Source organism: Collinsella sp. HCP3S3_E5, from assembly GCF_052067635.1.
Taxonomy (GTDB): Bacteria; Actinomycetota; Coriobacteriia; order Coriobacteriales; family Coriobacteriaceae; genus Collinsella.
Map to the genome: position 1 here is coordinate 55,537 of NZ_JBQHQF010000003.1, position 57,671 is coordinate 113,207.

General features: G+C 62.1%; 38 protein-coding genes (2 of these 38 only partly in view). 28 read left to right on the forward strand and 10 right to left on the reverse strand.

What is annotated here, in order from left to right:
* The 3 genes from smpB to ACTM82_RS01625 form a co-directional block, all read left to right on the forward strand.
* A protein-coding gene (gene smpB / locus ACTM82_RS01615; protein WP_006235325.1) for an SsrA-binding protein SmpB crosses the window boundary here: on the forward strand, window positions 1-337 show its 3' portion. Its footprint begins 134 nt before the window's first position; 337 of the gene's 471 nt are visible here — the last part of the coding sequence; its start codon lies off the left edge, out of view; it ends in the stop codon at window positions 335-337.
* Window positions 338-569: 232 nt separating this feature from the next.
* Window positions 570-1,073 (forward strand): flavin reductase family protein, encoded by a 504-nt coding sequence (locus ACTM82_RS01620; RefSeq protein ID WP_427717758.1) that lies wholly within the window; start codon window positions 570-572, stop codon window positions 1,071-1,073.
* A gap of 90 nt (window positions 1,074-1,163) precedes the next feature.
* Complete coding sequence (locus tag ACTM82_RS01625) at window positions 1,164-1,307, forward strand: rubredoxin-like domain-containing protein (RefSeq protein WP_035137395.1); 144 nt, start codon at window positions 1,164-1,166, stop codon at window positions 1,305-1,307.
* Between the two features lie 469 nt (window positions 1,308-1,776).
* Here ACTM82_RS01625 and ACTM82_RS01630 read toward each other — a convergent pair whose 3' ends face one another.
* Window positions 1,777-3,033 (reverse strand): Nramp family divalent metal transporter, encoded by a 1,257-nt coding sequence (locus ACTM82_RS01630; RefSeq protein WP_441054826.1) that lies wholly within the window; start codon window positions 3,031-3,033, stop codon window positions 1,777-1,779.
* Between the two features lie 523 nt (window positions 3,034-3,556).
* Between ACTM82_RS01630 and gltB the strand changes: the two genes are divergently transcribed.
* The 5 genes from gltB (at window position 3,557) to ACTM82_RS01655 (ending at window position 14,161) form a co-directional block, all read left to right on the forward strand.
* Complete coding sequence (gltB, locus tag ACTM82_RS01635) at window positions 3,557-8,245, forward strand: glutamate synthase large subunit (protein ID WP_441054824.1); 4,689 nt, start codon at window positions 3,557-3,559, stop codon at window positions 8,243-8,245.
* A gap of 5 nt (window positions 8,246-8,250) precedes the next feature.
* Window positions 8,251-9,732 carry a glutamate synthase subunit beta gene (locus ACTM82_RS01640; protein ID WP_441054822.1) on the forward strand — a complete coding sequence of 494 codons (1,482 nt, stop codon included), beginning with the start codon at window positions 8,251-8,253 and terminating at the stop codon, window positions 9,730-9,732.
* Between the two features lie 424 nt (window positions 9,733-10,156).
* Window positions 10,157-10,864 carry a hypothetical protein gene (locus ACTM82_RS01645; protein ID WP_427747714.1) on the forward strand — a complete coding sequence of 236 codons (708 nt, stop codon included), beginning with the start codon at window positions 10,157-10,159 and terminating at the stop codon, window positions 10,862-10,864.
* Window positions 10,865-11,223: 359 nt separating this feature from the next.
* Window positions 11,224-12,300, forward strand: a complete 1,077-nt coding sequence (locus tag ACTM82_RS01650) for a hypothetical protein (RefSeq protein WP_441054820.1) — start codon at window positions 11,224-11,226, stop codon at window positions 12,298-12,300.
* A gap of 457 nt (window positions 12,301-12,757) precedes the next feature.
* Window positions 12,758-14,161, forward strand: a complete 1,404-nt coding sequence (locus ACTM82_RS01655; RefSeq protein WP_441088502.1) for an amidohydrolase family protein — start codon at window positions 12,758-12,760, stop codon at window positions 14,159-14,161.
* A gap of 90 nt (window positions 14,162-14,251) precedes the next feature.
* Here ACTM82_RS01655 and ACTM82_RS01660 read toward each other — a convergent pair whose 3' ends face one another.
* From ACTM82_RS01660 to ACTM82_RS01675, 4 genes are all read right to left on the reverse strand, one after another.
* Window positions 14,252-14,725, reverse strand: coding sequence for a hypothetical protein (locus ACTM82_RS01660; RefSeq protein ID WP_427747716.1), 474 nt, complete (start codon window positions 14,723-14,725; stop codon window positions 14,252-14,254).
* Window positions 14,726-14,871: 146 nt separating this feature from the next.
* Window positions 14,872-15,141, reverse strand: a complete 270-nt coding sequence (locus tag ACTM82_RS01665; RefSeq protein ID WP_229778266.1) for a metal-sensing transcriptional repressor — start codon at window positions 15,139-15,141, stop codon at window positions 14,872-14,874.
* A gap of 51 nt (window positions 15,142-15,192) precedes the next feature.
* Entirely contained in the window at window positions 15,193-15,414 is a 222-nt protein-coding gene (locus tag ACTM82_RS01670; protein ID WP_154515953.1) for a heavy-metal-associated domain-containing protein, read from the reverse strand.
* Between the two features lie 147 nt (window positions 15,415-15,561).
* Window positions 15,562-17,904, reverse strand: a complete 2,343-nt coding sequence (locus ACTM82_RS01675; protein ID WP_441054816.1) for a heavy metal translocating P-type ATPase — start codon at window positions 17,902-17,904, stop codon at window positions 15,562-15,564.
* Between the two features lie 647 nt (window positions 17,905-18,551).
* Between ACTM82_RS01675 and ACTM82_RS01680 the strand changes: the two genes are divergently transcribed.
* The 3 genes from ACTM82_RS01680 to ACTM82_RS01690 all read left to right on the forward strand — a co-directional run bounded on the left by ACTM82_RS01680 (window position 18,552) and on the right by ACTM82_RS01690 (window position 22,932).
* Entirely contained in the window at window positions 18,552-20,756 is a 2,205-nt protein-coding gene (locus tag ACTM82_RS01680) for a DEAD/DEAH box helicase (protein ID WP_441054814.1), read from the forward strand.
* A gap of 972 nt (window positions 20,757-21,728) precedes the next feature.
* A complete protein-coding gene (locus ACTM82_RS01685) occupies window positions 21,729-21,932 on the forward strand; it encodes a type II toxin-antitoxin system RelB/DinJ family antitoxin (protein WP_117734431.1) in 204 nt (67 codons plus the stop codon).
* A gap of 88 nt (window positions 21,933-22,020) precedes the next feature.
* Window positions 22,021-22,932 carry a CPBP family glutamic-type intramembrane protease gene (locus tag ACTM82_RS01690; protein WP_441054812.1) on the forward strand — a complete coding sequence of 304 codons (912 nt, stop codon included), beginning with the start codon at window positions 22,021-22,023 and terminating at the stop codon, window positions 22,930-22,932.
* Here ACTM82_RS01690 and ACTM82_RS01695 read toward each other — a convergent pair.
* Complete coding sequence (locus ACTM82_RS01695) at window positions 22,929-25,073, reverse strand: YgiQ family radical SAM protein (protein WP_441054810.1); 2,145 nt, start codon at window positions 25,071-25,073, stop codon at window positions 22,929-22,931. The two genes, ACTM82_RS01690 and ACTM82_RS01695, sit on opposite strands and share 4 nt — an antisense overlap.
* A gap of 250 nt (window positions 25,074-25,323) precedes the next feature.
* On the opposite strand from ACTM82_RS01695, the gene ACTM82_RS01700 reads away from it, so the two are divergent.
* The 4 genes from ACTM82_RS01700 to ACTM82_RS01715 all read left to right on the forward strand — a co-directional run bounded on the left by ACTM82_RS01700 (window position 25,324) and on the right by ACTM82_RS01715 (window position 30,232).
* Window positions 25,324-26,040 carry a YoaK family protein gene (locus tag ACTM82_RS01700; RefSeq protein ID WP_154515938.1) on the forward strand — a complete coding sequence of 239 codons (717 nt, stop codon included), beginning with the start codon at window positions 25,324-25,326 and terminating at the stop codon, window positions 26,038-26,040.
* 228 nt (window positions 26,041-26,268) lie between these two features.
* Entirely contained in the window at window positions 26,269-27,435 is a 1,167-nt protein-coding gene (gene fucO, locus ACTM82_RS01705) for a lactaldehyde reductase (RefSeq protein ID WP_154515935.1), read from the forward strand.
* Window positions 27,436-27,700: 265 nt separating this feature from the next.
* The gene (locus ACTM82_RS01710) at window positions 27,701-28,720 is read left to right on the forward strand and encodes a M42 family metallopeptidase (protein WP_441054833.1); all 1,020 of its coding nucleotides are present in this window, start codon (window positions 27,701-27,703) and stop codon (window positions 28,718-28,720) included.
* Between the two features lie 138 nt (window positions 28,721-28,858).
* Complete coding sequence (locus ACTM82_RS01715; RefSeq protein ID WP_441054808.1) at window positions 28,859-30,232, forward strand: hypothetical protein; 1,374 nt, start codon at window positions 28,859-28,861, stop codon at window positions 30,230-30,232.
* Between the two features lie 8 nt (window positions 30,233-30,240).
* On the opposite strand, the gene mnmA is transcribed toward ACTM82_RS01715, so the two are convergent.
* Window positions 30,241-31,506: a tRNA 2-thiouridine(34) synthase MnmA gene (gene mnmA / locus ACTM82_RS01720; protein ID WP_441054806.1), complete on the reverse strand. Its 1,266-nt coding sequence runs from the start codon at window positions 31,504-31,506 to the stop codon at window positions 30,241-30,243.
* A gap of 18 nt (window positions 31,507-31,524) precedes the next feature.
* Window positions 31,525-32,463 (reverse strand): cysteine synthase A, encoded by a 939-nt coding sequence (gene cysK, locus ACTM82_RS01725; protein ID WP_441054804.1) that lies wholly within the window; start codon window positions 32,461-32,463, stop codon window positions 31,525-31,527.
* A 251-nt stretch (window positions 32,464-32,714) separates the two neighbouring features.
* On the opposite strand from cysK, the gene ACTM82_RS01730 reads away from it, so the two are divergent.
* Window positions 32,715-33,143, forward strand: coding sequence for an RrF2 family transcriptional regulator (locus ACTM82_RS01730; RefSeq protein WP_154515923.1), 429 nt, complete (start codon window positions 32,715-32,717; stop codon window positions 33,141-33,143).
* Between the two features lie 137 nt (window positions 33,144-33,280).
* Here ACTM82_RS01730 and ACTM82_RS01735 read toward each other — a convergent pair whose 3' ends face one another.
* Complete coding sequence (locus tag ACTM82_RS01735; protein WP_427717799.1) at window positions 33,281-33,646, reverse strand: phage holin family protein; 366 nt, start codon at window positions 33,644-33,646, stop codon at window positions 33,281-33,283.
* 326 nt (window positions 33,647-33,972) lie between these two features.
* On the opposite strand from ACTM82_RS01735, the gene ACTM82_RS01740 reads away from it, so the two are divergent.
* From ACTM82_RS01740 to ACTM82_RS01795, 12 genes are all read left to right on the forward strand, one after another.
* Window positions 33,973-34,272 carry a YerC/YecD family TrpR-related protein gene (locus ACTM82_RS01740; protein ID WP_154515917.1) on the forward strand — a complete coding sequence of 100 codons (300 nt, stop codon included), beginning with the start codon at window positions 33,973-33,975 and terminating at the stop codon, window positions 34,270-34,272.
* A gap of 240 nt (window positions 34,273-34,512) precedes the next feature.
* Complete coding sequence (locus ACTM82_RS01745; RefSeq protein ID WP_441054802.1) at window positions 34,513-37,611, forward strand: PD-(D/E)XK nuclease family protein; 3,099 nt, start codon at window positions 34,513-34,515, stop codon at window positions 37,609-37,611.
* Between the two features lie 3 nt (window positions 37,612-37,614).
* Window positions 37,615-41,241, forward strand: a complete 3,627-nt coding sequence (locus tag ACTM82_RS01750; RefSeq protein WP_441054801.1) for a UvrD-helicase domain-containing protein — start codon at window positions 37,615-37,617, stop codon at window positions 41,239-41,241.
* 262 nt (window positions 41,242-41,503) lie between these two features.
* A complete protein-coding gene (gene dnaE / locus ACTM82_RS01755) occupies window positions 41,504-45,307 on the forward strand; it encodes a DNA polymerase III subunit alpha (RefSeq protein ID WP_427727452.1) in 3,804 nt (1,267 codons plus the stop codon).
* Window positions 45,308-45,469: 162 nt separating this feature from the next.
* Window positions 45,470-48,943 (forward strand): DEAD/DEAH box helicase, encoded by a 3,474-nt coding sequence (locus ACTM82_RS01760; RefSeq protein ID WP_441054799.1) that lies wholly within the window; start codon window positions 45,470-45,472, stop codon window positions 48,941-48,943.
* 165 nt (window positions 48,944-49,108) lie between these two features.
* A complete protein-coding gene (locus ACTM82_RS01765; RefSeq protein ID WP_427747728.1) occupies window positions 49,109-49,471 on the forward strand; it encodes a desulfoferrodoxin family protein in 363 nt (120 codons plus the stop codon).
* Between the two features lie 90 nt (window positions 49,472-49,561).
* Entirely contained in the window at window positions 49,562-51,574 is a 2,013-nt protein-coding gene (locus ACTM82_RS01770; protein WP_441088503.1) for a hypothetical protein, read from the forward strand.
* 137 nt (window positions 51,575-51,711) lie between these two features.
* A complete protein-coding gene (gene ruvC / locus ACTM82_RS01775) occupies window positions 51,712-52,233 on the forward strand; it encodes a crossover junction endodeoxyribonuclease RuvC (RefSeq protein ID WP_035137351.1) in 522 nt (173 codons plus the stop codon).
* Window positions 52,233-52,853 carry a Holliday junction branch migration protein RuvA gene (ruvA, locus tag ACTM82_RS01780; protein WP_154515896.1) on the forward strand — a complete coding sequence of 207 codons (621 nt, stop codon included), beginning with the start codon at window positions 52,233-52,235 and terminating at the stop codon, window positions 52,851-52,853. The genes ruvC and ruvA overlap by 1 nt, the downstream gene beginning before the upstream one ends.
* Window positions 52,853-53,920, forward strand: a complete 1,068-nt coding sequence (ruvB, locus tag ACTM82_RS01785; protein WP_128620210.1) for a Holliday junction branch migration DNA helicase RuvB — start codon at window positions 52,853-52,855, stop codon at window positions 53,918-53,920. Before ruvA ends, ruvB begins: the two co-directional genes overlap by 1 nt.
* Before the next feature lie 144 nt (window positions 53,921-54,064).
* A complete protein-coding gene (locus ACTM82_RS01790; protein ID WP_427794639.1) occupies window positions 54,065-55,732 on the forward strand; it encodes a formate--tetrahydrofolate ligase in 1,668 nt (555 codons plus the stop codon).
* 180 nt (window positions 55,733-55,912) lie between these two features.
* The gene (locus ACTM82_RS01795; protein WP_441054795.1) at window positions 55,913-56,869 is read left to right on the forward strand and encodes a hypothetical protein; all 957 of its coding nucleotides are present in this window, start codon (window positions 55,913-55,915) and stop codon (window positions 56,867-56,869) included.
* Between the two features lie 110 nt (window positions 56,870-56,979).
* Here the strand turns inward: ACTM82_RS01795 and ACTM82_RS01800 are convergent, their stop codons facing one another.
* A protein-coding gene (locus ACTM82_RS01800) for a cation diffusion facilitator family transporter (protein WP_441054794.1) crosses the window boundary here: on the reverse strand, window positions 56,980-57,671 show its 3' portion. It continues 490 nt past the right edge of the window; 692 of the gene's 1,182 nt are visible here — the last part of the coding sequence; the start codon falls outside the window, past its right edge — the gene reads right to left on this strand; its stop codon occupies window positions 56,980-56,982.

The following is a 57,671-nucleotide window of genomic DNA, read 5'->3' on the forward strand; positions in this document are numbered from 1 at the left end:
TCAGATTACCGATACTTTTGCGCTGATTCGCGGCGGCGAGTGCTGGCTGGTGGGTTTGCACATCCATCCCTATAGTCACGGTGGCGTGTGGAACCGTGATCCCGATCGCCGGCGCCGTCTGCTGCTGCATCGCAAGGAGATTGATTTTCTTGACGGCAAACTGCGCAACCGCGGCTATGCACTGGTGCCGCTCGAGCTCTACTTTAATACCGATGGTCGCGTTAAGCTGCTGTTGGGCCTGGGCCGTGGCAAAAAGCTCTACGACAAACGCGAGGACATGGCCAAACGTGACGTTCAGCGCGAAATCGATCGCGCGCTTAAGGAGCGTAATCGCTAAGGGTTGATATCCGGGCGGGCGGGGATGTTCATCCATCACTGTTGTCGTACTCCCGGTCTGCTCCTCGCAAGTTGCGGTGGAATAGTTCCTGTTTGTTGGGTATCCAGGCTTAAACAGGGACTTTTTCACCGCAACTGCGTGTGGCTCATTTTTCTTACCGTTCTGACACATATGTCTCATTGTGGGTATATACGTCTGCAAGGCTCAATTCCGAGTTAGGGGAGTGATCGTTTTGGATAAAACTGCGTTCTTTACGATGCCCTGCGGGCTGTATGTGGTGAGTGCCGCGGCAGATGGGTCGCGCGCCGGCTGCATTATCAACACCGCGGTGCAGGTGACGTCCACGCCGCCGCGCATTTCGGTTGCCGTGAACAAGGAAAATGTCACGTCTGGCGTTATCTCGTCTGCCAAGGCCTTTGCGCTGACCGTGATCGATCAGACGGCCGATATGCCCTACATTGGTAACTTTGGATTCCGTACCAGCAGCAACTATGATAAATTTGCCAAGTACGAGACGCGCGAGACCGCACTGGGCATGCCCTATGTTCCCGAGCATGCGGCGGCCTTGTTTAGCTGCCGTTTGATCGACACAGTGGATGTGGGCACGCATCTACTGTTTATCGGCGAGGTCGAGGATGCCGAGCGCCTGAGCGACGAGACGCCGCTCACCTACGATTACTACCATAAGGTCCTGAAGGGCAAGACGCCGCCCAAGGCGTCTTCGTACCAAGGGTAGAAATGCGGTAAAACCGCTTGCATTATATTATTAAGAATATATACTAATTAAGCAAAGTACACCAGCAGCCACGTTCGAGAGGAGAACATCATGGCCGAGGAAAAGAAGACGTACAAGTTCGTGTGCACCGTTTGCGGTTACGAGGTAGAGGTCGACACGCCCGAACTGCCCGAGGATTACGTGTGCCCGGTGTGTGGCGTCGGTCCCGATCAGTTTGAGCTCGTCGAGGAGTAGCTCGTAGACACACGACTTGCAGCAACATATAGCTCTGTCCAAGGGCCCCGGTCGGATATCCCGGCCGGGGCCCTTTTCCTCCGTCCCCAAGGGATCACGGCTTCTATTAGCCGATCCTGTCTGTTGTGAGTCCGGCCGACCTTTTGTCTTAACCTGCAACATCTAACGGCTCAAAACGGGTCTTCCTGTTACAGAACGAGACAAACCAAAACCATCATTCTCAAAATCTCAATCTATAACATTTAGGCACGTAAAACCCCTCTACTTGTTACAGATCGAGACAAAAGGTTGGGACTGAAGAAATATCTCGATCTGTAACATCTGGGCGCGGAAATTGGGTCCACTTGTTACAGATCGAGACAAACTGAAACTATCTCTCAGAAAATCTCAATCTGTAACATCTAAGGGCTCAAAACGGCCTCACGTGTTACAGATTGAGACGTTATATCTGGACAGTCACGCCATCCCATTACATCCCCGTTAGCAGCACGATGTCGAGAATCGTCACGATGACGCCGATCCCTACGAGCAACGCGTTGAGCGGGCGCGAGTTGGCGTATTTGCCCATGACGCGGGGCGAGCTGGTGAGTCGTATGAGCACAAAGACCGTAATCGGCAGCTGAAGCGACAACAGTGCCTGACTCCAAATGAGACCCTCAAAAGGATTCGGGACGATCAGGCACGCCGCCACTGCGCCGACGAAACAGGCCGCCACTCCGATCGAGGAATGTCGGTCGTGGATGTCGTATTCCTCGTCGAATATGCCCGCGGTGATGGTGCCCGCCGCCATGCCCGCCGTCACGCTACTCGATATGCCCGCAAACAGCAGTGCCACCGCAAAGATGGTCGAGCTTGCCGGGCCCAGAATGGGGGAGAGCGTGGCCGCTGCGACGGCGAGGTCGTCTACGACAATGCCGTGCGCAAAGAAGGTCGTTGCGGCCAGGATGACCATGGCCGAGTTGATTGCCCAGCCCACACCCATCGAAAAGAGCGTGTCGAAGAGCTCGTAGTGCAGGCGTTCTTCGATAACCTGCTCGCCTTGGCCTTCGAAGTGCATGGATTGGATGACCTCGGAGTGCAGGAAGAGGTTGTGGGGCATAACGACCGCGCCTAGGACACTTACGATAATCGCGACTGAGCCGGTGGGCATACTGGGTGTAATCCAGCTTGTGGCGGCTTGCGGCCAGTCGACCTTGACCAGCAGAAGCTCGGCTAAAAACGAAAGTCCCACCACGCCCACGAAGGCGATGATCCAGCGTTCGGCACGTTTGTAGGAGCTTGTCATGAGCATGGCAATCGATGCCGCCGCCACGATGATACAGCCGGCACGTACGGGCAGGCCAAAGAGCATTTGAAGTGCGATCGCACCGCCCAGGACTTCGGCCATGGCGGTGGCGACCGTGGCTAGATACGCGCTGCCGAGTATCGCACGCCCGACGAGGCGGGGCAGGTGGCGCGTCGTGGCCTCGGCAAGACACATGCCCGTGGCGATGCCCAAGTGAGCCGCGTTGTGTTGCAGCACGATGAGCATGATCGTGGACAGCGTGACGATCCACAGCAGCGCGTAGCCAAACTGCGAGCCGGCGGCCATATTGGAGGCCCAATTGCCCGGGTCGATAAAGCCGACGGTCACGAGCAGCCCGGGGCCGATATGCCGTGCGATGTCGAGTCCGCCGTGGCCGCCGGTGCGCGGGGAGCCAAAGTGATGTTTGAGATGGTCGATCATGGTGCACTCCTGCGTGCCGTTTGTTTGACGCCGCAAAGGATACCCGTTTTAGGCTCGAAATCTGACCATGACTAACAAAATTGTTGTATTTGAATAGGGTGGTAAAAGGGGGTTGCCGAAATGTCTTGATCTGTAACAACTAGGGATGGAAATTGGGCCTAGGTGTTACAGATCGAGACAGGAAGAAATGGTCCTATGGAAAATCTCGATCCGTAACAGCTGACCGCCAAAACCGGCCCTTCATGTTACAGATTGAGACATTCGGAACCGTCTCTCGAGAACATCTCAATCTGTAACAGTTAGTCGTCGAAATTGGGTCTTCCTGTTACAGATTGAGATGTTTGAAGCGGTGAGCTTACAGGCCGAATCTGGGGCCCTTGTTGTTGCCCTTGAGGTCGGCGGTGTCCACTCGTAGGGCGTGCGTTACGCAATTGTTTCGAAACGGGCGGGAAACACAATGGGCCGGCGATGCTTCTAGTATGCCTATTCAACTGACTGTCTAAATATCTAGGGGAGGATCGCGATGCAGGCAGATTCCGCTCAGCAGCAGGGCCTTTATCGCCCCGAATTCGACCACGATGCATGTGGCATCGGCGCTCTTGCCGATATCAACGGTGAGCGCCACCACCAGATTCTGGACGATGCGCTGTCCATTCTGGTCAACTTGGAGCACCGCGGTGGCACGGGACTCGAGAAGAATACCGGCGACGGCGCCGGCATCCTGTTCCAGGTTCCGCATCACTTTTTCCGCAAAGAGGCTCAAAAGTGCGGCCAGATTCTGCCGGCAGAGGGCGACTATGGCGTGGCCATGCTGTTCTTCCCTCAGGACGACAAGGGTGTAGAGGATGCCCGCCGCGTGTTTGAGGAAGGCTGTGCCGAGGCCGGCGTGCCGCTGCTCTTTTGGCGCGAGGTGCCGGTCGACCCTCACGATCTGGGCGAGACGGCCCGCGCCTGCATGCCCACCATCCTGCAGGCCTTCCTGGGCCGTCCGGACGACACGCCCGCCGGCGATGCCTTTGAGCGTCGCCTGTACGTGTGCCGCCGTACCATCGAAAAGAAGGCCGACGCCGAGTTTGCCCTGCGCGACAAGATCTTCTATGTGTGCTCCATGAGCTCGCGCACCATCGTGTACAAGGGCATGCTGGTCGCCACGCAGATGCGCCGCTTCTTTATCGATCTCAACGACGCCGCCGTCAAGACGGCCGTGGCGCTCGTCCACTCGCGCTACTCCACCAACACCACGCCTAGCTGGGAGCGCGCACATCCCAACCGCTTTATAATCCACAACGGCGAGATCAACACCCTCAAGGGCAACGTCAACTGGATTCGCGCCCGCGAACCTAACCTGTACAGCCCCGTGCTGCAGCATGATCTTGAGCGTGTGATGCCCATCATCAACCGCGAGGGTTCCGACTCCGCGATTCTGGATAATGTGCTCGAGTTTTTGGTCATGAACGGCCGTCCGCTCACGCGTGCCGCGTCCATGTTGCTGCCCGAGCCGTGGGACCACAACGACAACCTGAGCGAGGAGCGTCGCGCCTACGATGCCTACCAGTCCATGCTCATGGAGCCCTGGGACGGCCCGGCGGCCATCGCCTTTACCGACGGCCGTACGCTGGGTGCCGCCCTTGACCGCAACGGCCTGCGCCCGGCTCGCTACTACGTGACGCGCGACGGCCGCTTTATGCTGGCAAGCGAGGTGGGCACCATCGAGGTGCGCCCCGAGAATATCCTGACAAGCGGTTGTTTGGGACCGGGCCAGATGCTCGAGGTCGATTTTGCCCGCGGCCGTGTGATCTACAATGACGAGCTGCGCGCCCGCTATGCCAAGGAAAAGCCCTACCGCGATTGGATTGCCGAGGGGACGCTGACCGTTGACGCGCTCGACAAGCCCGCCGCGGCAACGCCCGCCGAGGATGCCGAGGTGCCTGCTGCCGTGCGTATGGCCAAGCTCGGCTACCACTGGGATGATGTTGACGAGGTCGTGCGCCCCATGGCCCAGCAGGGCAAGGCCCCGCTCGCCTCGATGGGTATCGATGCGCCGCTGGCCTGCCTGTCCAAGAAGACGCGCTCGTTCTTTGACTACTTCTATCAACTGTTCGCCCAGGTCACGAACCCGCCGATCGACGCCCTGCGCGAGCATATGGTCACCTCGACCACGCTCTACCTGGGCAACCACGGCAACCTGCTCGAGGACTCTCGTACGGCCTGCCAACTGGTGCGTCTGGAGCGCCCACTGCTGAGCGAGGAGGAGTTCGACCGCATTTGCGCGATTGACCGTGTTGGCTTTAAGACCCGCCGTTTCCGTACCGTTTACCGCCGCGATGCCGGCGAGGGCGCGCTGCAGGCTGCGCTCAAGCAGCTTGCAGAGGACGTTGAGGCTGCGGTCCGCGACGGCGTGAACATCGTGGTGTTGAGCGATCGCGCCGGAGCGGACGAGGTGCCCGTGCCGTCACTGCTCGCCGTGGGCTGCGTGCACAACCACCTGATCCGCGCCGGCGTGCGTACCTTTGCCGACATCGTGGTGGAGTGTGGCGACGCCGTGTCTCCGCACGACTTTGCGGCGCTGGTGGGCTACTCCGCGAGCGGCATCTATCCGTACAACGCGCATGCGTGCATTCGCGACCTGGCGGCGCACGGCGATCTGGACGTGACAGCCGAGCAGGGCATCGCCAACTACAACAAGGCTGCGACCGCCGGCATCGTTTCCATCATGTCCAAGATGGGCATCTCCACGGTGCAGAGCTACCATTCGGCGCAGATTTTCGAGGCCGTGGGCTTTACGCCGGAGTTCGTCAACGCGTACTTCGCCGGCACGGTGAGCCGTGTGGGCGGTATGGGTGTCGAGGATGTTGAGCGCGAACAAAACGAGCGCTACGACGCCGCGCTCGCTATCCTTAAGAGCCCGGCTCCCGATCAGCTGCCCACGCTGGGTCTGACCAAGTGGCGCCCGCTCGGCGGCGAGGATCACCTCATTGATCCGCAGACTGTCTACTTGCTGCAGACCGCCTGCCGTGAGGACAGCTACGACACCTTTAAGGAGTACAGCGCCCGCCTGCACCGCACCGGCCGTGCCGTGCGCCTGCGTGACTTGCTCGACTTTAATGCCAACGGCCGCACGCCGGTTTCGCTCGACGAGGTGGAGCCCGCGCGCAACATCGTCCGCCGCTTTAACACCGGTGCCATGTCGTACGGTTCTATCAGCAAAGAGGCGCACGAGTGCATGGCCATCGCCATGAACCGCCTGCATGGACGCTCTAACTCGGGCGAGGGCGGCGAGGATCCGCGTCGCGAGACCCCGCTGGCTGACGGTGACTCCAAGAACTCCGCCATCAAGCAGGTGGCAAGTGCGCGCTTTGGCGTAACGAGCCGCTACCTGTGCAGCGCCTTCGAGATTCAGATCAAGATGGCCCAGGGCGCCAAGCCCGGCGAGGGTGGCCACCTGCCCGGTAAGAAGGTCTACCCCTGGATCGCCGAAGTCCGTCAGTCCACGCCCGGCATCGGCCTGATCTCGCCTCCGCCGCACCACGACATCTACTCCATCGAGGACCTGGCAGAGCTGATCTTTGATCTTAAGAACGCCAACCCCGGTGCGCGCGTGTCGGTCAAGCTGGTCAGCGAGGCCGGCGTCGGCACCATCGCCACCGGTGTGGCCAAGGGTGCCGCCGACAAGATCTTGATCAGCGGCCACAATGGCGGCTCGGGTGCCGCGGCGCGCGATTCCATTTGGCACGCCGGCCTGCCGCTGGAGCTCGGCCTTGCCGAGGCTCAGCAGACGTTGCTGCAAAACGGCCTGCGCTCCCGCGTGGTGCTCGAGGCCGACGGCAAGCTCATGGACGGCACCGATGTTGCCGTCGCCTGCCTGCTGGGCGCCGAGGAGTTTGGCTTTGCGACCATGCCGCTCATCTCCATGGGCTGCCTCATGCAGCGCGACTGCCAGCAGGACACCTGCCCGGCCGGCATCGCCACGCAAAACTGTCGCCTGCGTCGCGGCTTCCGCGGCAAGCCCGAGCACGTTGAGCACTTTATGCTCTTTGTTGCCGAGCAGCTGCGTGAGGTCATGGCGAGCCTGGGCTTCCGCACCGTCGACGAGATGGTCGGCCATCCCGAGTGCCTGCGCCAGATCGAGGTACCGGGCAACCGCAAGGCCAACCTGCTTGATCTGTCGCCCGTGCTGGCGAGCGCGACCTGCGAGTTCGGTGCCCATATCCCGGGCGCCGACGGTCGCCACTTCCTGCCGCAGATGGCTGCGGACAGCGAGCTCGACAAGACGCTCGACTCCACGTTGTTCGTGCCCTATACGGCCGATGCCCGTGCGCACCTGCGCCCGATTCGGTTCCGCGCCGATATCGCCAACGTCAACCGTTGCGTGGGCACCATCCTGGGCAATGCGGTGACCAAGGCGCATCCCGAGGGCCTGCCCGCCGGCTCCATCACCATCGATTGCGATGGTTCGGCCGGTCAGAGCTTTGGCGCCTTTCTGCCGCGCGGCATTACGCTCAACGTGTGCGGCGACGCCAACGACTACTTTGGCAAGGGCCTTTCGGGCGGCGAGGTGTCGGTGCGCCCCAACCCGCATGCGACCTACAAGTTCGACGAGAACATCATCGTGGGCAACGTGGCGTTCTTTGGCGCCACGAGCGGCCGCGGCTTTATTAACGGCCTGGCAGGCCAGCGCTTTGGCGTGCGTAACTCCGGTGCCACCGTGGTGGTCGAGGGCTGCGGCAACCATGGCTGCGAGTACATGACGGGCGGCCTGGCGCTCATCTTGGGCGAGGTCGGGCAGAACTTCGCCGCCGGTATGACGGGTGGCGTGGCCTATGTCTTTGACCAGTACGGCACGCTCGAGGCCCGTGTGAACCACGAGAGCGTGGAACTCAAGGCCCCGACGGCTGTCGAGCTGGCGCAGATTCGCGCGCTCATCCAGGAGCACGTGGACGCGACGCAGAGCCCGCGCGGCATTAAGCTGCTCTACAGCTTCGAGACGATGAGCAAGCACTTTGTGAAGGTCATTCCGACCGAGTACGAGCGCGTGCTGGCGATTGTCGCTGCGGCCGAGGCCGTGGGCAAGACGCATGCGCAGGCCGAGGAGTTGGCGTTTGACATCGTGACCGGCCGCGCGAGCAACGCGGATGTCGCTCGCTTTGATGTCGCGGGCGGTGCTGCGCCCGTGGCTGTCAGCTCTGTTGCTTCGACCAAGAAGGAGGCGTAAGTGCCATGGGTAAGCCCGGTGCTTTTCTTGATATCGATCGCGTGACCCACGAGCTGCGCCCCGTGGAGGAGCGCAGCCGCGATTTCGATCCGCTGTATGTGGAGCTCGACGACGATGCGCGCCGCGCCCAGGCGAGCCGCTGCATGATGTGCGGCGTGGCGTTTTGTCAGATGGGTGCGAGCTTTGGCAAGGCGCGTCCGAGTGGCTGTCCGCTGCACAACCTGATTCCCGAGTGGAACGAGCTGGTGTATCGCGGTCGCTGGGACGAGGCGGCCGAGCGCCTGTCGCTCACCTCGCCCATGCCCGAGTTTACGAGCCGCGTGTGCCCGGCACTGTGCGAGGCTGCGTGCAACCTGGGTTCGGTCGACGGCCAGCCCACAACGATTCACGATAACGAGCGCGCGATCAGCGACCACGAATGGGCAAACGGCGGCCCGCGTCGCTTTACGCCGGCAGGGGAGGACGCGCCCTCGGTCGCCGTGGTTGGTTCCGGCCCGGCTGGCCTGGTGGCTGCATGGGAGCTTGCGCGTCGCGGTGCCCGCGTGACGGTGTTTGAGCGCGACGACCGCCCAGGCGGTCTGCTCATGTACGGCATTCCCAACATGAAGCTCGAGAAGTCCGTGGTCGAGCGCCGCGTGGCGCTCATGCGCGAGCTGGGCATTGTCTTTGAGCTGGGTACTGACGTTACGAACCCTGCGGTGGCGGCCAAGCTCAATGGTTTTGACGCCGTTGTGGTGGCTGTCGGTGCTCGTGCGCCCCGCGGCCTTTCGGCTACGAATGTGGATGCCCCGGGCGTGGTGTATGCCGTGGACTACCTGACGGCTTCGACCGTCTCGGTGCTCGATGGCGGTGAGCCCGCGGTGAACGCGCGCGGCCTGGACGTTGTGGTCATTGGCGGCGGCGATACCGGCAACGACTGCGTGGGTACCGCGGTGCGCCAGGGTGCACGCAGTGTGCGTCAGTTTGAGTTCTTGCCGGCTGCGCCCGATAAGCGTGCGGCGAGCAACCCCTGGCCACAGTGGCCCAACGTTAAGAAGACCGACTACGGTCAGCAGGAGGCTATCGCTGCCATGGGCGGCGAGATGCGTGCTTGGGGCGTGGATACGCTCGAGGTGTTGCTGGACAAGAAGGGCGCGGCCGCGGGCCTGCGCGTGGTCGATCTGGACTGGTCGGCCGGCAAGCCCGAGCGCATTGCGGGCTCCGAGCACGAGGTGCCGGCCCAGCTGGTGCTGATCGCCTGTGGCTTTACGGGTCCGGAGCACGGCGTGTTCGACGCTGTTGACGTGCCTATTGCCACGGCGGGCCGTCCGTTGCCCGTGATGGCCTCCGAGGACTCGCATCTTGCGGCTCGCGTGGATGGCGTTGCCGCGGATGCCGCGCCGGTGTATGTGGCCGGCGATGCCCGCAACGGCAGCTCGCTCGTGGTGAGTGCCATGGCCGATGCCCTCGCCTGCGCAGCCGAGGTCGCCGAGGCGCTGGGGCTGTAAGACAATCACGGAGTTGCTCAACAATCGAATCGGCAAGGGCTGTCCCCAACGGCCGGCATATAAGGAACGTCCCCAAGTGCCGGCAGCTGGGGACGTTCCTTACGTGCCGGCATCCGGGGACACTCCTTGCGGGTTTGCGAGCGTTTTGCTCGTTTGCCGACGTTTGGCTGCCTACCCGTTGGCGTTTGCGCTCGTTGCGCTCTGCTGTTTATGTGGCGGCTTTAGTTGTTTGCGGACAGCGGCGCGGGTGATTCGTCTAGTTCTACCCGCGATTTTGTGGCAATTTGTATAATCTGCAAGTATCCCGTCAAGTGCTTGGTCAGCATCTGGTTTGCAGCCCGATGCCCATTTCGCCCGTGATGGCGGCGACCACCCGCCCTCCTCGTAAGCTCAAATTGAGGTTTATCAGTTTGAGGAGGATGTCATGGCTGATCATGTTTTGGACCGGGGACGTCTGGCCGAGGCCGTCGGTGACGATATTGCCGGCATGGCCCAGTTTTGGATGCTGCGCAAGTTTCAGTTTTTGGAGTCGGCGCGTACACAGTTCGAAGTGATAGTCGATCCATGGCTCAGCTATTGTGAGGAGCCCTCGCAAAATGAAATCATGGCCTATAACATGGCATTTACCGATTGGCTGCTGTTCGAGCGTCCCTATTACCATGGCAAGACGCTGCTTGAGCTGTATGTTGACGAGCCGCCGGCGTCGCTTTCGCCCGTCTCGCTCAGACGGCTCGAGCAGGTGCGCGGCACGCACTATTTCTCGCGCTTTGGCATTTTGGACAAGGATCCGGCGACCGGTATGGTCGCGCTGCGCGATACGCGCACCGACCGACGTTTTGATGTCTACGACCCACATATCGTGCAAAAGGAGCACTGGCGCGATGGTGCGATTGCGGTGCGCCTCGCGTGCGTCGACGATGTCTGGCTGACGGCGGGACAGCTCTATCTGTATGACATTGCGCGCCTGAGCGATACGGCGGTCGACGGGCCTGGCGCCGTGCATCCTGAGGACCTAGAAGATGGCTTCGATACCTCGTGTATCAGCTTCTTTCTGAGGCTGGTTCGCGACATCATGGGTGCCCAGGGGCGCTACGTAAAGTCACTCAACATCTACAAACAGGAATGGGAGTAGGGGATGGGCATCTGCCGCCTGCCTTGCCTTCTGCCTTTATATCTCGATCTGTAACGTTTAGGGACAAAAAAACCGGTCTACCTGTTACAGATTGAGACGAATGCTTGGGCGTTGCTGGTTTGTCTAAATCTGTAACGTTTAGGGGTCTGGAGAACGTCTAACTGTTACAGATTGAGACGTTTGGCACCTAGCTGGGGAAATGTCTCAATCTGTAACATCTACAGGCCAAAATTCGACCTAACTGTTACAGATCGAGACAAAGGTTGGCCGCGGTGCCGAACAATCTAAATCTGTAACAACTAGAGGCTCAAAGACTGTCTTCCTGTTACAGATCAAGACATTTGTCAGCGGAGGCAACGGTGACGATGGTCCATTTGTCTGACGTGGTGGTGATGAAAGTGTCTAATACCGTTTTCAAACACAAACATGCAGCACGTAGCACCTTGGCGCGGAATAGGATGCTTGCCAGGCTCACGGAGGCGGCTGAACAAGGCGTGGTGCTTGTGACACACGACAATGCCGAGCTCATGTGGCTGCGGCGCCATGTGGGCACAGACGATATTGCGGAGCCCGAATCGCACCTATTCTGTTTTCAGCATGAATGGGATGCGTTGACGCCGCCGGAGCGGGCTCGGCGGACCATCAAGGGGCTTGCGGAGTTTCATCCCGATTGGGCGTTTTGGGGGTATGACGCCGCGCTGATATGGGGTCTGGAGGTGCCGAATGATCTGCTCGGGCCGCGTTACTTGGTCAAGACGGGTTGTTCGGTGGCGTTGAGTACGGGATATAGGCTGCTGCGTCCGCAGGCGGCGGGTGCGCTTGAGCGCGTCGACGGCGTGCGAGTGACACCGTTTTGGCGCACGGTGGAGGATTGTCTGCTGCGTGCGCCGTTTTCATATGGTCTGGCGATTGCCGATTCTGCGCTGCGGGCGAAGGGCATATCGCGCGACGACCTCTGCGAACGGCTCCAGGCCGATTGCGAGGGCAGACGCGGGTATCGCAGAGCTCAGGTGATTGCGTCGCATGCGGACGGGCTGTCCGAAAATGGTGGCGAGTCTCGGTTCCGAGCGTTCTTTATTGCATACGGTTTTCCGGTGCCAGAGTTGCAGGTGGAGTTTCGCGATCCGCTCGATTCGAGCCAGGTGTTTCGGGTCGATTATTTCTGGAGGCTCGAGGACGGGACGTGCGTGATTGGCGAGCTCGACGGAAGAGGAAAGTATACCCTGCAGGATGGTGGGGATCGGGAGTCGGTCGACCCGTTCGTAGCAGAGCGTCAGCGGGAATCTCATCTGACAATGCTCGGGCACAAGGTGCTGAGGTTCACGTTTGATGAGCTCAAGAACCCGGGGAAGCTGGCTGAAAAGATGAGGCTGGCGGGTATTTCGCAGCGGGCCGATTTGGCTGAGGGATGGAAGCGTCAGTGGTATGGGCGCTGAGGGATACGACTAACGCGGATGTGGTTGTTCCTGTCGAGTTTGTCTCGATCTGTAACAACAAGGGGCCGTTTGGCCTCGTAACTGTTACAGATCGAGACAGAAGGTTGGCTGCCGCTAGAAGATCTAAATCTGTAACATCTAGAGGCCGAAAACCTGTCTACATGTTACAGATTTAGATGTTTGAAGACAGGGCTGGAGAATATCTCGATCTGTAACATCTAACGGCCAAAATTCGACCCAACTGTTACAGATCGAGACAGAAGGTTGGCTGCCGCTAAAAGATCTAAATCTGTAACATCTGGCTGCTAAAACCTGGTCTACCTGTTACAAATCAAGACGTTTTGCTGGAACGGCCGGAGCATTGCCGTGCTGTCTCCGTTTGCCCTCACATCTCTCTCGTCCCTCCGCTAACCGATATGTTCGACTTTAGTTTGCTGCATTAGGTGATAATGGACAAATGTTCAAGTTAATCGTGAGGGAGGAGCTCGATATGGCGTCTGCCGATCGTTCCACGTTGTTTATCAATGCGACCGTCCTGGATGGTTCGGAGCATATGGAGCCGCAGCCCGACATGGCCGTGGCCGTTGAGCGCGGTGTCATCACGTGGATGGGGCCGAGCGCTGTTGCGCAGGCGCCTGCAGGTGCCGAGGTCCTCGACCTGGCCGGGGCGTATCTCATGCCGGGCCTCATCAATATGCATGTGCATCTGTGCGGCTCGGGCAAGCCGGTTTCGGCGGGCGATGCGGGCGCGCTGATGAAGAAGCTCGATAATCCCGTGGGGCGCGCTATCGTGCGCCATATTCTTAAGGGCAGCGCCCAACAGCAGCTGGCAAGCGGCGTGACCACGGTGCGCGGCGCGGGCGACCCGCTGTTTGCCGATCTGGCCGTGCGCGATGCTATCGACGCCGGCAAGTATCAGGGTCCGCGTTTGGTGGCGCCGGGAACGGGCGTCACGGTGCCGGGTGGCCACGGCGCGGGCTTGTTCGCCCAGGTGGCCAACAGTCCCTCCGAGGCGGCCGAACAGGTGCGCGACCTGTATGCGCGCGGTGCCGACGTCATTAAACTGTTCGTAACGGGCGGTGTGTTCGATGCGACCGAGGTGGGCGAGCCGGGCGTGCTGCGTATGCCGGTGGAGGTTGCCGCGGCGGCGTGCAAGGCAGCGCACGATATGGGCCTTCCGGTTATGGCTCATGTCGAGAGCACCGAGGGCGTGAAGGCCGCGCTCGAGGCCGGCGTCGATACGATCGAGCACGGCGCTCCGTTGACGCCCGAGATCCTGGAGCTGTACCGCGGCGCCGCGGGAACTCAGCTCGAGGGGCGTGCGCCGAGTGTGACCTGCACGATCAGCCCCGCGCTGCCGTTTGTGCTGCTCGATCCGGAGAAGACTCATTCGACTGACACGCAAAAGAAGAACGGCGATATCGTGTGCTCGGGCATTATCGAGAGCGCTCGTGCGGCGCTGGAAGCCGGTATCAAGGTAGGTTTGGGTACGGATTCGAGCTGCCCGTTCGTGACCCAGTACGACATGTGGCGCGAGGTGGTCTATTTTGCCAAGTACGTGGGCGTGAGCAATGCGTTTGCGCTGCATACGGCTACGCAGGTCAATGCTGAGCTGCTGGGGCTGGGCGGCGAGACCGGTGCGATCGAGTGCGGCAAGGCTGCCGATATCCTGGTGACGCGCGAGAACCCGCTCGATGACCTGTGCGCTCTGCGCGAGCCGATGCACGTGATGTGTCGTGGCGATCTGGTGCGCAAGCTCAAGGTGAGGCGTATTCCCGAGGTGGACGCCGAGCTCGACACGATTATGGCCATGCCAGCCGAGGCGCTTGCCGAGGAGCTTGCCCGCGACGGCGTGGCGTAGGTGTGACGGGGGCGGGCCCTTTGTCGCATTCAAAAAAGCCGAGGTCCCAGTGCGAGACCTCGGCTTTTATTTTGTCCTGCGGTATGGCGGCTACGAGCGCGTCTCCATCTTGGCGTGGCACTTGGGGCAGGTGACGCGGATTTTGCCTTTGCCCTTGGGAACGGAGAGCATCTGGCCGCAGTTGGGGCACTTGAGGTATGCCGTGGTCTTGCGACCTTTCCACATCTTCTTGGCCGTGCGCTTGGCACGCTCAAAGTCTTCCTTACTGGTGCCGGCCGCGCGTGAGGTGCTGGCCGCTGCAGCGCCGCCACCCAAGCTGGCGACAAACTTGCCCAAGCCGGGGACCTTAGCCGAGCCGGCGACAAAGGCCTCGTTCTCCTTGCGACGTGCGTCGATGTTTTTGGACAGGCCGCGCAGCACGCCGATCACGATGACGGCGATGGCGATCCAACTGAGCCACTGGATGCGGGCCATCGATCCGATCATCGCGATGACGATGCCCGCAAAACCCATCACGATGGTGAGCTCGTCGGCGCCATTGCGGCCCTTCATAAAGTCATTCATGCAAATTGCCTTTCGTTCGATATGCCGCACGCCTTTATACCCGATTTAGAGCAAGGGGGACAGGTTAATCTGCACCAATGTGGTGCAAACATACCTGTCCTCGGAACATCAAGACGGTGCAAAGTGGTCTGTCCCCAATGCGCCGATTACTTAGAGAGCTTGTCGACGACGCGTTCGATCTCGGCGAGCTTCGCGGCTTTGAGGTCTTCGTCGCCCGATTCGATTGCCGAAGTCACGCAGCCCTCGATATGCGCCTTGAGCACGTCGGCGTTAATGCGCGCGAGGAGTGCCTGTGTGGCCATGAGCTGCGTGGAAATATCGACGCAGTAGCGGTCCTCCTCGACCATCCGCAGGATGCCGTCGATCTGGCCGCGCGCCGTCTTGAGCATACGGTTCACCGATTTGTGGTCTGCCATCATGGCGGGTCCTCGTTTCTGGTCGATGGGGTCGAATGCTTCTGGTAGCTGCTAGGCTGCGGTCACGGACAGGGCGTGGAACTTCTCGCCGGCGCTCTCGACGGCGGCAGCGAGCTGCTCGGCGGCCACGGTGTCGGCGCACTCCACCTGTACCGTCTGAGTCTCGTGATCGGCATCGGCGTCGGTCACGCCGGCAACGTTGAGCAGTGCCGTCTCGACAGTAGCGTCGCAGTGGCCACACATAAGGCCGGAAGTCTTAATTGTGTAACGCATGGGTATTCCTCTCTGTTATGTTGGCTTTCCCAGGCACCCGACCTTGACCTTCAAGCCGTCGCTCGCGTACCAAAGTACGCGTCGCTCCTCTTTCAGGTCAATCTCGTGCACCTGGAAAACCCGTTCTAAATGGACGTAATGGTGAGCCTATTTTGCCACTTTAGGCTTAAAGGATTTCAGGCGCAGAGCATTGGACACGACGCACACGCTCGACAGGCTCATCGCCGCGGCGCCAAACATCGGCGAGAGCTGCCAGCCGGTGAGGGGGAAGAACGCGCCCGCAGCGAGCGGAATGCCGATGCCGTTGTAGAACAGCGCCCAGAACAGGTCTTGCTTGATGTTGCGAATCGTGGCGCGCGAAAGCTCGATAGCGCGGGCGACGTCCATGAGGTCGCTGCGCATGAGTACCACATCTGCCCCTTCCTTGGCGATGTCGGCGCCGGTGCCGATAGCAAGGCCCACGTCGGAGCGCGCCAGGGCGGGGGAGTCGTTGATGCCGTCGCCCACCATGGCGACCTTGCCGCCCGCATCCTGCAGTTCGCGCACGTGGCGTTCCTTGTCGGCGGGAAGCACGTCGGCGATGACCTGCTTGCTGCTCAGTCCTACGCGGCGGGCGATTGCTTCGGAAGTGATGCGGTTGTCGCCGGTGAGCATGTGCACGTCGACGCCGAGCGAACGCAGCGCAGCGATGGCCTCGGCGCTCGTCTTCTTGACCTCGTCAGCTACGGCAATGGTGCCGACAAGCTCGCCGTTCTTGGCAAAGAACAACGGTGTCTTGCCCTCGGCGGCAAATCGCTCCGCAAGACCGGCGGGCACGGTGATACTCAGCTCGCTCATCAGGCGAACGTTACCGGCAGCGATGGCGTTTTGTCCCTCGCGCGCCGTAACGCCTCGTCCAGGCACGGCGGCAAAGTCCTCGACCATGCGCGCCACGATTCCGCGCGCCTCGCACTCGGTCATAATCGCCTCGGCCAGCGGATGCTCGCTCGAGCGCTCCAGCGCGGCAGCGAGCTTCAGTAACGCCTTTTCACTCATGGCGGGCGAGCCGTCGGCGCGCGTGGCTACCGCGATATCGGTCACGGCAGGTTTGCCGCGGGTGACCGTACCCGTCTTATCGAGCACCACGGTACCCACGCCGCGCAGGTTCTCCAGCGCCTCGGCGCTCTTAAACAGAATGCCCATCTCGGCGCCCTTGCCGGTGCCTACCATAATGGCGACGGGCGTGGCTAGGCCGAGCGCGCAGGGACAACTGATCACCAGCACGGCCACGGCGGAGGTAAGTGCCTCCTTTATGCTGCCGGTCAGTGCCATCCACACCGCCAAGGTCACGGCCGAGATCACGAACACCACGGGCACGAACACGCCGGCGACCTTGTCGGCCATGCGGGCGATGGGCGCCTTGGTGGCGTTGGCGTCCTCGACGAGCTGGATGATCTTGGCGAGTGATGTCTCGGCACCAACCCGCGTGGCGCGGAAGGTAAACGAGCCGGTGCGGTTGACGGTGGCGGCGTTGACGGTGTCGCCGGCGGTCTTTTCCACGGGGATTGACTCGCCGGTGAGCGCACTCTCGTCCACGGCCGAGCTACCCTCGAGCACCACGCCGTCGACGGGGATTGACTCGCCGGGGTGCACGCGCAGGACCTGGCCGGGAAGGATGTTATCGACGTCGACGGTGGTTTCGCTGCCGTCGTCGGCAACGACGGTCGCGGTTTTAGGCGCCAGATCGATGAGCGCCTCGATGGCGCCGCCGGTTTTGGACTTACTGCGCGTCTCGAGGTATTTGCCCACGGTGACGAGCGACAGGATCGTGCCCGCGCTCTCAAAATACAGATTGTCCATGCCTGTCATCATGGCCTCGTGCACCTGAGCTGTGGCCAGCTGGTCGGCCATGATGAACATGGCATAGAGCGACCAGGCAATGGAAGCGGTGGCGCCCACGGCAATAAGGGCATCCATGGTGGGTGCGCCGTGCGCGAGCGATTTAAACCCGTTGATAAAGTACGCGTCGTTGACGTAGACGATGGGGATGAGCAGGACAAGCTCGGTGAGGGCGAGCGTCATGCTGTGGATATGGTCGGTGAAAATGCCGGGCAGCGGCCAGCCGAGCATGTGTCCCATGCCTATGTAGAACAGTGGGATGAGGAAGACGATCGAGACGATGAGGCGGGTGCGCATGGCAGAGGCGGCGGCCTCCAGCTTTTTGGTGGGCGACTCCATATGGGCGGCGCCGGACCTGGCTTGCGCGCTGCCGTTTGAGCCGGCGGCACCGGTGCCCGTGCTGACGGGTGAGGCCGAGTAGCCCGCGCGGTCGACGGCGGTGCAGATATCGTCGGGGGAGACCTGCGCGGGGTCGTAGTCGACCATCATGGAACCGGCGAGTAGGTTGACCGCGACGCTTTGGACGCCGTCGAGCTTGCTCACGGCACGGTCCACGTGCGCCTGGCAGGCGGCGCATGTCATGCCGCCTACGTCGAACTTATCTTGAGCCATGGCCTCTCCTTTCTGTGGTTCGGTGTTGGAATTGTTAACCTCTCGATACTATACACCCATACCCCCTGGGGGTGTGTGGCAAAAGTTGAAATGTATGACATTCCGATACGGGGGTCGACTGCCAAGTTAGCGCACCATCCTCGCCCTTCGTCTCAATCTGTAACATCTAGTTCCGTTTTTGCCGAGTTACTGTTACAGATTGAGACAAACAATTCGGCGGTTGCTTAACATCTCGATCTGTAACATCTGGCAGGGAAAATGACCTCTATCTGTTACAGATCGAGATGTTGTTTTGCGAGGTTTTGGTTTGTCTCGATTCGTAACGTGTAGACCTGGTTTTGCCTCGTAACTGTTACAGATTGAGATGTTGTCCGGCGGGGGTCTCTGCTCGGCTCCTCCCGCCCTGTCATCTGTGGTTTACGTGGGGGCATACGGAGTGCAGGTATACTAACCCGCGGCGAATCTGCTCCATCGCTTAGAGCTGCTGCGTCTGGACGGCGCGTGATATGGCTGCCAAAGCGATCGCCAGCGTGCTGAGCAACGTCCTCTCTGTGCGCACCCTTTTTGTATGTACTAGCGCACTACCAAGCACGCCCGCGCGGCCGCATGCCGTGCCCCTTGCGCGTGCAGATAAGGAACAACAACATATGCGTAATTCTGTATCCGACGTTACCGACGCCGAGATCCTGGACGAGACCCGCGAGGCCATGGCCCAGGCTGCCTTCGATGCGGCCGACGAGGCCAGCGCCGCCGAGACCGTCGAGTCCGCTACCGAGAACCTGCCCGCCTTTGACGAGCTGGGTCTTTCGGACGAGATACTTCGTGCCATCGAGAACCTGGGTTACACGGCGCCGACGCCCGTGCAGGCCGGCTCGATCCCCGTGGTGCTCGAGGGCCGCGACCTGCTTGCCGCCGCTCAGACCGGCACCGGCAAGACGGCCGCCTTTTTGCTGCCGACCATGAACAATCTGGAGCACATCGCTCCTCCCAAACCTGTGCGCGAGCGCGGCGGCCGTAACCGTCGTCGCGGTGCTAAAAAGCCCGAGGGCAACGGCCGCGGCCCCGTGATGCTCGTCATCACCCCTACGCGCGAGCTCGCCCAGCAAATCGACGAGGTCGCGAGCAAGATCGCCGACGTCACCGGCCATGTTGCCGTGACCGTCGTGGGCGGCGTGAGCTACAAGCCGCAGACCGCTGCCCTCAAGTACGGCTGCGACATCCTGGTCGCAACGCCGGGCCGTCTGGTCGATCTGATCGAGCAGGGTGCCTGCCACCTGGACGAGGTCAAGGTGCTGGTGCTCGACGAAGCCGACCGCATGCTCGACATGGGCTTTTTGCCCGCCGTTCGCCGTATTGTGCGCGAGACGCCGGCCGAGCGCCAGACGCTGCTGTTCTCGGCGACCCTCGACGAGGAGGCCGTGGGCGAGATCACCGACCTTGTGAGCGACCCGGCCCGCGTGGAGATCGCGCCCGCCACATCGACCGCCGACACCGTCGACCAGTTTGTGTTTCCGGTGTCCATCGAGGCCAAGAACAACCTGCTGCCCGAGTTCCTCAAGAAGGAAGGCCCGGAGCGCACCATCGTCTTTATGCGCACCAAGCACCGTGCCGACAGCTGCTGCCGTCGTCTGGAGCGCAAGGGTATCAAGGCCGCCGCGATTCATGGCAACCGCAGCCAGGCCCAGCGCGAGCGCGCGCTTTCGGCCTTCCGCGACGGTACCGTCGACGTGCTGGTGGCAACCGACGTGCTCGCCCGCGGCATCGACATCAGCGACGTGCGCTACGTCGTGAACTTTGACGTGCCGGCCGAGCCGACCGACTACATCCACCGTATTGGCCGTACGGGGCGCGCCGGCGAGCTGGGCTGGGCCATCACGTTTGTGACCGAGCAGGACGTGGATGAGTTCTACGAGATCGAGAAGCTCATGGACAAGACGGCCGACATCTACGAGGCCGGCGACCTGCATGTGGGTCCCAATCCGCCCGCGGTTGACCCCGAGCGCGACCCTGCGGCCTTTAAGGTGAAGAAGAAGGCCAAGCGCGGCAAGTCCAAGAGCAAGAAGAAGCTTGAGCAGGCGCGTCGCGACGGCAAACGCAACGGCGACGATTACGGCGATGTGGCCGGTCGTTCCAACCGCGGTCGTGATGAGCGTCGCGGCGACAGCGAGCGCCCGAGCCGTCCCAAGCGCGGCGGCAAGACCCGCGTGCGCGAGGGCGTTCAGGCTCGCGTGGACGAGGCCGTGGAGAGTGTGGCCCGCGAGGTGGCTGCCGAGGAGCGCGGCGGTGCTGGTGCCGTCGAGCCGGCCCCGCGCGGCAACCGTGCCGAGCGTCGTGCCAAGCAGTTCCAGGGCGAGGCACATCGCCGTCGCCGCGAGGACGAGGACCGCGGCGGTCGTCGCCGTGTTGAGCGCGAGGACGAGGGCCGCGGTTCGCGCGGCGGCAAGCGCGGCGCGGGCGACCGCCGTCGTTCCGGTCGTGATGACGAGCGCGGTGGCCGCGGCGGCGAGTCCCGTGGCGGCAAGCGCTTTGAAGAGCGCGGTGGCCGCGGCGGTGGGCGTCGCGAGGATGCTCGCGGCAATGGCGGCCGCAGTGGCGCCGGCCGTTCTGGCGAGTCGCGCGATCGTCGCGATCCGCGTGCCAGTCGAGATCGTCGCGATGACTGGCGCAACTACGACGATACCCGCGAAGAGCGCCGCGGCGGCTATCGCGGCGGACGTGGCGGCAACCAGGCCGGCTCCCGTGGTGGCCGTGCCGGCGGTCGCGATAACCGTGGCAGCTATGGCAACAGCCGTGGCGGCAAGCGCGGCGGCAGCTCCCGTCGCCCCGGTGACGGCGGCGGCAAGCGCAAGTAACATACGCGTCGCGCGGTAAGGCGACACGAGTTTGGGCCTCGAGCAGACTATGCTCGGGGCCCTTTTAGTGGGCTCAGTATTAGGTGGGGCCAGTCTTCTTCGTGGAAACGCACGGAGACGGTCGCGGCAAGGGATACGGGCTATCGACCTAGTTGGAGATTCGCGTATGCGGGGGCCGACATCAACGCAGGGCATGAGGTTTTCTGCTGACGCGCGGCGGCTGCGGTGCCCGGGCGGACACGCCGGGGATTTCGCCCGCTGCCTGGCGCCCTTGCCGCCATCCGGCTTTCGCGCTCGCATTCTTTTGGATGCGGGCGTGTTTTTCGTGGCGCGCACGGGTCCCCCGGGGCGCGCCGTGCATTTTTGGGAGTTTTCAGCAAGCCGGGGTGGCTGCATACGCGCTGGAATCGTCTTTTTGAGCCAGCGGGATCCTTCGGCAGGCGATTTGGGTTGGCTGACGGCGTCCGGCGCGGCGATAACGCGCGTTTCGCGTCGCGCCGTGCCCCAAAACGACGCCAATCGCGCGGCGTCCACGATTTGCGGCACCGCCTGCGGGGGCCGCGATGCTGAAAACTCCGGTTTTTGCACGGTCCAAGCGGGGGTACGTTTGGACGGGAAGGGGCACCCCCGTCTATTTATGCATGACGCAAGCGAAATTATGCAAGACAATAGGGCGCCATGCGCCGGATACCCAGCCTGGGCGCGCCATACGCCGACGCTTAGGCCCTCGATATCTCGGACATCATCACGCTCTAAATACTAACCCAGCAACAAAATAATCCGTCTTTTCTCCGTCCCCATGGGACCGGGTGTGGTATTCTATCTCCTGTGTATAACTTAGGAATACCAAGTAATACCAACGCCGCAGAAACAAACTCCAGATGCGGGCCAATCGGGTTGCCTTCACAGCCCGTCGCCCAGCCGCGTGGCCCGCGTCTATCCGCACTACCGTTGTTTCAAAAAGGAAGCGCCATGGCAGAACACATGACCCCGGTTGTCGCGAAGGTCTTGCCCGAGGAAAAGGCGGCCTTCGCGGCGGCAACCCAGCTCGTGGGCACCACGCCGTCCAACGCCATCCGCATGTTTATCGCCGCGTTCAATCGCTGCGGCACCTTCCCGTTCGACATCTCGCCCAACGGGGCCTTTGGCACTGCACCCGATTCTCATCAACAATGACTGTCCCAAACTGCCGGTACTTGGGGACGTTCCTTGTCTGCCGGCAGTTAAGGAACGTCCCTCAGTGCCGGGTTTTGAGGAGGTTGGCATGCTCAATGCGATAGCGTGGGCGCTCGCCTGTTTTGGCGTTGTCGCTGCCGATATTGCCCTGAGCGTCGTTTTGTTCTCCGCCCTTGGCGTCGCATCGGTGTTCATGGGTTTTTCGATCGATGACCTCGACATTCAATTGCTTCAGGCCGCCGCTCAGACGGCGTCGTTTTTGATGGCGCTGCTGTGGTGGCGTTATCTGTGGCCGCGCTCGTTTATGGCGCGTTCGCAAAGCGAGCATCCGCTCGGCGGGGGAGCGCGTGGGGCGTGGAAACGCATCGCCTGCGTTATCGTGATCGGTCTTGCCCTGCAGGTGGTCGTTAGCTACGTGACCGACGCCGTGCTGTCGCTGTTGCCCGATGCCGCGGCCGACTACAGCGAGCTTGTCGAGGAAACGGGCATGGGCGATACCAGTCCTCTTGCCGTCCTGACCACGGTGCTCGGCGCGCCGTTTTGCGAAGAGCTCCTGGTGCGCGGTGTTATCTTTGAGTTTTCGCTGCGTGCGTTTAATCCCCAGTGCCGTCCGCTCTGGAAGCGTCGGCGTCGTGCGAGTGCGCAAGACGGCGCCATAGTGTCCTGGGCGGCCCCAAGCACGTGGGGTGTCGCCGCGGCGATTATGCTGCAGGCGGCAATCTTCGGTTTTATGCACATGAATTGGGTGCAGGGTTGCTACGCGGGTGCCGCCGCCCTCATCTTTGGTTGGGTGCTCGTGACGACCGGAAAGCTCCGCTACACGATCCTGCTGCACTTTGCCTTTAATGCCGGGTCGTATCTCATGGGCCTGCTCTGGTTTGTGAACACGCCGCTCGACGTGGTAATTACGGTCGCTATCGCCGGCGTCATCCTCGTTGAGGCAATGCGCTCGTTGCGCTACGCGTGTGGGATGGACGCAGCGAGCGCACTGCTGCCTTAGTTGCGGCGACCGCCTCCGTTGGCACCCTGACGCCCCTGAGCCGCACGGTTGCGCCCGGCGGTGTTCTGCGCGCGCGACATGCCGCCGTGGCCCTTGCTGCCTTTGGGCCCCTTGGCTCCAGTGCCGCCAGCGCCACCGTGGCCCTTGCCGCCCTTCTTGCCGGTGCCATGTCCGCCGCCGGCAGATGTCTCGCCCGGGCGTGGCGGCACGGGACGGATCAGGCAATGCTTGGTGTAGCCGATCAAATCGCGACGCCCGGCTTTCTCTAGCGCCTCGCGCACGAGCTTGTAGTTCTCGGGCTTGCGATACTGGATGAGCGCGCGCTGCATGGCCTTCTCGTGCGGGTCGCGCGCCACATAGATCGGCTCCATGGTGCGCGGGTCCACGCCGGTGTAGTACATGCACGTCGACATGGTGGACGGCGTGGGGTAGAAGTCCTGCACCTGCTCGGGCATGTAGCCCATGTCTCGCACGGCCTCGGCAAGGTCCACGGCTTCCTTCATCGTCGATCCGGGGTGGCTCGAGATCAGATACGGCACCACGTACTGCTTGAGTCCGTACTCGCGGTTCAAGCGTTCAAATTTACGGCAGAATGCGTCGTAGACGGCTCGGCTCGGTTTGCCCATTACGGACAGCACCGCGTCGCTCACGTGCTCGGGTGCTACGCGCAGCTGGCCCGAGACGTGGTGCTCCAGCAGCTCGCGCAAAAACTCGTCCGAGGCATCGGCCATGGTGTAGTCGAAGCGGATGCCGCTGCGGACAAAGACCTTCTTGACGCCCGGCAGCTGGCGCAGGTCGCGCAGCAGCTGGGTGTAGCCGCTCTCGTCGACCACCATGTTCTTGCACACGCTCGGCCACAGGCAGCGCTTGTTCTTGCATACGCCGTGCTTGAGCTGCTTGTCGCAGGCGGGACGGCTAAAGTTGGCCGTCGGCCCGCCCACGTCGTTGATATATCCCTTAAACTCGGGATCGCGCGTGAGCAGCTCGGCCTCGCGCATGATCGAGTCGTGGCTGCGCATCTGCAGCACGCGACCCTGGTGGAAGGTGAGCGCGCAAAACGAGCACTCGCCAAAACAGCCGCGGTTGGAGCTAATGGAAAACTTGATCTCGGCAAAGGCCGGCACGCCGCCCGCCGCGTCGTAATCGGGATGCCAATCGCGCGCGTAGGGGAGTTCGGCAACCTCGTCCATCTCGTCGGTGGTGAGCGTCGCCGACGGCGGGTTCTGCACCACATAGACGCTGTTGGGGTAGGGCTCTACCAGGCGATGTCCGGTGATGGGGTCCATATTCTGCTGCTGCACGTTAAAGCTGCGCGCGTAATTGAGCTTGTCGGCGGTAAGGTCGTCCCAACTGGGCAGCAGGTCGTAGTCGTAGACCTCGTCGAGCGAACCCGTGCGGTAGACGGTGCCGTTGATATAGGTAATCTGATCGACGGGCAGTCCCGCGTCGAGCGCGTCGGCGATCTCGACAATCGCGTGCTCGCCCATGCCGTAGATGAGGATGTCGGCGCCCGAGTCGAGCAGTACCGAGCGCTTGAGCTTGTCCTGCCAGTAGTCGTAGTGGGCCAAGCGACGCAGGCTTGCCTCGATGCCGCCGATGATGATGGGGGCGTCCTTGAATGTCTGGCGGATGAGGTTGCCGTAGACCGTGACGGCACGGTTGGGGCGGTGTCCCTCCTCGCCACCGGGGGTATAGGCGTCGGTGTGGCGGCGGTGCTTGGTCACCGAATAGTGGTTGACCATGGAGTCCATGTTGCCGGCGCTGACGAGAAAGCCCAGGCGCGGCTCGCCGAGCACGGTGATGCTGGCGGGGTCGGTCCAGTCGGGTTGGCAGATGATGCCCACCTTGTAGCCGTGCGCGTCGAGGACGCGGCTGATGATGGCCATGCCAAAGCTGGGATGGTCCACGTAGGCGTCGCCGCAGATGTAGACAAAGTCGCACTGGTCCCAGCCGCGCGCATCCATGTCGTCGCGGCTGACGGGGAGGAACTTATCGCGGCCCGGGCGCCAGGGGCGGACAGGCGCTGCCGGGGCATGCGCGGGGCGCGAGCCCTGGGCTTTGCTTCCACGCTTTTGCTGCTGGCCGCGTTGGGCATGCTTGCCGTGCTGGTTGTGCTGAGCGTCCTGGGGCTTTTTTGCCACGATTCCTCCCGGTGTTTGTATGCTGCACGTAATTGTAACCAGTCTTTTTGGGACGGGGCTAAAAAGACTGGTGGAGTACACGAGGTGTCGGGTGTCGATGCCGCGCCCGTCGTTTGTTTCCAGACGGTGTATCTGCGCGTTGGGGAAGCCGTCTCGCGGGCGCGCCATGTTGTCAATGGGTTACAGTATGAACGGCGGCTATGTTTCCGCCAACGCACGAGAGGGTCGTCAACAAGGAGGGCGCACGACGATGCAGCGTGCCAAACAGATATCGGAGTCTATTGAGCTGGGCATCATCTTGGCGCTCGCCGGTGGCTTTATGGACGTTTATTCGTACATTGGGCGCGACCATGTTTTCGCCAACGCGCAGACGGGCAACATCTTGCTGGTGGGCGTGAGCATCTCGGAGGGCAATTGGGCGCTCGCGGGGCGCTATTTCTTCCCTGTGGTGTCGTTTGCCGTGGGCATTATGCTTGCCGACCTGGTACACGAACGGTTTGGCAGCGTGATTCACTGGCGCCAGGTGACGGTGTTCTTTGAAGCCGTCATCTTGCTGGGCGTGAGCTTTATCCCCGGCGGCGGCTACAACTTGCTCGCCAACTGCCTCATCTCGTTTGCCTGCGGTATGCAGGTCGAGAGCTTCCGCAAGATCCACGGTCACGGCATTGCCACGACCATGTGCATCGGTAACCTGCGCAATGCGCTGCAAAACGTGGACGACTACATCATCACCCACAAGCGCGGCTTTTTGGAAAACGGCCTGCTGTACTTTGGCGTGATCTTTACCTTTGTGTTTGGCGCTGTGCTGGGAAACTGGTGTATTGAGCGCATGGGGCTGCACGCTATTGCGGTGGCGAGCGTGCTGCTGTTCGTGGCGTTTGCCATCATGTTTATCGACCGCGAGCGCGACCTGCGTTTTCGCTGGAAGCGCGCCTGCGAAGATTGGAAAGAGGCCTGCCAAAAATAGCGGCAGGATGTGGCAAGGGGCTGACCCCTTGCCACACTGATCAATAATGGGGAGGGGACGGTCATCTCGGCCGCCCCTTTTTGTTTAGTGGTCAGGCGGTGACGATACCAGTTGTTGAAACGCTTTAAATAATCTGACGTTCTCACGCGTTTTTCGCTTCAAAAGCGTTAGGATGGGAGCCATAGCGTGGGGCGTAATGGGTGCCCCGCACACGATGGGAGGCTATCAATGGCTAATCGTTTCGTTCTCAACACCATCTCTTATCATGGTTCCGGCGCCATCAAGGAGATCCCCGGCGAGCTCCAGCGTCGCGGCTACAAGAAGATTTTCGTCTGCTCCGACCCCGATCTGGTCAAGTTTGGCGTTACCGCTAAGGTGACCGATGAGCTCGATGCCGCCGGCATCGCTTGGAGCCTCTACTCCGAGATCAAGCCCAACCCCACTATCCAGAACGTCAAGGACGGCGTCGAGGCCTTCAAGGCCGCCGAGGCTGATGCTATCGTGACCGTCGGTGGCGGCTCCTCTATGGACACTGCCAAGGCCATCGGCATCATCATCAACAACCCCGAGTTCGCCGATGTCCGCAGCCTCGAGGGCGTTGCTCCCACTAAGAACCACGCCGTGTTCACCATCGCCGTGCCGACGACCGCCGGTACCGCTGCTGAGGTGACCATCAACTACGTCATCACCGACCCCGAGAAGGTCCGCAAGTTCGTGTGCGTCGACACCAACGACGCCCCCGAGGTCGCCGTCGTCGACCCCGACATGATGGCTTCCATGCCCGCCGGCCTGACCGCTTCCACCGGCATGGACGCTCTGACCCACGCCATCGAGGGCTACACCACCAAGGGCGCTTGGGAGCTCTCCGACATGTTCCACTTTGAGGCCATCAAGCTGATCAGCGAGAACCTGCGCGACTCCGTTGCCGAGGCCAAGTCCGGCCAGCCCGGCTCCGGCCGCGAGGGCATGGCTCTTGGTCAGTATGTTGCCGGCATGGGCTTCTCTAACGTTGGCCTGGGCATCGATCACGCCATGGCTCACACCCTGTCCGCTCACTACGACACTCCGCACGGCGTCGCTTGCGCCATGCTGCTGCCGATTGCCATGGAGTTCAACAAGCCGGTTTGCGCCGAGCGCCTGGCCAAGGTCGCCGTCGCCATGGGCGTTGACACCACGGGCATGAGCACCGATGAGGCTGCCGACGCCGCTATCGCCGCCGTTAAGCAGCTCTCCGCTGACGTGAACATCCCGCACGTCTGCGAGGCCATGAAGGCTGACGAGATCGAGGTCCTGGCCAAGGACGCCATGGCCGACGCTTGCTTCCCGGGCAACCCGCGCGAGGCGACGCTCGACGACGTCATCGAGCTCTTCAAGAAGATCTGCCCGGCTGCCTAACATGGTTCGGCGGGCCCCCGCCCGTTACCCCCACAATCGTCCTCGGACATGTCGGAGGCCCCGCTGCGCACTACGTGCGGCGGGGCCTCCTTCTGTCCTGCGGAAAGATTCTGGGGCTAACGGGCGGGGGCCCGCCGGCTCGTTATCGTGGCGGGCGCCGCTCTGAGAAGCTCGATGGGTTGTCTCGCTAGGTAAAAAGATGGTTCGCGGTGGTATTGTTGCTGTGGGTTTAATTCGATATGAAAGGGTGACTTTGGTGTCCAAGATGGATTCTACGCTCTCCTATATTACTGACCAGTTGAAGGCGCTTACCTCGATTGCTTCGCCTACGGGCTATACCCGTGCGGCGACTGATTATCTAATGGAAACGTTGCGCGATATGGGCTTTGGCCCCGAGCGTTCCAATAAGGGCAACGTGCTGGTTGAGCTTGGCGGCGAGGGCGAGCCGCTTGTGTTGGCGAGCCATGTCGATACCCTGGGCGCCATGGTGCGCTCCATTAAGGACAATGGTCGCCTGCGTCCCACGACGCTCGGCGGGCATCAGTGGTCTACGGCCGATGGCGAGAACTGCACCGTCTACACGCGCGATGGCAATGTGTACACGGGTGTGGTCCTCAATACCGAGCCTTCGGCGCACGTGGCCGACGAGCCGGTCAAGACCATCGAGAAGAACATGGAAATCCTGCTCGACGAGAATGTCGACAGCAAGGATGACGTGCTCGAGCTGGGCATCCAGACGGGCGACATCATCGCTATGGATCCGCGTACCACGGTGACGGAGAGCGGCTACATTAAGAGCCGCTTCCTGGATGACAAGCTGTCGGCGGCGATTCTGCTGGGTTTGGCCCGCGCCGTTGCTGACGGCGAGGTGACGCTTTCGCGCAAGGTTTCACTGCTCTTTACGGTGTACGAGGAGGTCGGCCACGGTGGTGCCTTTGTGCCGGCCGACACGCGCGAGATGATCAGCGTGGACATGGGTTGCGTGGGTGACGATCTGGGCTGCACCGAGCGCATGGTGTCGATTTGCGCCAAGGATTCGGGCGGCCCCTACAACTACGATCTGGTGACCACGCTGTCCAATATCGCGCGCGAGCTGGAGCTCGATTACGCCATCGACGTGTACCCGCATTACGGCTCAGACGTTGAGGCCACGCTTTCTGCCGGCTACGACATCCGTCACGGCCTGATCGGCCCTGGCGTGTACGCGAGCCACAACTACGAGCGCAGCCACATCGACGGCGTGCGCAATACCTACGAGCTGGTTCGCGCCTACGTTCAGCGCTAGGGGAGCAGCTTGCGACTCGGCTGACCAATCGCTAAAGCCCGATTTCTCGGGCTTTTTTTCGCTTTGGGTCGTTTAGTATTATGATGTATGTAATCTATTAACTAAACGTGTAAATTACTTAACGAGGTGATGTGGTGTATGGATACGTCTGAGTACTTGTCTATGGGTGATGCTGCCCGCCTGCTGGGCGTTACGAAAGCCCGCATATCTCAACTTGCCGCATCGGGAACGCTCGCGTGCGATATTGTGGGCGGACGGAAGATGGTCGAGTACAATTCCGCGGTCGCTTATCAAAAGGTCCGCAAACGTGGACGCCGTCCTGCGGCCGATGTGGGGCGCAAGTTTACGCTGATGTCGGCCGACCATGAGGTCGCGCATGTCTCATTTGATCCGTCGCGCGAATTTCCCTTCGAAATCGCGGAGGTCCTCGATGCACAACGAATGCCGTTTGGCACGTGCTCGAGCTCTTCTCCTACGGTGAATAAACGGGAGCTCAACGTGTGGTGGAGCCATCGGTCGGTGCCCGATGTTCGCCCCGGACTCGTCTCGCGCTATCGTGAACTGGGAATTGCCAGTGGCATCGAGGTCCCGGTTCAGTGCCTGGGCCTCTCGCTTTCGGATTGCTATTGGCTGCGGCCGGCAGAATGCGACGGGCTCAAATGGCGAAACCTCAATTACTTCGAGAATGATTTTGAGCGATCGGCGCCCGAGGGACGTTCGGGTTGGCTGGAGGGCATCGGTCTTAAAAATCCGGATAACACGTCCGAGGGCGAGCTCCCTAAATCGTGGATGATCCGAAACGGCATTCGCTTTTTGGCTAAAGGTTGCGGCATGGACGATCAGCGTCCCTTTAACGAGGCGGTTGCAACGGCTCTACATCGTCGCTTGTTGTCGGAGGGCGAGTTTGTTCCTTATACGGTTGAGCGAATGTTCGATGGCCCTGTGTGTCTGTGCGACGACTTTCTTGACGGCCGCGAGGAATACGTTCCGGCTGTTTACGTTAAGGGCGCACTTGGTAGCCAGCGGGGAAACTCGACATACGACCGGTACTGCCGCTTCCTTGGTAAGCATGGAGCAGACGAGGCTGCCGTGAGAAGGTCTATGTCGCAGATGATTGTCTGCGATGCCCTTTTGGCCAACAGCGATCGCCATTGGCGAAACTTCGGCATCATCCGCAATGTCGACACCCTGGAGATAAGGCCTGCTCCGCTGTTCGATAGCGGCAACTGCCTGTGGTACAACGTACCAACTGCCGTGCTCGCAGCTGGGGAGTTTGGGTTTTCTGCTAAGCCGTTTGGGCCCGACCCTTCCGTCCAGCTGGCGCTTGCGGACTCACTCGATTGGTTCGATTCATCGCGGCTCAACGGATTTGTTGATGAGGCGATCGAGATTCTTTCGCAGAGCGAATGGGCCACAGCGGAGGGCCGGCTCGAGTCCATTTGCCGCGGCCTCGAGCGTCGCGTTATCGAGGTGAATGCTGCTGTTGAGGTACTTCGACACGTGCAGCGATAAACCCGTGGCTACTTAAGTGCGCCGGTCACGGTGCCGCCGCCCAGGACGACATCGCCGCGGTAGACTACAACGGCCTGGCCGGGGGCGACGGCGCGCTGCGGCTCGTCAAAGGTCAGAAGCATCTGTCCGTCGGCGCCACGTGTAAGGGTCGCTGCCTGGTCCTTTTGACGGTAGCGGTACTTGGTGCCCACGCGAATGTCGCCGGACGTGAGCTCTGCCTCCATGCGGTCGGCAGGGGCGCTCCAAATCCAGTCGTTGGCCGTGAGTGCTGTCGCCGTCAGGTCCTCAGCCTCGCCCAGATGCACAATGTTGTTGGCGGCATCGACGCCCGTTACATACACGGGGCGCGCCATCGCGACGCCCAGGCCCTTGCGCTGGCCGACGGTATAGCGCAGTGCGCCGTTGTGGCGTCCGACCACGCTGCCGTCGCGCCATACAATATCGCCCGGCTCGGCGGCATGCCCACAGCGGCGCTCGATATAGCCCGCGTAGTCGCCGTCCGCGATAAAACAGATATCCTCGCTCTCGGCCTTCTTGGCGTTGATGAAGCCCTGCTCGGCGGCAATGCGGCGCACGTCGCGCTCTTTGTCCAACCCTGCCAGCGGAAAGATTGTGCGTGCCAGGCGCTCTTGCGTGAGCGAATACAAAAAGTAACTCTGGTCCTTCTTGGAGTCTTCGCCGCGGTGCAGCTGCCAGGTGCCATCGGGCGCTTGGCTCGTTTTGGCGTAGTGACCCGTGGCAATGTAGTCGCAGCCCATATCGAGTGCCGCGTCGAGCAGCGCGCCAAACTTAATATGGCGGTTGCAGATGATGCACGGGTTGGGCGTCAGCCCCTCCTGGTAGGCGGTCACGAAGCGCTCGATAACGTTGCGGTCGAAGGCCTGCTGCAGGTCGAGCACATGGTGAGGTATCCCCAGGCGATCGGCGACGGCCTTTGCATCGGCGATGTCACGGTCGACCTTGCTCATGCCCGTGACGGGATCGGGCGCAGGGCAGGTGAGGCGCATAGTGGCACCGACGCATTCGTAGCCTTGGCACTTGAGCAGATAGGCAGTCACGCTGGAATCGACGCCGCCGCTCATGGCGACGAGCACGCGCTTGTTGTGCATGGGGAGGTTCTCCTTGGTGGCATGTGGCCAAAAAAGAAAAGCGGCGCGGGAGGCTGGTTCCGCGCCGCAGACATTGTAGCAAGTTCGGACGTCTCGTGGGACACCCTGACGGGATGGGCTCAGACCGCCGGGAGAGAGAGGAGGCAGGTTCGTCCCTGAGCTCAACCTATGGGAAAAAAGGCTCTAGTCCTGGAACAGTGCCGTGGACAGGTAGCGCTCACCGGTATCGGCGAGCAGTGCCACGATGGTCTTGCCCTCGTTCTCGGGGCGCTTGGCCAGCTGCAGCGCGGCCCACACGGCGGCACCGGACGAAATGCCCACGAGCACGCCCTCCTTGTGGCCCACGGCGCGGCCGGTGGCAAAGGCGTCGTCGTTCTCGACGGGGATGATCTCGTCATAGACCTGGGTGTCGAGGACGTCGGGCACAAAGCCGGCACCGATGCCCTGGATCTTGTGCGGACCGGCCTGGCCCTTGGAGAGTACCGGGGAGGTGGCGGGCTCGACGGCGACAACCTGAATCTCGGGGTTCTGCTCCTTGAGGAACTCGCCCACACCGGTCACGGTGCCGCCGGTGCCAACGCCGGCGACGAAGATGTCGACCTTGCCGTCGGTGTCGTCCCAGATCTCGGGGCCGGTCGTGGCCTTATGGATGGCGGGGTTGGCGGGGTTCACAAACTGGCCGGCGATGATGCTGTTGGGGGTCTCCCTCTGCAGCTCCTCGGCCCTGGCGATGGCGCCCTTCATGCCCTTGGAGCCGTCGGTGAGCACGAGCTGTGCGCCGTATGCCTGCATAAGCTTGCGGCGCTCGACGGACATGGTCTCGGGCATGGTGATGATCACCTTGTAGCCGCGAGCCGCCGCCACCGAGGCGATGCCAACGCCGGTGTTGCCGCTCGTGGGCTCGATGATGGTATAGTCGCCGCCGCGCACGAGCTTGCCGGCCTTCTCGGCCTCGTCAATCATGTTCTTGGCGACGCGGTCTTTGACGGACCCGGCGGGGTTGAAGTATTCCAATTTGACGAGCACGCGGGCCTTAAGGTCCTCATCGGCCTCAAAGTGAGTGAGCTCCAAAAGCGGGGTGTGGCCGATAAGCTGATCGATGGACGTATAAACCTTGCTCATGGTGAACCTCCAAGTGTTCAAATGACTGGATACCGTGTAGTTTTACGGTGGCCTAGTAGCTAAACCCATAAACCTTATAGGTTGTTTGTTTAGCTGTTGGCAAGCATAGTAGACACTAAAGCCTAGTAATGCAATAGGAAATAGGAGATTATTACGAGCTGATTAACCACCTTGACTGGAATGGGTATTTTCAAAGCCAATTTTTCGGCTAGAATTTCAACGGATTAAAAGACCGAAAGGCAGCACTATATATGTTGGTTTCTACTAAGGGCAGGTACGCCCTGCGCGTTATGGTCGACCTGGCCGAGCACCAGGCGGCCGGTCGCATCCCGCTCAAAGAGATCGCGGCGCGACAGGGGATTTCCGAGAAATATCTCGAGAACATCTTGGCTACGCTCGTGCGCGCCAACATGCTCTCGGGCATGCGCGGCAAGGGCGGCGGCTACGTGCTCACGCGCCCGCCCGAGCAGTACACGGTGGGAGAGATCTTGCGCCTGACCGAGGGCAGCCTGGCGCCGGTCGCCTGCCTGGATGGCGACTGCAAGGGCTGCTCGCGATCTGACGAGTGCCCCACGCTCGACGTGTGGAAGAACCTGGACAAGCTCATCAACGACTACCTCGACGGTGTGACGCTCGATGCGCTCGTCGCCCCCAACGGGGGCTACGACTACGTCATCTAGCCCCACCAGCCATTTGGGGACGGGGTAGAAATGGTAGATTTTCTTGTCCTCTGAGGCTTGACAAAGGCGAAGGCCGTCCATCGTTGCGATGGACGGCCTTCGTTTTGGCGTGTTGTGGCGGTTCGTATCCGGTTGCTTTAGTTCCTGGCGATGCTGTCGAAGATGCTTCGAGTGATGGACACCAAAATGCTACCCATAAAGGCCGACCCAAAGCTGGCAATGGAGATGCCCGCGCCCAGCAGATTTACCGATAGGTAGCTGGCAAGCTCGAGCATAAAGCTGTTGACTACAAGCTGAAAAATACCCAGCGTGATAATGGTGAGCGGCAGCGAGATGACCGTCAGGAGCGGCTTGACGAGCGAGTCGACGACGTTGAGGAACAGTCCCACAAAGGCAAAGCAGACCCAGGCGTCGGCCATGCCGAAGGGCTGAATGCCGGGGACGAGGAACGTGGCGATCGCGATAGCGATTGAGGTCAAAAGCCAGTTGAGCAAGAAGCGCATGGTGGGTTCCTTTCCGGTGCGCGTGACGTGTTGGTGGCGCGTGAGCTCGTTTGCCGCGGCGAATCGGATGGTTGCCTTGGCGTGCGCCTCTGCTTTGGGCGCCCATTGTCTCAGATATTCGTGGAGCTTGCGTGCGCATTCGGTTTCAAAACGGCGTTCGTCCTAAAAAACGCGCCGCTGACAGAGAGTCTTGTCACTTTAGTTTGGTGGTGTGCTAAACTGCTACGGGCAAAAGCCACATGCGTTGCCCTATTGCATAGAATGGGCGAACGATGCCCGGTACCAGTATCAACTTCGATGCCTTTTGGCGGGTTTGGCGGTGATCGATGAATATCGAGAACATGTTTGACAAGCCTGATGTCAAGCAGCTAGTCCACGCATTTAGTCTTTTGGACGACGAGAAAGATATCCAAGCGTTTTTGACCGATATCTGCACGCCGCGCGAGATTTGCGATCTATCGCAGCGTCTGCAGGTCGCGCGCTACCTGGACGAGGGCGAGCCCTATGTCGAGGTTCAGGTCCGTACCGGCGCTTCGTCCACCACGGTGAGCCGTGTATCCAAGGCGCTCAACGGCGAGTACGGTGGCTATCGCAAGATCCTCATTAAGCTGGAGGATGGCGAATAGGCCGAGGCAAAACGAATTGTGAAAAACCGCTCCTCCGGGGGCGGTTTTTATATGCCGAATAATTGGTGCAAAGGGGCCAGGTTCGCTTGCACCAACGGACGAGTCTGCCCCCTTTGCACCAATGCGGTGCAAAGCGACTTGTCTCCAAAGCACCAAAACATGAAGCTGCGGTGGCAATGTGTCCGCTTGGGCGGGTAGGATGGATGCATTGATTATTGCGAACAGTTTGAGTGGAGGACCATGCCTGTTCGAATCTATACCACTAATGCCGGCACGGATTTGAGCGATGCCGAGTCGGCGCTGCTTGCCGACCTTATTGCCCGCCACGGGCGCGCCGTGCTGCTGGCGCCAACGTTTGCCGAGCTCGACCTGTGCCGTCATGATGCGGCGGAAGCCGGCGTTTCGCTGGGCATCGATTACAAGACGCCCGCGTCGTGGCTTCGCTCGCTTTGGGAGCTTTTGGGCGACGGGCGCGGTTTCGTCGACAACCTGCAGCGCCAGATGCTGTTTTCGGACATGGTCACGCGTCTCGATGATGTCGACCTGCAGCCGCTTTCGCGCAGCCAGGGCACTGTGCGCATGCTTGCGCGCATGGCCCGCGATGTGCTGCCAGGTGTGGCGGGGACAGCTGCCGAGCGATGCCGTGGCAACAATTGCCGGCCTGAGCCAAAAAGCGATGCCGAGGCTCGTGTGTTCGAGCTTTTGCGTGCCTACGCGGGCGGTTTGGACCGTCGAGATATGGTCGAGCCCTGCGAGGCGGCTGACATTATGGCCAGCGCCCTGGCCGATAATTTGCCGGCGCGCGCCCGTGCCGTCTGTGTACGCGGCGTCACGTCGTTTACGCACGGTCTGCTCGAGCTGCTGTCTGCTGTGGCGAACAGTGGGGGAGAGGTCGTCGTGCTGCTTGCTCGCGAGCAGGCGGCGATGCGCGAGGAACTTGCCGCGGCATTTGATGCCAGCGGTGTGCTATTTGAGGTCGCGCCGCTGGGGGAGGACGCCGTCGCGTCTGATGCCGCTTGTGGAGCTACCGCTCAGCCTGCCTTTATTGAGGTCGCTGGCCCCCACGCCCGTGCTCATGCTTATGCGGACGCAATTGATGATCTGGTAAAAGCGCGCCAGGGTTTCGGGGCCGACGATACCGTCGGCCTCTCCGCCGACCCCGTGCGCCTGCTCGTTGTTTCTGCCCGGGCACCCCAGCTGTTCGGTGAGCTTGCCTCTCGTCTGGCGGCCCGTCATATCGCTGCCGAGACAACTGAATTCACGGCGTTTTCCCAATCCATTGCGGGCAGGCAGTTTGCGGCGCTTGCCAGCTTGATCGAGCGCATGAAGGCGGCCGATGAGGGTGTGGCGTCAAAGACCGAGTGGTGGCCCGCGCCTGAGCTTGCCGACTGGATCTACAGTCCGCTTTCGGGCGCTGATGCCGCCAATGCCCGTATCTTCGATAAGAATATGCGTCTCTCGCGTAGCAAGACTACCGCGGGCGTTAAGAGCCTGCTGCAGAGCGTGCAAGGCCAGGTGAGGGGCGCACGCAAGGCGGCAAGCGACGAAAACTGGTTTAAGAACGTACCGTGTGTGGTCTCGGACGTGTTCCAGGCACTGTGGCGCGACAAGCCCGTGACGGCGCTCAAGGCCATGCTTGCCGTTGCCGAGGCGTTGCCCGATCGCTCGCTGGGCAGCTTGGATGGCCAAGCTCGTCGCCAAGCGGAGGCGGTCCTGCTGCGCCACGCCATTGACATCCTTATGAATGGCGCCCGCGCGCTCGACGTGTCACAGGCCGCGACCGTGCCCGTGCTCGATGGCATTCGCACCAAGGTGGACAAGCGTAGCACCGCCTACGATTACGATACCTACGAGGTTGACCGTGCGCCACGTGCCCAGGTTCGCTTTGCCTCGCTTGCCGATGCGGCGGCTCTGCGCCCCGGCAGCTACGATGCCGTGCTGTTTGCCGATGTCGATCTGGACAGCTATCCGCTCTCACACGAGGAAGGACCGCTGGCCACGTTGGCTGCGAGCCTTGGTCGCGAGGGCGTGACGCTTGAGCCTGCGGCCTTGTTGCGCGTGCGCTTTGGCCACGCGATGGAGGCGGCACGTGGCCCGGTTGCGCTTGCGCGCGTGACGCACGATCGCCAGGCGCGCGAGTGCTATCCGGCTGCCGTGTGGACCGAGTTGCGGGCGCATGCCGAGGCCACCGGTGCCGCTCGGGTGACATGCGTGGGCGAGGGCGATATCGTAGGTGATTTTGACCCTGCAGCCGGCAAGGGCCTCAAGCGCGAGCGCGTGGCATGCGAGGCTCCTCAGCATTTGAGCGAGGCGGCCGTGCCATATCTGGTCTTGCGCCGTCGGGACGGCGAGGGCGAGGACGCGCCGCTTGTACCGCGTCTGACGTCTGCCTCGCAGATCGAGGCCTATTCCACCTGCCCGCTGTGCTGGTTCGTCTCGTATCGCGTTAAGCCCCAGTCTATCGACGCGGGTTTTGGCAACATGGAGAAGGGCAACTTTGTCCACGACGTGCTGGAACATCTGCATGCCCGCTTGCCCCAAGAGGGCATGGAGCGTGTGACGCCCGAAAACCTGCCGCGTGCGCAGGAGCTGCTGCACGAGGTCTTTGCCGAGACCTTGGCCGAGCACGCCGGCAAGCGTGGCAACGAGGGCCCGCTGGTACCGCTCTCTGCGGTGGAGGAGCGTCAGGTGGCCGAGATCCTGCCGCAGCTGGAGGGCGTGCTTGCTTACGAGTCCGAGGCGCTTGCCCCCTTCGCTCCGCGCTACCTGGAGTTTGCGTTCAACGAGCTCCAGGTCGAGTATGCCGGCTGGCCGCTCGGCGGGCGCATTGACCGTGTGGATGTGGATGCCGAGAATCGCGCTGTGGTGATTGACTACAAGCATCGCACGGGCGTTGAGGAGTTTAAGCTCGCCGATCCTACGGTGCGCGACGAGGAATCGGGCACGGCGTCCATCGACGATCCGCGCTGGTTGCCGCCACATACCCAAACGCTCATCTACGCCCAGGCCATGCGCCGGGCGCTGGATTTGGATACCCGTGCGGCACTCTATTTTTCGACCAAGGGCGGCAAGCCGGCGTTGCGCGGTGCCGCGAGCGCCGAGCTGCTCGAGGAAGAGCGTGGCGACGGTCGCATCCCGGGCCTTAAGAAAGGTTTCCCCGGCGAGGGTGGCAGCATGGACTTCGACGCCCTGCTCGATCGCGTGGAGGCCGGCATCGCCGAGCGCTTGCGCGAACTCGAGGCGGGCAACGTCACTGCTGTCGACCCGGCGTCGACGCAGGCCGCGCATGCCCGCTGCTCGTATAACCACGAAGGAACGTTTGTAAGGAGGGACGTGTAGACCATGGATCTTTCGACCTTGATGCCGCAACAGCTGCAGATCGTCAAGACGCTCGACCGTCCGCTGTTTGTCTCGGCGGGCGCCGGTTCGGGCAAGACCTTTACCCTCACGCGCCGCATCGTCTACGCGCTCTCGCCCGAATCCGGTCCGTTCGTCGAGCATCTGGACCAGGTGCTCGCCATTACCTTTACCAAGGATGCCGCGGCCGAGATCCGCGACCGCGTGCGCCGTGCGCTTATCGACGAGGGCATGGACGAGGAAGCGCTGACCGTCGACGACGCGTGGATCTCGACCATTCACGGCATGTGCTCGCGTATCCTGCGCGCACACGCGCTGGAGTTGGGCATCGACCCCGAGTTCACGGTGCTCACCGATACCGACGAGCTCATGGACCAGGCTGTTGAGCATGTGCTGGCCCGCGCGACGGCACCCGATGCCGCCCCCGAGCTCGCGGCATCGCTCAAGGCCCTCTACGCCTGGTATCCCATGGCGGGCGAGGGCGGCCCCTTTGGCGCCGGCACGACCATCAAGGGCCTGGTACGCGACCTGCTGGAGCTCTCGAGCCAGCTGCCGGGCGGCATGGACGACGTGCGCGTGGCGCGCGGCCAGGCCGATACCTCGGCGCTCGCCGATGCCTATCGATCGGCGCTGGGCGCAAGCAAGGCCGCGACCGAGAAGGCGCAGACGGCGCTCGATGCCATCGACGCGTTCGAGGCGAGCGGCAAGACCATGGCCGATGCGGCGCGACTCATGATGTCGTGCGCCATGCCGCGCGCGAGCAAGGCATTCCCCAAGGAGCAGGTCGAGCTGCTCAAGGCCGAGGCCGCCGATGCATTTATCAATATCGTGCTTGCCTGCGGTGCCCCCGCGCTCGATGCACTGGTGGGCTTGGCCCGCTCTGTAGAGGCCGAGTATCGCGCACTGAAGGCTGCCCAGTCCGCCCTCGATAATAACGACCTGCTGCGCATGGCCTACGAGGCCCTGCGCGATTACCCTGCCATTCGTGCTGCGTACGAGGGCCGCTTTAAGATGGTCATGATCGACGAGTTTCAGGATACCGACCAGATGCAGGTCGACCTGATCCGTTACCTGACGGGTGCGGGGGAGCGCGCACTGTGCACCGTGGGCGATGCGCAGCAGTCGATCTATCGCTTCCGCGGCGCCGAGGTCGAGGTGTTCCGTCGCCAGGAGCGCAAGGTGGGATCGGCGGCGTCGTCGGAGACGGTTGCCACGTCCGATGCCCCCGCCGGCGAGCTCGTCAAGCTCGTGCGCAACTTCCGCAGCCACGACGAGGTGCTGCGCTATGTGGCCCGCGTCTTCGACGGCGATGACGGCGGCCTTATGCAGGGCTTTTTGGATCTTGAGGCGAGCGACGGCCGCAAGGACACGCTGGTGGCGGATGCCTCGCGCCGCCAGGCCCTCTTTGTTGCCGGCGGCAGTACGCAGGAGCGCACACAGGCCAAGGCCCGCGCGATCGCGGAGCGATTCCGCGCGCTTGCCGATGCCGGCCAGCCCCAGGGCGGCATGGTGCTGCTGCTGGGCCGCATGACCAACGCAGACGTCTACGCACAGGCCTTCCGTGACCAGGGGCTCGACTGCGTCATCGCGGGCGGCTCGGTCTTTGCCCAAGCTGCCGAGGTGCAGACGGTGCGCGCCCTGGTTTGTGCCCTCGCCAATCCGGCCGATACGGCGCAGGGTCTTATGCCGCTGCTGGCCTCGCCGATGTTTGCACTCGGCGCCCAGGAGTTCCTGGCGCTGGCGACCAAACTCGACGATCAGACGGGCGAGACGTCGCGCCGCAACATCGATGCGGGCATCATGAGCGATTCCGATGTGCCGGGCTTGCAGGGCTTGCCGCTCGTGACGCGTGCCCGCGAGGTGCTGCGCTACGCACTGCGTCGCGTGGGGCGTGATTCGTTCGCCGCCATCGCGCGCGACGCGGTCAATGCTTCCGGCTGGTTCGTGCGCCTGGCGCAGCGCGGCCCCGAGGGCAAGGCCATCGCCGCCAACGTGCTCAAGGCGCTCGATGCCGTGGCCGAGGCGGAGGCCGAGTTCGGTAACTCGCCGCGCTCCATTGCGCTTGCCTTCGATCGCTTCCTGGCGGGCAAGGAGGCCCCGGGCGCCCTCAACGAGGGGGGCGACGGCGCGGTGCGCATCATGACGGTTCATGCCTCCAAGGGTCTGGAATATCCGGTCGTGGCGGTCTCCGAGTGCTTTGGCGTGCGTAAGTCCTCGGGTGCGGCACAGATGGGTCGCGTCGAGGGCGGAGCGCAGGTCGTGGCGCTGCCGGCACGCTTCGACGGCGTTAAACTCGCGGACGGTACGTTCGTAAAGGGCGATGACGTCAAAAAGCAGTTTGAGCATGCGTTTAAGGGCAAGGGCACGTCGCTGTGGCTACCGCCGGAGCTCATGGAGGACGTCTGTGCGACGGGTTCTCCCGCCGAGGCATTTGCTCGCCTGCGCAACGACGACCTGCAGCTTTCGCTCGAGGAGCGGGCCCGTTTGCTCTATGTTGCCATGACCCGTGCGCGCGAGCTGGTGATCTTGGCGATGGATGCGGGCGTGAGCCGTGGCAAGGTGACGGTGCCGACCTTCGATGTCGAGACCGATCTGACCTACGACGTGTTGCGCCGCATTCTGCCGACCGACGCTCTGGACATGCCGCAGCTCGATGCCGACCGCCTGGTATTCGACAACTCCCAGCCGGGCGACTACGAGCTCATTTCGCTTTCGGACTTTACCTTTGGCGAGCAGGCGTTTGAGGCCAACGCTTCGCTGGATGCCGAGGGCAGGCTCGTTCGTGGCGATACCGATGTCGCCGATAATGCTGCGCACTCAACCGTGCCCGGTCCTGCCGACCCCAAGCCCGATTCGTTTGAACTCGTATATCCCCAGGCGGCGGGCGTGCGCATGGGCACGTGTCCGTTCCCGGCGCGTGATTCGTACAGCTATTCGTCGATCGCCGCGGCGCTCCATGCCGAGACGGAAGACCGTGCCGCCGAGGCGCGTGTTCCCATGGACGAGGCGGGCGACGATGCCGAGTCGGATGGCTCGGAGATGGCCGATGCAGACGTGGCTGCTGTCGAGCCCGCCGGCAACCCCATGGCGCTGGGCTCGGCGTTCCATGCCGCCTGCCAGTGGCTCATCGAGATGGGTGCCGATGCGCTGCCCGCTGAGCGTGCCGATGCGCTGACGCGCCTGTGGTGCCTGACGCCGGAGCAGCGCGAGCGTTTTGACGTTGCCCTGAATCGCTGGCTCAGGTCGTCGGTCCGTGCCGAGCTTCTTGCCTGGCCGTGCGTCCGTGCCGAAGTGCCGTTCTTCTCGCTGGGCTGCGAGGACAAGGACATTGCCCGCTACGGTGTATATGCCGAGGGCGCCATCGATGCGCTGGCGACCGACCCGGCCGATCCGTCACGCGCACTGGTCGTCGATTACAAGACGGGTGGCACGCCGGATGAGACACCCGACCAGCTGCTCGAGAAGCACGCCCTGCAGGCGCGCGTCTATTCGGATGTTCTGCATAAGGCGGGCTTTAAGACGGTGACCGTCAAGTTCGTCCGCGTGGAGCAGACGGCCCCAGCTGTCTTAGTCGAGCTCGCCGAGCCCCAGGTGGTCACCTACAACCTCTAACCCTCAATAACGTGCGGTGGAATCCTTTTCGATTCCACTGCAGCTCAGGGGTAGCTAATTTGGGACGGGGCTCTTTTAGCTACCCCCATACATCGGTTGAGATGTATTCCGACCCCGACTCGTTCGCCGTCAGTCAAAGGGTAGCTAAAAAAGCCCCGTCCCAAATTAGCTACCCGTGTGGGTTTGGCTAGGTTCGGGCGCTGTCCGTGCCGTGGGGTAAAATCGTTCAGTCAGAACACGAACCCGCATCGGAGCTCATCACATGGCATTCGTCCATCTGCACAACCACACTGTTTTCTCCATGCTCGACGGCGCAACCCGTATCCAGGATATGGTCAACCGTGCCGTAGAGCTGGGCATGCCCGCCGTGGCCATTACCGACCACGGCTACATGTATGGCGTGCCCGATCTGGCGCTGGCCTGCGACGCCGTCAACCACAATACGCCCGAGTACAAAACGTGGAGCCACGACAAGGCCTTCTTGGAAAAGGACCGCCGCGACGAGCTGGTGGAGCCCGATCCCGAGGCAAACCCGCGCGAGCATGCCCAGTATGTGAAGGACATGGCCATGTGGGACGAGAAGGGCAATATCGACGAGCTCAAGCCGCCTCTGGTCATCAAGCCCATCTTTGGCTGCGAGGTCTACTTTACGCCGGACGAGACGCTCGCCCGCGACCACAAACCCGAGCTCTACCACATGATCCTTCTGGCCAAGGACCAGGAGGGCTACGTCAACCTGATGCAAACGGTCTCCGAGGCCGCCGTGCAGGGCTTTTACTACAAGCCGCGCGTGACGCTCGACAACCTGCGCCGCCACGCCAAGGGCATGATCTGCACCAGCGCCTGCATCGCGGGCATCATCCCCAAATACATCGACCGCGGTGACATGGAAGGCGCCATCAAGTGGGCCGAGACCTTCCGTGATACCTTCGAGCCTGGTGACTTCTACATCGAGATCCAGGAACACGGCATTACCACCGATAACGGCCTGACCGACGAGCAGATGGACCGCACGCTCATTGATATCGCCAAACAGGTGGGCGTCAAGGTCATCGCCACCAACGACTTCCACTACCTGCGCCGCGAGGACGCGCCCGTGCAGGACGTCATCATGTGCATCGGCATGAACGCCAAGGTCGACGATCCCAACCGCATGCGCATGACCGGCTCGGAGTTTTACATGAAGACCGAGGAGGAGATGCGGGCGATGTTCCCGTATTGCCCCGAGGCCTGCGACAACACGCTCGAGATCGCCGACAAGTGCTACGTTGAGCTGGACTGGGACTCCATCATCCTGCCGCGCTTTCCGCTGCTCGATCCCGGCGAGACGCACGAGAGCCAGTTCCGCCGCGAGTGCGAGAAGGGCCTGCGCCAGCACTACGGTGACGACTGGGCCACGCGCGAGATCGGTGGCGTCAACATCAAAGAGCGCTTTGAGTACGAATACAAGGTCATTTGCGACAAGGGCTTTGCCGCCTACTTTTTGATCGTCGCCGAGTACGTGCAATGGGCCAAGGACAACGGCATCGGCGTCGGCCCCGGCCGTGGCTCGGCCGCCGGCGCTATCGTCGCCTACGCCATGAACATCACCGCGTTCGACCCGCTCGAGAACGGTCTGATGTTCGAGAGGTTCCTGTCCCCGCAGCGTACCGAGATGCCCGATATCGATATGGACTTCGACGATGAGCGGCGTCTCGAGGTCGTGGAGCACGTTCGCCAGCTCTACGGTCCCGAGAAGGTCACCCACGTCATCACCTACTCGACCATTAAGGCCAAGCAGGCCATCAACGACGCCGCGCGCGTCCTGGACTACCCGGTCTACATGGGCCAGCGCCTGTCCAAGATGGTCTCGAGCGACCCCAAGGTCAAGCTCAAGCAGGTGCTCGAAAAACAACCCGGCAAAGAGGATCTGTTTAACCCCGACTTTGCCGAGGCCTATAAAAAGGACGACGACGCCCGCCGCATCATCGACACGGCGCTCTCGATTGAGGGCCTCACTCGTGGCGAGGGCGTGCATGCGTGCGCCGTTCTGATCTGCCGCGACCCCGTCAACGAGCACGTGCCCACCAAGCTCGACACCAAGGGCGGCGTCGAGATTACCCAGTACGAGGGCCATACCGTTGCCGACATGGGCCTGCTCAAGATGGACTTCTTGGGCCTGCGTACGCTGACGGTTATCTCCAAGGCCAAGGCAAACATCAAAAAGAACTTCGGCATCGACATCAAAGAGGAAGAGATTCCCTTTGACGATCCCGAGATCTTTAAGCTCATGGGCTCCGGCCACACCGCCGGCGTCTTCCAGGTCGAGTCCGCCGGCATGACGGCCACGATCAAGAACATGAAGCCCACCGAGTACAAGCACGTCGTGGCATTGATCGCCCTGTACCGCCCGGGCCCGCTGGGCGCCGGCATGGTTTCGTCCTACATCAACCGTATGAACGGCAAGGAGCCGGCCGTCTCCTACGACGACCGTCTGGACGACATCTTGGGCGAAACCTACGGCACCATGGTCTACCAGGAGCAGGTTATGCTCATCTCCGTCGAGATGTGCGGCTTCTCCAAGGGCGAATCGGACTCGCGTATCCGTAAGCCCGTGGCTAAGAAGAAGATCAAGCTGCTCACGTCGACGGTGCTCCACTGGGAGGATGGCTCGGACGAGACCACCTACGACCACTGGATGAACGGCGCCATCAAGAACAACTACACGCGCGAGGTCGCCCAGAAGATTTGGGACGATGTTCTCGAGTTCGCGTCCTACGCCTTCAACAAGTCGCACTCCGCCGGCTACGCCATCTTGGTTATGCAGACGGCGTGGCTCAAGGCGCACTATCCGCACGAGTACATGGCGGCCGTCCTGACGTCCTATACGGGCAAGACCGACAAGATCGTGCACTACGTCTCGGCATGCCGTCACGACGGCATCCCCGTGCTTTCGCCAGATGTCAACGAGTCCGGTACCGAGTTCACGGCTACCAAGGAAGGTGTGCGCTTTGGTCTGGCCGGCATCCGCGGCGTGGGCACCGGCGTGGCGCAGGCGATTATCGCCGAGCGCGAGGCGGGCGGTCCGTTTAAGACGCTGCATGATTTTGTCGAACGCGTGGATTCGAGCCAGGCCAACCGTCGCGTGATCGAATCGCTCATCAAGGCAGGTGCCTTCGACTCCACGGGGTATCCGCGTCGTCAGATGATGCACTTTGTGGACAAGAACAACCCCGAGAACATCATCGATGCCGCGGCAAAGCGCCAGAAGGATCGCGCGAGCGGCCAGACGTCGTTCTTCGACATGTTTGGCGACGTTGAGGGATCGGGCTTTGAGGTGAGCGTACCCGATCCGGATGGCCAGGAATGGGACCGCCACCTTAAGCTGAGCCAGGAGAAGGAGGTTCTGGGCATCTATGTCTCGGACCACCCGCTGCGCCCGTTTGAGTATGCGCTCAGCAAAGCGCGCGACTTCTCGTTCTCGCAGATCGACACCGGCTACGAGGTGCAAAACCCCACGGGCGGCACCATCAACCAGGAAATTCCCGAGGGCAAGGCGCTGTGGTGGGCCGGTATGGTCTCGAGCGTGTCCAAGCGCGTGACCAAAAACGGCGACCCCATGGGCATCGTGCAGCTCGAGGACATGGAAGGCGAGGCCACCGTCGTGGTGTTCCCCAAGACCTTCAAGGAGGCAGAGGGGTATCTGTACGGCGAGGTCGATCCCGAGACCGGCGCGCAGCTGTCCGATGCGTTTGTGCGCATTAAGGGCAAGCTCGAGCGCTCGGACCGCGGCGACCAGATCATCGCGCAGGAGATTGTGCCGCTTGAGCTCAACGAGGAGAACAACAAGCCCAAGGTGTTTGAGGTCATGGTGCCCAACAGCCGCTTTAGCCAGGGCAACATGGCGCGTCTTGCCACGGTGCTCACCGCCAATCCGGGCGGCGACCGCGTAGAGATCTTTATCGAGCAGGCGGACGGGCGCGTGCTGCGTGCCGAGGTACCTGCTAAGGTCAACGCACGCTCGATTCCGCTGTTGGCCGAGGCCAAGGCCATCGTGGGTAACCAAGGCAGAGTGACGGTGATCTAAGGACGCCGTTGGCGGGGTAGCTAATTTGGGACGGGGCTTTTTTAGCTACCCTTTGGCTGACGGCGAATGAGTCGGGGTCGGAACACATCTCAACCGACATATGGGGGTAGCTAAAAAAGCCCCGTCCCAAATTAGCTACCCCGGGTGAGATTGGAGGAAGCGATGGCGCAGGGGACGTTTGTGCAGGCGCTTCGTAAGGAGGCGGCGCTCAGCAGTACCTTTATGAAGGGGCGTTCGCTCATGCTCAACGGCGCCGTGCTGTCGTTTGAGGACTCCGGCTCGCGCTTTTCCAAAAACGTGAATATCGAGGGTACGGTGCGTGGTTCGCGCGGCGACCTGTATAAGACGCACGTGGCGCTCGATATGGACGAGCACGAGGTTGTCGACTACGACTGCGATTGCCCCGCCGCCTTCCGCTATTCTGGCATGTGCAAGCACGCCATCGCCACGGCGTTGGCGTATCTGGATGCCAGCGGCGCCGAGCCCGTCGAGGGTTTGCGCACGCCGGTCCGCACGTTTACGGTGCCGCCCGCACAGTCCAAGCAGCCCACACGCCCCGCGCCCAGCGCATCTGCGGTCAACCCCAACTTTCCCTTCCCGGCGCCCGTGCCCACGAGCCCGAGCCTTGTGGCAGCGCTTTCCGATCTTTCGGACGCGCGCATGGATAAACTCGTGGCCATGCGCCGCAAGCTCGCTGGCACCATTGACCCCGATGCGCCCAAAGCAGTGCTGGAGCCCTCGCTGGTGCCGTACTACAATCCGCTGTTTGCCGATCGCTTTAGCTGGGCGCTTGAGTTTCGCATCCGCTGCGGATCGGTGTCCTACGTGGTTAAGGATATCGACGGCATGGCCGATGCCTATGCGCGCGGCGGTACGTTCTCCTATGGCAAGAAGCTTACGTTTGCCCATGTGCCCGAGGCTTTCGATGACGTGTCGACAAAGCTGCTCGATTTTGTTGCAATGACGGTCGCCTACCTAGGCGATATTACGAGCTCGCGCTCGGCATCGTACGACTTTGCCCGCAGCGGTTTTGTCGTCGAGCGTCAGTTGCCGGTATCCGAGTATTCCATCGTGTCCGTGCTGGACCTGCTGCGTGGCAGGACCATGTCCTTTGAACCTGCTTGGTCGCGGGGGACGACGACGCACCGCGCCTACGAGGTGACGGTCGAGTCGTTGCCGGAAGGGGAGAACGAAGTCCCGGCTAAGCGCCCGCCGCTGATTGCTGCCAAGATTGTGCCGGCAGCCGGGGGTAGCTACGACTTGCGCCTTCCGGCCGATACGTACTGCTTTGCCTCGGGCGACGTTGCCTATCTGGTCGATACGCGCCGCGCGCGCCGTACCGACACGGCGTTTGCCCAACATGCCGCGCCGTTCCTATCGCACTTGTTGCCCTGCCGCACACCGGTCCATATCGCCGCCGACCAGGTGGGTGAGTTTTGCCGCATGGCGCTGCCTATCTTGCGCGACTACACCGACCTTACCGCGCCCGCTGTGCTCGATACCGTGGCGCCCGAGCCAAGCTTTGCCATGGCGATCGGCGTCGACGATGGGCTCGTGACCTGCAAAATTACGGTTACCTACGGCGACTGGTCGGCAGATCTCTTTAGCATGGGCGCTCCGGGCAGCCCCTTCGAAGAGCAGCGCCCGGGCGTGCCGCCGCGCGACGAGGTGGCAGAGTTTCGCGTTATGGATACGGCGGCTCTGTATTTCGACTTTTACGAGGGTGGCCTGGCGTTTGAGGAACGCGATGACGAGAGCCTGTTCCACTTGCTGACTGAGGGCCTGTCTGCCCTGTCCGAGCTGGGCGAGGTCATGCTCAGCGACCGTCTGCGCCAGATCTCGGTCCGCCCTGCGCCCAAGCTTTCGGTGCGCGCGACCGTCAAGAGTAACCTGCTCGACGTCGAACTGGGCGCGAGCGGCCTTTCGGCGGCAGACCTTGCCATCTACCTCGATTCCTACAAGCGTCACCAGACGTTTGCTCGTCTCACGTCGGGCGACATCATTCGCCTGGACGAGGGAGCGCGCGCCGCGTTTGGTCTTGCCGAGGATCTGGGGGTCGATGCTGTCGACCTGCTTGACGGCGTGTCGCTTCCCGCGTCGAGTACCCTGTTCGTCGACAGCATGCTTGCGCGCACGTCCGCGCTCGAAGCCGATCGCGACGCTGCATTCCGTCGCACCGTCGAGCGCCTGGACACGCTCGGCAAGATGGACTTTACGGTGCCGGCCTCGCTCAAGGCCACGCTGCGTGGCTACCAGGTCGATGGCTACCAGTGGCTCGGTTCGCTCGAACACCTGGGCCTTGGCGGCATCTTGGCCGACGACATGGGCCTGGGCAAAACGCTCCAGATGATCGCGCATATCCTGGCGCGCGTGGAGGCGGGGGACGCTAAGCCCACGCTCGTGGTATGCCCCGCGTCGCTTGTGTACAACTGGACCGCCGAGCTGGAGCGCTTTGCCCCCTCGATTGATGTGTGCGCCATTGTGGGTGCTAAGGCCCAGCGTCGCGTGCAGATAGCCGGCGTGGCCGAGCATAACGTGGTCGTGACGTCGTATGACCTCATGCGCCGCGATATCGACGAGTACGTCGAGCAGGACTTTGCCCGCGTGGTGCTGGATGAAGCCCAGTACATTAAAAACCCGCTCACGCAGGTGGCTCGCGCCGCAAAGCGTCTGCCTGCCGGCGTGCGTTTTGCCTTGACGGGCACGCCCATCGAAAACCGCCTGTCCGAGCTCTGGAGCATCTTCGACTTTTTGATGCCGGGCCTGCTCGGCACGCGCGAGTCGTTTGCCAAGCGCTTCGAAAGCCCGGTCGAGCACGCCGAGGGTGACAGCGCCGCTCGCCTGCAGGCGCTCGTGTCGCCGTTTGTGCTGCGCCGCGTCAAGGAAGACGTGGTGGCCGACCTGCCCGAGAAGATCGAGGATACGGTGATGGCGCAGCTCACCGGCGAGCAGCGCAAGCTCTACCTGGCCAACCAGGACCGCATTGCCCAGCAAGTGCAGCACCGCGAGGCCGGGGAGTTCAAAAAAGATAAGCTCAAGGTACTTGCCGAGCTCACCAAGCTGCGCCAGATCTGCTGTGATCCTCATCTGCATTACGCGGACTACAAGGCGGGAAGCGCCAAGCTCGATACGTGTATGGAGCTCGTCCACGGCGCGCTCGACGGCGGTCATCGCATCTTGCTGTTCAGCCAGTTTACGGGCATGCTCGATATCATCGGCAAGCGCCTGGCCAAGGAGGATATCACCTTCCTTAAGCTTACGGGCGCATCGTCTAAAGAGAGCCGCGCCAAGATGGTTGCGCAGTTCCAAGCGGGCGAGGTGCCGGTGTTCTTGATTTCGCTCAAGGCGGGCGGCGTGGGCCTTAATTTGACGGCTGCCGACGTGGTCATCCACTACGACCCGTGGTGGAACGTGGCGGCGCAGGACCAGGCGACCGACCGCGCCCACCGCATTGGCCAGCAGCACACCGTGACCGTGTACAAGCTCATCGCCAAGGACACGATCGAGGAACGCATCATGCAGATGCAGGAGTCCAAGCGCGACCTGGTCAACAGTGTGCTCGGCGGTGACGGCATCTCGTCGGCGCTGTTTACCCGCGAGGACGTTCTGGCGCTGCTCGGTGGCGACGGTCGCTAGCTGCGCGCGGGATGGGGCTGCCGGGCTGGGCCAGGTCGCCGGTTCGTCCTGGCCCGACCGCTTGCCTCACCCGTTATGTGTTCATTTGTAATGCCATGGATGGTTCGGCGCTCTTTGGGCATAAGAACCATTGAGAACACTGGCACATCAGCAAAGGAGAACATCATGGCGAAATTCTTTAAAGACTCCGACGGCAAGCTCGTTGCCGCTCTTGGCGACGACGTTGCGACCCCTGCCGGCTGCACGGAGCTGACGGCAAACACCGAGGATGCGGCGCACGAGAAGCACGTGCCTGTTGTCGAGACCGAGCGCGATGGCCACGTCATTCGTGCGCGCGTGGGCTCGACGGAGCACCCCATGCTGCCCGAGCACTACATCGAGTGGATCGCGCTTGAGGCCGAGGGCCGTCTGGAGGTCCATTACCTTGAGCCCGGCATGAAGCCCGCGACGTTTTTCGCTGGCGGCTCCAAGACCGGTACCGTCTATGCCTACTGCAACCTGCATGGGCTGTGGTCCGCGACGTTCTAGGAGCGCGCCCCCGCTCGGGGTATCATAGCTAGCATATGCACATGCAAGCGCCGGCTGCATTATGCGGCCGGCGCTTTTACTACGGTTTCGATGGTTTACGACGGAAAGGGCTGGGCCATGAAGCTCGCGCTTGCACAGATCGATATGCGCCTGGGTGATATTGAGGGCATTTGCGGTCGCATCGAGGACCAGGCTCGTCTGGCCCACGAGCGCGGGGCGCGCGTGCTGTGCGTCCCGGCTCCGCTCTTTATGGGTGCTCTGCCCGGCGGCCTGATGGGTACTGCCGACTTTGAGCACGACATGCTGACAGGCCTGACCGGTGTTGCCGAGCGTATCCAAGAGCTCGATATGATCTGCATCGTGCCCGCGGCGGTTTCGTTTGAGGGCCAGCCGCTGCTCGACTACATGATGCTCAAGGACGGTCATGTGGTGCCGGCGCGATCGAGCATTGCCCTGCAGCGTGGCGAGAACAACGACACGCGTTGGGCGCCGCCGGTGTTCGACGTGGACGGCGTGCGCATCGCCGTGATTTTTGACTTGGACCGCGAACTCGAGATGTTGCCGACCGGCGTTGACCTTATTGCGTATTTCCAATTCAACGCGTTTGACATGACCGACCGCGAGACTGCCGCCATCGCCGCCGTTCGCAGCGGTGCCTACCGCAAGATCGCATCTAAGCGCAGCGTGTGGTTTGCCTGCATGGCGCCGGTCGGTGCGTACGACGAGTCGGTATATACCGGCGGTTCGTTTGTGCTCGACGACTGCGGTCGCGTGGTGGCCCAGGCGCCGTGTTTTGAGGAGAGCCTGCTGGTTCAGGAGATTCAGCGCGGCGTGATGCTCGATGCCCTGGAAGATCACGAACTGCCCGAGTTTCGTTCCGAGGAGTGGCTGTGGCAGGCGCTGGTGCTCGCCGTGCGCGACAACGCCCGCGCTCGCGGCACGTCGCGTGCTGTGGTGGCACTCGAGGGTGACTTGCCGTCGTCCCTGCTGGCGGCACTTGCCGTTGACGCTCTGGGCCCGCGTAATGTGATTGGCCTTGTGCTGGGGCGCAACCGTATCTTTACGCCGGCTCAGGAAGAGGCCGAGGCTGCCCGCTGTGCCGCCGTCCGCGCGATTGCCGAGCGCCTGCACATTCGCACCGTCGAGCGCGATGCACCGGATGCGGCGCGTGTGCTCGATCGCGACGTGTCGGCGGGCGATGCCGAGCGTCTGCGCTCGCGTGCGCTGGGCCTGATGCTCGAGGATACGGCGCTCGAGCTGGGCGCCATGGCGTTGAGCCCGCTCTCCAAGACCGAGTACGCGCTAGCGGCACCCGCGCTGTCCGGCGGCTACCAGGGCGACTTTGCGCCCTTTGGCGATGTGTACCTGTCGACGCTTGAGTTTGTGGCGCGCGTGCGCAACCGCACGTCTGCCGTGGTGCCCCAAGAGCTCGTGACGCTCAACGCGGTGGAAGATTGTATGGAGCGAGTGCTGGCGAAGGCGCTCTCGACGCTCGCCGGTCCGGTCGATATGCTCGACCGCGCGGCACAGCTGCTCGGCGGGCTTGAGCCGGGTGAGGTCGATGGCGCGCTCGAGGCGCACGTGGACCGCAATCGATCTTTCGACGACATCCCGATGGCCGCTGGCAAGCCTGAGGCCTGCTCGCTGCTGCTGATGCTCGTTCGACAGGGTGAGGCTGCCCGTCGCATGTTGCCGACGGCGCCGATCGTTTCGGCCCGTTCGTTTGCCGAGCGCGCTTGGCCGTACATGCTTGCGTGGTCCGATTTGGGGCTCAACGGCAAGGAGCGCATGACGGTTGATTCACTGGCGCGCGCCGAAGTGCGCCGCTTTGCCGATAGCGATACGGGCGATCGCATGCGCGGTGAGATGATGGGTCTGTTGGGTGAGCTGTTGGGTATTTCGCCCGAGCAGATGGAGGAGCTGCGCTCTGAGGACGGTCAGCGTCGTTTGCACGAGGGAATGAAAAAGTTCGAGGGCGAGGTCCAGGACGCCATCGAAAGGATGATGGGCGGCCAGGGCGGACCGCAGGGCGGGCCCCAGGGTACGCCGATGCCACATCCGCCGGTGGATCCCCGTCAGTTTCCTTTTTTCTCGCAGAACTAAACTGGGGATAGGATTCGCTCCCAACCCCGATGCTTTAACTAAGCATCTTGGCCCTGTTGTGTTATTCTAGAACAGACGTTCGTGAATAGTGCGTGGGGCCTTGCCTTGCGCTGCGCTTGTGACGAGGGGAGGTTGGCTTGGTTATCTTGGGTATCGACCCTGGTTTGGCCCATACGGGGTGGGGGATTATCGAGGAGCGACGTGGCGAGGTTCGCTGTCGTGCCTATGGCTGCATCGAGACCAGTGCTGGAAGTCCGCTCGCGGTGCGCCTGTCGCATATCGCCCGCGACCTCAAGGGCGTTGTCGAACGCTATCGTCCCGATACCGCTGCTATCGAGAGCATCTACTTTGGCGCCAACGTTCGTTCGGCCATCCCCACGGCGCATGCCCGCGGCGCTGCGCTTGTGGCGCTTTCGGAGTGCGCGCTCGAGATTGGCGAATACACGCCCATGCAGATTAAGCAGGCTGTTGTGGGCACCGGCGCCGCAGATAAGCGACAGGTCGCCTACATGGTGCGTACGCTTACGCAGCTCGATCACGACCCGCACCCCGACCATGCCGCCGATGCCCTGGCCTGCGCCATCTGTCACGTTAACCTCAGCCGCACCCGCGCGCTTACCGGCGGCGAGTTCTATCAACAGAGAGGAACCGGATACTGATGATCTCCCAGCTCCACGGAACGCTTGTCGAGGCCACGATGAGTTCTGCTGTCGTCGATGTGTCGGGCGTTGGCTTTGAGCTCGGCATCTCGGGCAGCACTGCGGCCACGTTGCCGACGCCCGGCGGCGAGGTCCGCCTCTACACGCGCATGCAGGTGCGCGAGGACGCCATGACACTTTTCGGATTTTCCTCAAAGGATGAGCGCACGATGTTCGACCGGCTCGTGTCCGTCTCGGGCGTTGGCCCGCGCTTGGCGCTCGCCGTGCTTTCCACCTATACCGTGGGGCAGCTGTATTCGCTGGTGATGGCCGAGGACGACAAGGGCATGGCCAAGGTTCCCGGTGTGGGTAAAAAGACAGCTCAGCGCCTCATTCTGGAGCTCAAGAGTACCTTTGCCAAGGATAAGGGCTTTGTGCCGGTCGACGTGATTCCCGGACAGGTTGCGATGCCCGTGCCCGCTGCCGCTCCCTCGGCCATCGATGATGCCCGCGCGGCACTCCTTTCCATGGGCTTTAGCCCGCAGGAGGCCGATGTCGCTCTGAGCGGGTATGATGGGCAGGATATGCGTGTCGAGGATCTGCTCGGCGCGGCGCTTAAGCGACTCGGAATGGATGCGTGATGTGGGAAGCCGATGACTCTCAGGACCTGTGGGCGACGCCCGGCAGCTCGCCGGCGGCATCCATGGCGCATGGCGAGCGCATGGTGGGCTCGGAGCTGACGCCCGAGGACCTCGATGTCGACCGTACCTTGCGCCCCCAGCGCCTGGACGACTACTGCGGTCAGGAGCATATCAAGCAGAGCCTTCGCGTGCTGATCGAGGCGGCGCAGAGCCGTGGCGAGACGCTCGACCACGTGATCTTCTCGGGCCCTCCGGGTCTGGGCAAGACCACGCTGGCTACCGTTATCGCCAACGAGCTGGGCGCTCAGATTAAGACGACGAGTGGCCCGGCCATCGCGCGCACCGGCGACCTGGCGGCCATCCTTACCAACTTGCAGCCGGGTGACGTGCTGTTTATCGACGAGATCCACCGCCTCAACCGTTCGGTCGAGGAAGTCCTGTATCCCGCGATGGAGGACTTTGCGCTCGATATCGTGATTGGCAAAGGTCCGGCGGCGCGCTCGATTCGCCTGGATATCCCCAAGTTTACGCTGGTGGCGGCAACGACCCGCTCGGGTATGCTGACCGGCCCGCTGCGCGACCGTTTTGGTATTTCGTATCGCCTGGACTACTACACGGTCGAGGAGCTTGCCCAGATTGTGACGCGCTCGGCAACCATTTTGGGCGTGACAATAGACCATCCGAGCGCGCTCGAGATCGGCTCGCGCTCGCGTGGTACGCCGCGTCTTGCCAACCGCTTGCTCAAGCGCGTGCGCGATTACGCCCAGGTGCGCGGCAACGGTCCTATTGAGCTTGATATCTGCCGTCAGGCGCTCGAGTTCTTTGAGATTGATGAGCTTGGTCTGGACTGGATGGACATTCGCATCTTGGAGACGCTCGCCAAGACGTTCTCCGGCCGTGCCGTGGGCCTGACGACCCTTGCCAGCGCGGTGGGCGAGGATCCGGGTACGCTCGAAGATGTCTACGAACCCTACCTGTTGCAGTGCGGCTTGATGATTCGCACGCCGCAGGGCCGTCAGGCAACCCTTCGCACCTTTGAACACCTGGGGATTGAACCTACCGTTTAGGGCGCTTTGTTTTGGCGGGCTGTTAGGTTATCGCTGGGCATTGGATAAACATATCGCCGTTCATCGGTTATGGGCGTTTTACTATTGCGCGCCCGTGCTATGCTGAATTGGTCTTTTTCTCATTCGGTAACGAAAGGACCGCCCATGCCTACTGACATCGAAATCGCACGTTCCGTCACGCCGCTGCCCATTACCGAGGTGGCCAAGAACGCCGGCGTCGACGTAAAGCACCTGATTCCGTACGGCTTCGACAAGGCAAAGGTCGACTATTCCCTGCTCAACGAGCCGACCGATCACCAGGCCAAGCTTGTCCTCGTGACCGCTATCAATCCCACGCCTGCGGGCGAGGGCAAGACCACCACGACCATCGGTCTGGCCGATGGCCTGCGCCGTCGCGGCGTCAAGAGCGCCGTGGCCCTGCGCGAGCCTTCGCTCGGCCCCGTCTTTGGCGTAAAGGGCGGTGCCGCCGGCGGCGGCTGGGCCCAGGTCATCCCCATGGAGGACATCAACCTGCACTTTACCGGAGACTTCCACGCTATCGGTGCTGCCAACAACCTGCTGGCCGCCATGCTCGACAACCATATTCAGCAGGGCAACCAGCTCGGCATCGATGTTAAGCGCATCACCTGGAAGCGCGTCGTCGACATGAACGACCGTCAACTGCGCCATGTTATCGATGGCATTGGCGGCAAGGCCCAGGGCGTGCCGCGCGAGGACGGCTTCGATATCACCGTTGCCTCCGAGGTCATGGCAATCCTGTGCCTGTCCACGAGCATCAACGATCTTAAGGAGCGCTTGGGCGAGATCGTTGTCGGCTACAGCTATGCCGGCGAGCCCGTCCGCGCCCGCGACCTCAAGGCTCAGGGCGCCATGGCTGCTCTGCTTAAGGATGCGCTCAAGCCTAACCTGGTGCAGACGCTCGAGGGCACGCCCGCGTTTGTCCACGGCGGTCCCTTCGCCAATATCGCCCACGGCTGCAACTCCATCATGGCCACCCGCATGGCCATGCGTTTTGGTGACGTCGCGATTACCGAGGCCGGCTTTGGCGCCGACCTTGGTGCCGAGAAGTTCCTGGACATCAAGTGCCGCATGACGGGCGTTCGCCCCAGCGCCGTCGTGGTCGTCGCCACCGCCCGCGCGCTTAAGTACAACGGCGGTGTCGCCAAGGCCGACCTCAACGACGAGAACCTCGAGGCCCTTAAGGCCGGCATGCCCAACCTGCTGCGCCACGTCGACAACATCCAGAACGTCTACGGTCTTCCCTGCGTGGTCGCCATCAACCGCTTCCCGACGGACACCGAGGCCGAACTTGCGCTCATCGAGTCCGAGTGCCAGAAGCTCGGCGTCAACGTTAAGCTGTCCGAGGTTTGGGCCAAGGGCGGCGAGGGCGCGCTCGACCTGGCTGATGAGGTCATGCGCCTGATTGAGCAGCCGAGCGAGCTCAAGTTTGCCTACGAGGACGGTGCCGATGTGGCCGACGCCCTGGAGGCCGTTGCCACCAAGGTCTACCGCGCCGATGGCGTCGACTTTACGCCGGCTGCCAAGCGCCAGCTCGCCGAGCTGCGCGAGAACGGCTTTGGTAACCTGCCGGTGTGCGTCGCCAAGACCCAGTACAGCTTTAGCGATAACGCCAAGGCTCTGGGCGCGCCCGAGGGCTTCCGCATCACCGTGCGCGAGCTCAAGGTTTCCGCCGGTGCCCACTTTGTGGTCGCGCTGACCGGCAGCGTTCTGACCATGCCGGGTCTACCCAAGGTTCCCGCGGCCGAGAACATCGACGTCGACAACGACGGCAACATCACCGGTCTGTTCTAAGCCTGCTGCTCATAGCCGCTAGCCCGCCCCGCCGTGCTCCTAAAGCCCGGCGGGGCTTTTTTGATCCTTAGGCCCGCACACGTCTTGTAGATACCGACGGGCTTAGCCTGTCATAGGCTTGTACGCGGGTAGAATGCATGGATAACTTGATGCTTACAGGCGACGGAAAGGAAACGTTGCATGGACCAGGACAAGACGACCGTAATGGGTGGCTACGGCTCCCCGCGGACGGGCAATGGCGCCGATGAGACCCGCGTCGTGCCGAATCCCGGCTACGCTGCCCCCGATACGACGCAGGTGTCGGCCGGTCCCACGCGCGTAGTGAATTACGGAAACGCGGCGCAGGACCCGCATGGTGTCTCATCGCAGAACCCCTACGGCAACGCGGCGGTAGATCCTTATGATGACCTGCTGCAAAATCCCATTCCACAACCTCAGCAGACGACATATATGCCGCGCACGGCACAGCCGCGCTACGAGTCGCACGACCGATACGCGCGCGAGCCGTATCGTGAGTATCCCAAGTCCATCCCCCAGTATGGCGAGGACGAGGAGAAGAAGCCTTCGCGTTCGTCGAGCGTGATTAAGAAGATCCTCATCGTGCTGGCGATCTTCTTTGCCTTGTCGGTTGTGTTTGCCATCGTGTCGGGCATGCTCAACAAGCGGGGCGCCACGACTGATACCACGGCCGAGCAGACCGAGACTGCCCAGTCCGGCACCGTCGACCTGAGCGATATCCCGGGTCAGTACTGGTCAAACGCCAAAAAGATTCTCAAGTCGCGCGGGGCTGATCTTTCGAATGCCGTGATTCTGACCGACGACGGCTCGACGCCCGTCGTCGATGCCAACTGGGTCGTCACATCTGCCTACTACAACGGTGACGGCAACCTTGAGATTCAGCTCACGCGCAAGGACAGCTCGTCGAGCAACGCGTCCGGCTACCAGGGCACCACGGACAGCTCGAGCTCCAACACGCTGGAGGACCTGAGCAACAAGGCGCAGGAGCTTGGGGATAAGGCCCAAGAGCTGGGCGACACAGCCCAGAACCTCGGTGATACTGCACAGAACCTGGGTGATATGGCAACGAACGCCTGGGATGCCCTGCAAAACGGCATTTCGGGCGCGCAGGGAAACTAGCGGTCGAGCGGCTAGAGCCTTAGCGGTGCAAACAAAAACGGGACGTAGGATCGCGTGACCGGGCGCATGGGCGCGTTGATCGGCGGTCCTGCGTCCCGTTTTGCTGTCGATTACAGCTGCTCGGCCGGACGGTCGGGCGAGCTAAAACCCGAGTCAAACGTGACAACGCATGATGCATCGGGCCTGCGCTCGTGCACGATATGCGTTACGCGCTCCAACAGCTCGTCGTCGGAGATGCGAAAGCCGTCGGGACGCACCAGGTCAAATGACACAAAGCCATCGTGCTCGTGCAGGTCATGGATGGAGAGCGCGGGATCGATCTGCATCACGCCACGCTTGACCCAGCTGCGCAGGTCGTCGCCGGTGGTGGCGATGGGGTCGCAGTGCAGCGTGATGTCGATGCCCATCTGGCGTTTAATATCGTGTTCGATGGTGTCCAGGATCTCGTGGTGCTCAAAGGCATCGCCCTCGCCGGGCATTTCCACGTGTGCGCTGGCAAACTGACGGCCGGGGCCGTAGTCGTGCACCATGAGGTCGTGTGTGCCCAAGACCTGGGGGTACGACATGATCCTGTCGCGGATTTCCTGGACGAGCTTGGGGTCGGGCGCTTGTCCCAACAGCGGGCTGATGGCGTCGCGCACCAGGCCCATGCCGCTGACGCAGATGAAGATGCCCACACCCAGGCCCGCCCAGCCATCGAGGTCAAAGCCGGTCGTCTGCGAAATAAGCGCCGCCGCCAAGACCGAGCCCGAGGCGATGACGTCGTTTTTGGAGTCCTGCGCCGTGGCGATGAGCGTCTCCG

Excerpts from the sequence above, each read along its gene's own strand:
- ACTM82_RS01625 (WP_035137395.1), top strand. The coding sequence starts at position 1,164 with ATGGCCGAGGAAAAGAAGACGTACAAGTTCGTGTGCACCGTTTGCGGT.
- ACTM82_RS01630 (WP_441054826.1), bottom strand. The coding sequence starts at position 3,033 with ATGATCGACCATCTCAAACATCACTTTGGCTCCCCGCGCACCGGCGGC.
- gltB (WP_441054824.1), top strand. The coding sequence starts at position 3,557 with ATGCAGGCAGATTCCGCTCAGCAGCAGGGCCTTTATCGCCCCGAATTC.
- ACTM82_RS01640 (WP_441054822.1), top strand. The coding sequence starts at position 8,251 with ATGGGTAAGCCCGGTGCTTTTCTTGATATCGATCGCGTGACCCACGAG.
- ACTM82_RS01645 (WP_427747714.1), top strand. The coding sequence starts at position 10,157 with ATGGCTGATCATGTTTTGGACCGGGGACGTCTGGCCGAGGCCGTCGGT.
- ACTM82_RS01655 (WP_441088502.1), top strand. The coding sequence starts at position 12,758 with ATGTTCAAGTTAATCGTGAGGGAGGAGCTCGATATGGCGTCTGCCGAT.
- ACTM82_RS01660 (WP_427747716.1), bottom strand. The coding sequence starts at position 14,725 with ATGAATGACTTTATGAAGGGCCGCAATGGCGCCGACGAGCTCACCATC.
- ACTM82_RS01665 (WP_229778266.1), bottom strand. The coding sequence starts at position 15,141 with ATGGCAGACCACAAATCGGTGAACCGTATGCTCAAGACGGCGCGCGGC.
- ACTM82_RS01670 (WP_154515953.1), bottom strand. The coding sequence starts at position 15,414 with ATGCGTTACACAATTAAGACTTCCGGCCTTATGTGTGGCCACTGCGAC.
- ACTM82_RS01675 (WP_441054816.1), bottom strand. The coding sequence starts at position 17,904 with ATGGCTCAAGATAAGTTCGACGTAGGCGGCATGACATGCGCCGCCTGC.
- ACTM82_RS01680 (WP_441054814.1), top strand. The coding sequence starts at position 18,552 with ATGCGTAATTCTGTATCCGACGTTACCGACGCCGAGATCCTGGACGAG.
- ACTM82_RS01685 (WP_117734431.1), top strand. The coding sequence starts at position 21,729 with ATGGCAGAACACATGACCCCGGTTGTCGCGAAGGTCTTGCCCGAGGAA.
- ACTM82_RS01690 (WP_441054812.1), top strand. The coding sequence starts at position 22,021 with ATGCTCAATGCGATAGCGTGGGCGCTCGCCTGTTTTGGCGTTGTCGCT.
- ACTM82_RS01700 (WP_154515938.1), top strand. The coding sequence starts at position 25,324 with ATGCAGCGTGCCAAACAGATATCGGAGTCTATTGAGCTGGGCATCATC.
- fucO (WP_154515935.1), top strand. The coding sequence starts at position 26,269 with ATGGCTAATCGTTTCGTTCTCAACACCATCTCTTATCATGGTTCCGGC.
- ACTM82_RS01710 (WP_441054833.1), top strand. The coding sequence starts at position 27,701 with ATGGATTCTACGCTCTCCTATATTACTGACCAGTTGAAGGCGCTTACC.
- ACTM82_RS01715 (WP_441054808.1), top strand. The coding sequence starts at position 28,859 with ATGGATACGTCTGAGTACTTGTCTATGGGTGATGCTGCCCGCCTGCTG.
- cysK (WP_441054804.1), bottom strand. The coding sequence starts at position 32,463 with ATGAGCAAGGTTTATACGTCCATCGATCAGCTTATCGGCCACACCCCG.
- ACTM82_RS01730 (WP_154515923.1), top strand. The coding sequence starts at position 32,715 with ATGTTGGTTTCTACTAAGGGCAGGTACGCCCTGCGCGTTATGGTCGAC.
- ACTM82_RS01735 (WP_427717799.1), bottom strand. The coding sequence starts at position 33,646 with ATGCGCTTCTTGCTCAACTGGCTTTTGACCTCAATCGCTATCGCGATC.
- ACTM82_RS01740 (WP_154515917.1), top strand. The coding sequence starts at position 33,973 with ATGAATATCGAGAACATGTTTGACAAGCCTGATGTCAAGCAGCTAGTC.
- ACTM82_RS01745 (WP_441054802.1), top strand. The coding sequence starts at position 34,513 with ATGCCTGTTCGAATCTATACCACTAATGCCGGCACGGATTTGAGCGAT.
- ACTM82_RS01750 (WP_441054801.1), top strand. The coding sequence starts at position 37,615 with ATGGATCTTTCGACCTTGATGCCGCAACAGCTGCAGATCGTCAAGACG.
- dnaE (WP_427727452.1), top strand. The coding sequence starts at position 41,504 with ATGGCATTCGTCCATCTGCACAACCACACTGTTTTCTCCATGCTCGAC.
- ACTM82_RS01760 (WP_441054799.1), top strand. The coding sequence starts at position 45,470 with ATGGCGCAGGGGACGTTTGTGCAGGCGCTTCGTAAGGAGGCGGCGCTC.
- ACTM82_RS01765 (WP_427747728.1), top strand. The coding sequence starts at position 49,109 with ATGGCGAAATTCTTTAAAGACTCCGACGGCAAGCTCGTTGCCGCTCTT.
- ACTM82_RS01770 (WP_441088503.1), top strand. The coding sequence starts at position 49,562 with ATGGTTTACGACGGAAAGGGCTGGGCCATGAAGCTCGCGCTTGCACAG.
- ruvA (WP_154515896.1), top strand. The coding sequence starts at position 52,233 with ATGATCTCCCAGCTCCACGGAACGCTTGTCGAGGCCACGATGAGTTCT.
- ruvB (WP_128620210.1), top strand. The coding sequence starts at position 52,853 with ATGTGGGAAGCCGATGACTCTCAGGACCTGTGGGCGACGCCCGGCAGC.
- ACTM82_RS01790 (WP_427794639.1), top strand. The coding sequence starts at position 54,065 with ATGCCTACTGACATCGAAATCGCACGTTCCGTCACGCCGCTGCCCATT.
- ACTM82_RS01795 (WP_441054795.1), top strand. The coding sequence starts at position 55,913 with ATGGACCAGGACAAGACGACCGTAATGGGTGGCTACGGCTCCCCGCGG.